Source organism: Rhodococcus sp. PvP016 (assembly GCF_017832185.1).
In the GTDB taxonomy this organism is placed as follows: domain Bacteria; phylum Actinomycetota; class Actinomycetes; order Mycobacteriales; family Mycobacteriaceae; genus Rhodococcoides.
This window is the reverse complement of sequence record NZ_JAFIBH010000001.1, coordinates 398495-453511: the sequence shown is the minus strand read 5'-3', so window position 1 is coordinate 453511 and position 55017 is coordinate 398495. Positions and strand designations below refer to the sequence as shown.

General features: G+C 68.1%; 63 protein-coding genes (2 of these 63 only partly in view). 40 read left to right on the top strand and 23 right to left on the bottom strand.

Annotation, left to right across the window (positions count from 1 at the left end; genetic code table 11):
* The 7 genes from JOE30_RS02015 to JOE30_RS01985 all read right to left on the bottom strand — a co-directional run.
* A protein-coding gene (locus JOE30_RS02015) for a phosphatidylcholine/phosphatidylserine synthase (protein WP_239533254.1) crosses the window boundary here: on the bottom strand, positions 1-509 show its 5' portion. The gene continues 346 nt to the left of window position 1, outside the view; the window shows 509 of its 855 coding nt (coding positions 1-509); it begins with the start codon at positions 507-509; its stop codon lies beyond the left edge, outside the window.
* Positions 510-592: 83 nt separating this feature from the next.
* On the bottom strand, positions 593-1306 hold the full coding sequence (locus JOE30_RS02010) for a phosphatidylserine decarboxylase (protein ID WP_204869176.1): 714 nt from the start codon (positions 1304-1306) through the stop codon (positions 593-595).
* A 109-nt stretch (positions 1307-1415) separates the two neighbouring features.
* Positions 1416-1688, bottom strand: a complete 273-nt coding sequence (locus tag JOE30_RS02005; RefSeq protein ID WP_056073977.1) for a GlsB/YeaQ/YmgE family stress response membrane protein — start codon at positions 1686-1688, stop codon at positions 1416-1418.
* Between the two features lie 141 nt (positions 1689-1829).
* Positions 1830-3044 (bottom strand): sorbosone dehydrogenase family protein, encoded by a 1215-nt coding sequence (locus tag JOE30_RS02000; protein ID WP_204869175.1) that lies wholly within the window; start codon positions 3042-3044, stop codon positions 1830-1832.
* Positions 3044-3511, bottom strand: a complete 468-nt coding sequence (locus JOE30_RS01995) for an SRPBCC family protein (protein ID WP_204869174.1) — start codon at positions 3509-3511, stop codon at positions 3044-3046. The genes JOE30_RS02000 and JOE30_RS01995 overlap by 1 nt, the downstream gene beginning before the upstream one ends.
* A gap of 42 nt (positions 3512-3553) precedes the next feature.
* Entirely contained in the window at positions 3554-4006 is a 453-nt protein-coding gene (locus JOE30_RS01990; protein ID WP_204869173.1) for a hypothetical protein, read from the bottom strand.
* Entirely contained in the window at positions 3997-4536 is a 540-nt protein-coding gene (locus JOE30_RS01985; RefSeq protein WP_307806028.1) for an RNA polymerase sigma factor, read from the bottom strand. The genes JOE30_RS01990 and JOE30_RS01985 overlap by 10 nt, the downstream gene beginning before the upstream one ends.
* Positions 4537-4658: 122 nt before the next feature.
* Here JOE30_RS01985 and JOE30_RS01980 point away from each other — a divergent pair, with 122 nt between their 5' ends.
* Genes JOE30_RS01980 through JOE30_RS01955 form a run of 6 tightly spaced genes read left to right on the top strand, consistent with a single transcriptional unit; the run spans position 4659 to position 7430 of the window.
* On the top strand, positions 4659-5144 hold the full coding sequence (locus JOE30_RS01980; protein WP_204869172.1) for an Asp23/Gls24 family envelope stress response protein: 486 nt from the start codon (positions 4659-4661) through the stop codon (positions 5142-5144).
* Positions 5141-5527 (top strand): hypothetical protein, encoded by a 387-nt coding sequence (locus JOE30_RS01975; protein ID WP_239532460.1) that lies wholly within the window; start codon positions 5141-5143, stop codon positions 5525-5527. The genes JOE30_RS01980 and JOE30_RS01975 overlap by 4 nt, the downstream gene beginning before the upstream one ends.
* Positions 5524-5844: a hypothetical protein gene (locus JOE30_RS01970; RefSeq protein ID WP_204869171.1), complete on the top strand. Its 321-nt coding sequence runs from the start codon at positions 5524-5526 to the stop codon at positions 5842-5844. The genes JOE30_RS01975 and JOE30_RS01970 overlap by 4 nt, the downstream gene beginning before the upstream one ends.
* A gap of 23 nt (positions 5845-5867) precedes the next feature.
* Entirely contained in the window at positions 5868-6047 is a 180-nt protein-coding gene (locus JOE30_RS01965; protein WP_204869170.1) for a DUF2273 domain-containing protein, read from the top strand.
* Positions 6040-6882: an Asp23/Gls24 family envelope stress response protein gene (locus JOE30_RS01960; protein ID WP_204869169.1), complete on the top strand. Its 843-nt coding sequence runs from the start codon at positions 6040-6042 to the stop codon at positions 6880-6882. The genes JOE30_RS01965 and JOE30_RS01960 overlap by 8 nt, the downstream gene beginning before the upstream one ends.
* A complete protein-coding gene (locus tag JOE30_RS01955; RefSeq protein ID WP_204869168.1) occupies positions 6879-7430 on the top strand; it encodes a hypothetical protein in 552 nt (183 codons plus the stop codon). Before JOE30_RS01960 ends, JOE30_RS01955 begins: the two co-directional genes overlap by 4 nt.
* A gap of 10 nt (positions 7431-7440) precedes the next feature.
* Here JOE30_RS01955 and JOE30_RS01950 read toward each other — a convergent pair whose 3' ends face one another.
* Entirely contained in the window at positions 7441-7821 is a 381-nt protein-coding gene (locus tag JOE30_RS01950) for a DUF1304 domain-containing protein (protein ID WP_204869167.1), read from the bottom strand.
* 205 nt (positions 7822-8026) lie between these two features.
* On the opposite strand from JOE30_RS01950, the gene JOE30_RS01945 reads away from it, so the two are divergent.
* Entirely contained in the window at positions 8027-8356 is a 330-nt protein-coding gene (locus tag JOE30_RS01945) for a hypothetical protein (protein WP_204869166.1), read from the top strand.
* A 25-nt stretch (positions 8357-8381) separates the two neighbouring features.
* On the opposite strand, the gene JOE30_RS01940 is transcribed toward JOE30_RS01945, so the two are convergent.
* Entirely contained in the window at positions 8382-8792 is a 411-nt protein-coding gene (locus tag JOE30_RS01940; RefSeq protein ID WP_307806027.1) for a DUF5997 family protein, read from the bottom strand.
* 50 nt (positions 8793-8842) lie between these two features.
* On the opposite strand from JOE30_RS01940, the gene JOE30_RS01935 reads away from it, so the two are divergent.
* From JOE30_RS01935 to JOE30_RS01900, 8 genes are all read left to right on the top strand, one after another.
* Positions 8843-9766: a LysR family transcriptional regulator gene (locus tag JOE30_RS01935; protein ID WP_204869165.1), complete on the top strand. Its 924-nt coding sequence runs from the start codon at positions 8843-8845 to the stop codon at positions 9764-9766.
* 38 nt (positions 9767-9804) lie between these two features.
* Positions 9805-11496, top strand: a complete 1692-nt coding sequence (locus JOE30_RS01930) for an FAD-dependent oxidoreductase (RefSeq protein WP_204869164.1) — start codon at positions 9805-9807, stop codon at positions 11494-11496.
* A 31-nt stretch (positions 11497-11527) separates the two neighbouring features.
* A complete protein-coding gene (locus tag JOE30_RS01925) occupies positions 11528-12982 on the top strand; it encodes an ATP-binding protein (RefSeq protein WP_204869163.1) in 1455 nt (484 codons plus the stop codon).
* The gene (locus JOE30_RS01920) at positions 12979-13323 is read left to right on the top strand and encodes a UBP-type zinc finger domain-containing protein (RefSeq protein WP_204869162.1); all 345 of its coding nucleotides are present in this window, start codon (positions 12979-12981) and stop codon (positions 13321-13323) included. The genes JOE30_RS01925 and JOE30_RS01920 overlap by 4 nt, the downstream gene beginning before the upstream one ends.
* Positions 13324-13440: 117 nt before the next feature.
* On the top strand, positions 13441-13974 hold the full coding sequence (locus JOE30_RS01915) for a DUF6764 family protein (protein WP_371831736.1): 534 nt from the start codon (positions 13441-13443) through the stop codon (positions 13972-13974).
* 5 nt (positions 13975-13979) lie between these two features.
* Entirely contained in the window at positions 13980-14162 is a 183-nt protein-coding gene (locus JOE30_RS01910; RefSeq protein ID WP_204870861.1) for a hypothetical protein, read from the top strand.
* Between the two features lie 18 nt (positions 14163-14180).
* Positions 14181-14975 carry an HAD-IIA family hydrolase gene (locus JOE30_RS01905; protein WP_204869160.1) on the top strand — a complete coding sequence of 265 codons (795 nt, stop codon included), beginning with the start codon at positions 14181-14183 and terminating at the stop codon, positions 14973-14975.
* Complete coding sequence (locus JOE30_RS01900; protein ID WP_204869159.1) at positions 14975-15877, top strand: serine/threonine-protein kinase; 903 nt, start codon at positions 14975-14977, stop codon at positions 15875-15877. Before JOE30_RS01905 ends, JOE30_RS01900 begins: the two co-directional genes overlap by 1 nt.
* Here JOE30_RS01900 and JOE30_RS01895 read toward each other — a convergent pair.
* On the bottom strand, positions 15874-17364 hold the full coding sequence (locus JOE30_RS01895) for an amino acid permease (RefSeq protein WP_371831696.1): 1491 nt from the start codon (positions 17362-17364) through the stop codon (positions 15874-15876). The two genes, JOE30_RS01900 and JOE30_RS01895, sit on opposite strands and share 4 nt — an antisense overlap.
* 363 nt (positions 17365-17727) lie before the next feature.
* Here JOE30_RS01895 and groL point away from each other — a divergent pair, with 363 nt between their 5' ends.
* Positions 17728-19353, top strand: coding sequence for a chaperonin GroEL (gene groL, locus JOE30_RS01890; protein WP_027506274.1), 1626 nt, complete (start codon positions 17728-17730; stop codon positions 19351-19353).
* Between the two features lie 101 nt (positions 19354-19454).
* Positions 19455-19946, top strand: coding sequence for an alpha/beta hydrolase (locus tag JOE30_RS01885; protein ID WP_204869158.1), 492 nt, complete (start codon positions 19455-19457; stop codon positions 19944-19946).
* Between the two features lie 69 nt (positions 19947-20015).
* Here JOE30_RS01885 and JOE30_RS01880 read toward each other — a convergent pair whose 3' ends face one another.
* Together JOE30_RS01880 and JOE30_RS01875 are read right to left on the bottom strand one after the other, a co-directional pair.
* Complete coding sequence (locus JOE30_RS01880) at positions 20016-20852, bottom strand: DUF559 domain-containing protein (protein ID WP_307806026.1); 837 nt, start codon at positions 20850-20852, stop codon at positions 20016-20018.
* A 142-nt stretch (positions 20853-20994) separates the two neighbouring features.
* Positions 20995-21909 carry an oxygenase MpaB family protein gene (locus JOE30_RS01875; RefSeq protein WP_204869156.1) on the bottom strand — a complete coding sequence of 305 codons (915 nt, stop codon included), beginning with the start codon at positions 21907-21909 and terminating at the stop codon, positions 20995-20997.
* 54 nt (positions 21910-21963) lie between these two features.
* On the opposite strand from JOE30_RS01875, the gene JOE30_RS01870 reads away from it, so the two are divergent.
* Positions 21964-22545 (top strand): TetR/AcrR family transcriptional regulator, encoded by a 582-nt coding sequence (locus JOE30_RS01870; protein WP_204869155.1) that lies wholly within the window; start codon positions 21964-21966, stop codon positions 22543-22545.
* Complete coding sequence (locus JOE30_RS01865) at positions 22542-23453, top strand: alpha/beta fold hydrolase (RefSeq protein ID WP_245217934.1); 912 nt, start codon at positions 22542-22544, stop codon at positions 23451-23453. Before JOE30_RS01870 ends, JOE30_RS01865 begins: the two co-directional genes overlap by 4 nt.
* On the opposite strand, the gene JOE30_RS01860 is transcribed toward JOE30_RS01865, so the two are convergent.
* A complete protein-coding gene (locus tag JOE30_RS01860) occupies positions 23450-23770 on the bottom strand; it encodes a putative quinol monooxygenase (protein WP_204869153.1) in 321 nt (106 codons plus the stop codon). The two genes, JOE30_RS01865 and JOE30_RS01860, sit on opposite strands and share 4 nt — an antisense overlap.
* Before the next feature lie 73 nt (positions 23771-23843).
* On the opposite strand from JOE30_RS01860, the gene ligD reads away from it, so the two are divergent.
* From ligD to JOE30_RS01835, 5 genes are all read left to right on the top strand, one after another.
* On the top strand, positions 23844-24797 hold the full coding sequence (gene ligD, locus JOE30_RS01855) for a non-homologous end-joining DNA ligase (RefSeq protein ID WP_204869152.1): 954 nt from the start codon (positions 23844-23846) through the stop codon (positions 24795-24797).
* A 201-nt stretch (positions 24798-24998) separates the two neighbouring features.
* Entirely contained in the window at positions 24999-26255 is a 1257-nt protein-coding gene (locus JOE30_RS01850) for a class I SAM-dependent methyltransferase (protein ID WP_204869151.1), read from the top strand.
* Entirely contained in the window at positions 26252-27061 is an 810-nt protein-coding gene (locus tag JOE30_RS01845; RefSeq protein ID WP_204869150.1) for a glucose-1-phosphate cytidylyltransferase, read from the top strand. The genes JOE30_RS01850 and JOE30_RS01845 overlap by 4 nt, the downstream gene beginning before the upstream one ends.
* Entirely contained in the window at positions 27058-27741 is a 684-nt protein-coding gene (locus JOE30_RS01840; RefSeq protein ID WP_204869149.1) for a PIG-L deacetylase family protein, read from the top strand. The genes JOE30_RS01845 and JOE30_RS01840 overlap by 4 nt, the downstream gene beginning before the upstream one ends.
* A 5-nt stretch (positions 27742-27746) precedes the next feature.
* Complete coding sequence (locus JOE30_RS01835; protein ID WP_204869148.1) at positions 27747-28784, top strand: NAD(P)-dependent oxidoreductase; 1038 nt, start codon at positions 27747-27749, stop codon at positions 28782-28784.
* A gap of 4 nt (positions 28785-28788) precedes the next feature.
* On the opposite strand, the gene JOE30_RS01830 is transcribed toward JOE30_RS01835, so the two are convergent.
* Positions 28789-29352 (bottom strand): dTDP-4-dehydrorhamnose 3,5-epimerase family protein, encoded by a 564-nt coding sequence (locus JOE30_RS01830; protein ID WP_204869147.1) that lies wholly within the window; start codon positions 29350-29352, stop codon positions 28789-28791.
* 53 nt (positions 29353-29405) lie between these two features.
* Between JOE30_RS01830 and JOE30_RS01825 the strand changes: the two genes are divergently transcribed.
* Genes JOE30_RS01825 through JOE30_RS01810 form a run of 4 tightly spaced genes read left to right on the top strand, consistent with a single transcriptional unit; the run spans position 29406 to position 33959 of the window.
* Entirely contained in the window at positions 29406-30536 is a 1131-nt protein-coding gene (locus JOE30_RS01825) for a class I SAM-dependent methyltransferase (RefSeq protein WP_204869146.1), read from the top strand.
* Positions 30533-31366 carry a glycosyltransferase gene (locus JOE30_RS01820; RefSeq protein ID WP_204869145.1) on the top strand — a complete coding sequence of 278 codons (834 nt, stop codon included), beginning with the start codon at positions 30533-30535 and terminating at the stop codon, positions 31364-31366. The genes JOE30_RS01825 and JOE30_RS01820 overlap by 4 nt, the downstream gene beginning before the upstream one ends.
* Positions 31366-32622 (top strand): lipopolysaccharide biosynthesis protein, encoded by a 1257-nt coding sequence (locus tag JOE30_RS01815; protein ID WP_204869144.1) that lies wholly within the window; start codon positions 31366-31368, stop codon positions 32620-32622. The genes JOE30_RS01820 and JOE30_RS01815 overlap by 1 nt, the downstream gene beginning before the upstream one ends.
* Positions 32619-33959 carry a glutamate-1-semialdehyde 2,1-aminomutase gene (locus JOE30_RS01810; RefSeq protein ID WP_204869143.1) on the top strand — a complete coding sequence of 447 codons (1341 nt, stop codon included), beginning with the start codon at positions 32619-32621 and terminating at the stop codon, positions 33957-33959. Before JOE30_RS01815 ends, JOE30_RS01810 begins: the two co-directional genes overlap by 4 nt.
* Here JOE30_RS01810 and JOE30_RS01805 read toward each other — a convergent pair.
* On the bottom strand, positions 33934-35274 hold the full coding sequence (locus JOE30_RS01805) for an FAD-dependent oxidoreductase (RefSeq protein WP_204869142.1): 1341 nt from the start codon (positions 35272-35274) through the stop codon (positions 33934-33936). The two genes, JOE30_RS01810 and JOE30_RS01805, sit on opposite strands and share 26 nt — an antisense overlap.
* A gap of 34 nt (positions 35275-35308) precedes the next feature.
* Positions 35309-37201: a molecular chaperone HtpG gene (gene htpG, locus JOE30_RS01800; protein ID WP_239533247.1), complete on the bottom strand. Its 1893-nt coding sequence runs from the start codon at positions 37199-37201 to the stop codon at positions 35309-35311.
* A 167-nt stretch (positions 37202-37368) separates the two neighbouring features.
* Between htpG and JOE30_RS01795 the strand changes: the two genes are divergently transcribed.
* Together JOE30_RS01795 and JOE30_RS01790 are read left to right on the top strand one after the other, a co-directional pair.
* Positions 37369-37665: a hypothetical protein gene (locus JOE30_RS01795; RefSeq protein ID WP_204869140.1), complete on the top strand. Its 297-nt coding sequence runs from the start codon at positions 37369-37371 to the stop codon at positions 37663-37665.
* A 108-nt stretch (positions 37666-37773) separates the two neighbouring features.
* Positions 37774-38472 carry a hypothetical protein gene (locus JOE30_RS01790; protein ID WP_209993090.1) on the top strand — a complete coding sequence of 233 codons (699 nt, stop codon included), beginning with the start codon at positions 37774-37776 and terminating at the stop codon, positions 38470-38472.
* Between the two features lie 6 nt (positions 38473-38478).
* On the opposite strand, the gene JOE30_RS01785 is transcribed toward JOE30_RS01790, so the two are convergent.
* On the bottom strand, positions 38479-39081 hold the full coding sequence (locus JOE30_RS01785) for a hypothetical protein (protein ID WP_204869138.1): 603 nt from the start codon (positions 39079-39081) through the stop codon (positions 38479-38481).
* A 78-nt stretch (positions 39082-39159) separates the two neighbouring features.
* Here JOE30_RS01785 and JOE30_RS01780 point away from each other — a divergent pair, with 78 nt between their 5' ends.
* Positions 39160-40599, top strand: coding sequence for a glucose-6-phosphate dehydrogenase (NADP(+)) (locus JOE30_RS01780; RefSeq protein WP_204869137.1), 1440 nt, complete (start codon positions 39160-39162; stop codon positions 40597-40599).
* Positions 40600-40617: 18 nt separating this feature from the next.
* Here JOE30_RS01780 and JOE30_RS01775 read toward each other — a convergent pair whose 3' ends face one another.
* The gene (locus JOE30_RS01775) at positions 40618-40842 is read right to left on the bottom strand and encodes a PspC domain-containing protein (protein WP_204869136.1); all 225 of its coding nucleotides are present in this window, start codon (positions 40840-40842) and stop codon (positions 40618-40620) included.
* 139 nt (positions 40843-40981) lie between these two features.
* Between JOE30_RS01775 and ppk2 the strand changes: the two genes are divergently transcribed.
* Complete coding sequence (gene ppk2, locus JOE30_RS01770; protein WP_051613458.1) at positions 40982-41881, top strand: polyphosphate kinase 2; 900 nt, start codon at positions 40982-40984, stop codon at positions 41879-41881.
* Between the two features lies 1 nt (position 41882).
* On the opposite strand, the gene JOE30_RS01765 is transcribed toward ppk2, so the two are convergent.
* Positions 41883-43946 carry a prolyl oligopeptidase family protein gene (locus tag JOE30_RS01765; RefSeq protein WP_204869135.1) on the bottom strand — a complete coding sequence of 688 codons (2064 nt, stop codon included), beginning with the start codon at positions 43944-43946 and terminating at the stop codon, positions 41883-41885.
* 161 nt (positions 43947-44107) lie between these two features.
* Here JOE30_RS01765 and JOE30_RS01760 point away from each other — a divergent pair, with 161 nt between their 5' ends.
* Both JOE30_RS01760 and JOE30_RS01755 read left to right on the top strand, forming a co-directional pair.
* Entirely contained in the window at positions 44108-44797 is a 690-nt protein-coding gene (locus JOE30_RS01760) for a hypothetical protein (RefSeq protein ID WP_204869134.1), read from the top strand.
* Between the two features lie 10 nt (positions 44798-44807).
* Positions 44808-45785, top strand: coding sequence for a dipeptidase (locus JOE30_RS01755; RefSeq protein ID WP_204869133.1), 978 nt, complete (start codon positions 44808-44810; stop codon positions 45783-45785).
* A gap of 10 nt (positions 45786-45795) precedes the next feature.
* Here the strand turns inward: JOE30_RS01755 and JOE30_RS01750 are convergent, their stop codons facing one another.
* Positions 45796-46215, bottom strand: a complete 420-nt coding sequence (locus tag JOE30_RS01750; protein WP_204869132.1) for a nitroreductase/quinone reductase family protein — start codon at positions 46213-46215, stop codon at positions 45796-45798.
* Between the two features lie 167 nt (positions 46216-46382).
* Here JOE30_RS01750 and JOE30_RS01745 point away from each other — a divergent pair, with 167 nt between their 5' ends.
* Both JOE30_RS01745 and lpdA read left to right on the top strand, forming a co-directional pair.
* On the top strand, positions 46383-47231 hold the full coding sequence (locus JOE30_RS01745; protein WP_204869131.1) for an aldo/keto reductase: 849 nt from the start codon (positions 46383-46385) through the stop codon (positions 47229-47231).
* A 138-nt stretch (positions 47232-47369) separates the two neighbouring features.
* Complete coding sequence (gene lpdA / locus JOE30_RS01740) at positions 47370-48773, top strand: dihydrolipoyl dehydrogenase (RefSeq protein WP_027506300.1); 1404 nt, start codon at positions 47370-47372, stop codon at positions 48771-48773.
* Positions 48774-48832: 59 nt separating this feature from the next.
* Here lpdA and JOE30_RS01735 read toward each other — a convergent pair whose 3' ends face one another.
* Positions 48833-49369, bottom strand: a complete 537-nt coding sequence (locus tag JOE30_RS01735) for a carboxymuconolactone decarboxylase family protein (RefSeq protein ID WP_307806025.1) — start codon at positions 49367-49369, stop codon at positions 48833-48835.
* Between the two features lie 92 nt (positions 49370-49461).
* Between JOE30_RS01735 and JOE30_RS01730 the strand changes: the two genes are divergently transcribed.
* Both JOE30_RS01730 and JOE30_RS01725 read left to right on the top strand, forming a co-directional pair.
* On the top strand, positions 49462-49692 hold the full coding sequence (locus JOE30_RS01730) for a helix-turn-helix transcriptional regulator (protein ID WP_204869130.1): 231 nt from the start codon (positions 49462-49464) through the stop codon (positions 49690-49692).
* Positions 49692-50186 (top strand): DUF2029 domain-containing protein, encoded by a 495-nt coding sequence (locus tag JOE30_RS01725; protein WP_204869129.1) that lies wholly within the window; start codon positions 49692-49694, stop codon positions 50184-50186. Before JOE30_RS01730 ends, JOE30_RS01725 begins: the two co-directional genes overlap by 1 nt.
* A 1-nt stretch (position 50187) precedes the next feature.
* Here JOE30_RS01725 and ramB read toward each other — a convergent pair whose 3' ends face one another.
* Positions 50188-51600: an acetate metabolism transcriptional regulator RamB gene (ramB, locus tag JOE30_RS01720; protein ID WP_204869128.1), complete on the bottom strand. Its 1413-nt coding sequence runs from the start codon at positions 51598-51600 to the stop codon at positions 50188-50190.
* A 9-nt stretch (positions 51601-51609) separates the two neighbouring features.
* Complete coding sequence (locus JOE30_RS21590; RefSeq protein ID WP_204869127.1) at positions 51610-52716, bottom strand: GNAT family N-acetyltransferase; 1107 nt, start codon at positions 52714-52716, stop codon at positions 51610-51612.
* 416 nt (positions 52717-53132) lie between these two features.
* On the opposite strand from JOE30_RS21590, the gene aceA reads away from it, so the two are divergent.
* On the top strand, positions 53133-54422 hold the full coding sequence (gene aceA / locus JOE30_RS01710; RefSeq protein ID WP_027506305.1) for an isocitrate lyase: 1290 nt from the start codon (positions 53133-53135) through the stop codon (positions 54420-54422).
* A gap of 151 nt (positions 54423-54573) precedes the next feature.
* Positions 54574-55017, top strand: partial view of a 3-hydroxybutyryl-CoA dehydrogenase gene (locus JOE30_RS01705; RefSeq protein WP_204869126.1) — the 5' portion only. The gene runs 441 nt beyond the window's last position; only the first 444 of its 885 coding nucleotides appear in the window; it begins with the start codon at positions 54574-54576; its stop codon lies beyond the right edge, outside the window.

The window sequence follows — 55017 nt, the reverse complement described above, 5'->3', positions numbered from 1 at the left end:
GAGACGGTCTTGAACGCCATCGTCGGGATACGGCTGACGATGAGCAGGGCGGACAGCACCACCCAGGTGGCGACGACGTAGTACGAGGACCACCAGCCGTTGCCCCACTGCTCTTCCGCGGCGAGCGGCAGGAGTGTGACCAGGGCTCCCGCCGGAGCGGGGACACCCACGAAGTACTCGCCGGCGAACGCGGGCCGGGAGTCGTCGTCGAGAAGCGTGTTGAACCGGGCGAGGCGCAGCACGATGCTCACCGCGTAGATCAGGGCGATGACCCACCCGCCGCTGCTGCCTTCGAGCAGCGTCACGTACAGCACCAGGGCCGGCGCGACGCCGAAGGAGATGGCGTCGGCGAGCGAATCGAGCTCGGCGCCCATCCGGCTGGTCGCGTCGAGCATGCGTGCGATGCGACCGTCGAGGGCATCGAAGACTGCGGCTGCGCCGATCATGGCCAGCGACAACCCGAGTCGACCGTCGAGCGCGAACTTCACCGCCGACAGTCCTGCGCACATCGCCAGCACCGTGACGGCACTGGGCAACAGGCGGACCGCGCCCTGGCGGCCGGTGGACTCGTCGGCCTGCCCGCGTGCCGCGCTCACGGAAGCTCGGCCAGAACCGTCTCGGCTCCGATGGCGCGCTGCCCGACGATCACCGCCGTCCGCGACCCCTCCGGGAAGTAGGTGTCGACGCGCGAACCGAAGCGGATCAGTCCGTAGGTGTCGCCGATGGTGAGCGAGTCGCCCACCGACGTGGTGTTGACGATGCGGCGCGCGAGCAGTCCGGCGATCTGGACGACCGCTAGATCGTGACCCGACGGTGTGCGCAGATGCATGCTGGTGCGCTCGTTGACCTCGCTGGCGTCGGCGAGGTCGGCCGACAGGAACTGTCCGGCCTTGTGCACCACGGCCTCGACCGTGCCGGACACCGGGACACGCTGGACGTGGACGTCGAGCACGGACAGGAAGATGCTGACCCGCGGCAGCGGAGTGCTGCCGAGGTTCAGCTCGGCGGGCGGCACCGCGTGGTCCACCAGTGCGACCTCACCGTCGGCGGGAGCGACGACCACTCCGGCCCGATTCGGTGGGACGCGCGGAGGGTGACGGAAGAAGCCCGCCATGGCCCCGGCGGTGAGCAACGAGGCGGTGCGCACGACGCGGTGGCGGCGACCCAGTCCGGCGAGCGCCAGCGGCACCGCGACGAACGGGGTACCGGCGGGGTGCAGCGGCGGAATGCTGCGACGCACCAGGTCCACGATGTGTCCTGCTCCGGTCGGTTCAGGCGTACCAGGGGGGACAGGTCTGCGGGCCACGGGCTCCTCTTACGTCGATCGGGCGGACGGTCACGGCCCGAGGGGTGTGCGGACACGACTCGGGGCCCCTCACAGATTACGTGAGGGGCCCCGAGAGGCGGGGTCTGCGTCAGACGCGCGAACCGCGTCCCGTGACTGCCTTGACGATGAACAGCAGGATGATCGCGCCGACGAGGCACGTGACGAAGCTGAAGATGATGCCGCCGCCCTGGACGTCGACACCGAACGCACGGAGCAGGAATCCACCCAGCAGGCCGCCGATGATGCCGACGACGATGTTGAGGATGATGCCCTGCTGCGCATCCGTCTTCATGATCTTGCTGCCGATCCATCCGGCGAGTCCGCCGATGATGATCCAACCGATGATGCCCAGACCCAACATGATGGAACCTCTTTCAGATCAGCTTTGCTGCCCGTGGACCGGGCATGACTACTGACCTTCTGTACCCGGACCCGATACTCAGCAAACGTTAAGCCGATCGACGGCACATCACGATCCGGCCTCGACTCCGTGACGGCGGGCCTACTGCGGCGTGACCAGCAGAATCTGGTCAGTGTCGCCGTTGTCGGTCGTCACGAGCAGCGTTCCGTCCGGTTGTGCCGACACCGTGCGGATGCGGCCGTACTCGCTGAGGGCGGGAATCGTCGACTGCGCGTCCACCGTGGTGCCGTCGTCGGAGAGGTCGAGGAGCAGGACCTCCTGACCCTTCTGCACGCCGACGGCGAGCATGCCGTTCCACGCGCCCCAGGCATCACCGTCGAGGAAGCTGGCCGACGCGGTGGCGATGGTGCTCGGGCCCGAACTCCACACCGCGTTCCGGGCGCCGGGTACGCGCTCCGGATCGGTCATCGCGACGGACTCGTCGTAGCCGCCGCCGCGGTCCGGGCGGTACCCGTAGTTGCCGCCCGCCGCGAGGAGGTTCACCTCGTCGTCCCGCGACGTGCCCTGTTCGACGGAGAAGATCTGGTCGGTGCCGGGCCGAGCGGCCAGTCCCTGAACGTTGCGGTGGCCGAGCGTGAAGACGGGACTCGCCGGGTCGGGATTGCCTGCGGCGGGCGCACCCGTGGCGGCGTCGACCCGGAGAACCTTGCCGCCGAGCGACGTCGGGTCCTGCGGAACGGTGCCCTGAGCCGAGTCGCCGGTGCCGATGAACAGGGTGCCGTCGGCGTTCGCGAGAACGCGGCACCCGCCATGGCGTCCCGAGGTGACCGGGAACCCGGAGATGACGGTGCGCTCACGCGTGAGACTCGAGTAGTCGTCGGCCACGGTCCACGCGACCACGCCGATGGTGGGATCGTCGCCGCGGATCCCCTGGCACGAGTACAGGGTCCGATCCGTCTCGAACGTCGGGGACAGCGCGAGGCCCATCAGGCCGGTCTCGGAACCGACGAACAGATCGCCGAGGTCGGCGTCGATCGGAGTCGGCTCACCGCCGGGCCGGATCGCCGTGAAGCGGCCGGGGCGCTCGTCGAAGATCACGGTGCCGTCCGGCGCCCGGACCACGTCCCACGGGTGATCGAGCCCGGTGGCCAGTGAGGAGACGACGACGTTCGGAACGGCGCCCGCGGCGTCCGCGGACATCGGCGCCGGTGTCGCTGCCTGCGCTGTCGGCGATTCGGGGGTGCCGGCCGCGGGGGAGGCGTCGGACTCGGTCGTGGTCGAACACGCCGTCGTCGCCAGAGCGGCGGACAGGGCGAGGCCGGCGAGGGCGCGGGTCGTGCGGGCGCGAGGGGTCATCACTTCACGGTACGAGCAGAACTCTCGGCCGCGTCCTTGATCCTCGCCAGGGTGGACGCCATGCCCCGCTCGAGCTCGGCCTCGAAGTTGCGTGTGCCGCCCAACACCAGTCGCACCGCGGTGTCGGAGACCTTGGTGGTGCCGCCGGGTGCCTCGCGTCGCTCGGTCACGCGCGTGCCCGTCTCGGTCGGCTCCAGGAAGTAGGACCACACCGTGTGGTTCTCAGTGATGCGGAACGCGAGCAGACGCTCGGGCTCGAGCTGCACCACCCGCGACGTCGTGGGCCACACGAGAGGTCCGCGCCGATTGACGTTGAGAGTGCGGGTGCCCACGCGCAGCGGACCGAACACCTTCATCACCGCGCACTGGGGGCTCCACTCACCCATGCGCTTCAGGTCGGACACCACGGACCAGACCGCGCTCGGCGGTGCATCGATGTCGACGCTGACGGACAGGGGTGTGGCCATGGAGTTCTCCCGGTGTGTGCAAAAAGGCTGGATGTGTCGGCGTCAGGGTAGTAGGACGTCCACGACGTGCACCGCGACGTCCTCTGCCGTCAGAGTGGTGCCGAGCGTGGTGTTCACCGCGTCGGCCGTCCTCCCGGTCAGGGTCACCGCCAGCGCGGCCATGTCCTGGCCGTAGGTCACGGCGATGTCGAGGGACACTCCCGTGCATCGGCGGCCGTCGACCTCGAGATCGATGCCCTTGACCGCGCAGGGCAGTTCCGAGAGGGCGCGGGCAATCGACAGGAGAACCAGGTGATCGCCCACACGCAGCGAGTCGCCGTCGACGAAGCCCGGGTGCGACGCGTCCAGCGCGCGTGTCCGCCGAGCCGTCGCGCGGAGTGCGGTGAGGATCGCCGTGCTGGCCTCGACCCAGGACGGCACCTCCTCGTCGCGCAGTTCCTGTGCGGCGCGGCTGAGCACGGGATCGTCCGGCTCGTCCGCCGTGTCTAACGCCATGACGCCATCCTCTCGCTCAGAGTGCTTCGTGCGCGGGTGACCTGACCGCGCACCGCGGACGGCGACATGGACAGGATCTCCCCGATCTCGACATGAGTCATTCCCTCGACCTCGCGGAGCAACCAGCACGAGCGCTGCATCTGTGGCAGTGACCCGAGGGCCACGCGTAGTTCGGCGAGGAATCCGGATTCCGTCGCCCGCACCTCAGGATCGTCCGACACGTCGCTCACGGCGTCGTCGAACAGCCACTCCTCGTGCGGGCGGGGGATGCGGCGCCGCGTGGCGTCGATGGCCTTGTGTGCGGTGATGCCGAAAAGCCATGTGCGCAGCGCCGAGTCGGACCGGTAGTTGCCCAGGCTCTTCCAGGCCGCGACGAAGGCGTCTTGGACGACCTCTTCCGCGACGCCGTCGTCCCGCAGCATGTTGCGGGCATAGCGAAACATCGCGGGGCCGTGCGTGCGGACGATCTCCTCGAACGCGCCGCGGTCACCGATGACCGCAGCGTCGACGAGAGCCGCATCGCTGTCCACGGAGCAGATTCGAACCAGCGGGTGTGAAACGTCAGTGGTGTGGCATACATCACACTCGCATACGTTTTCCTCGGTCGGCCTCGACCTACTCCCGACACAACGAACCCGAAAGGATGACGTAGATGACGACAGCACAGGGATCCACCACGTCCGCCACCGCCACCGGCTCGAACGGTGCGCTGGACAAGAAGACCGACTCCACCGGTGCGCTGGTCGCGTCCGACGGCCGCACCACCATCGCGGACGTGGTCGTGTCCAAGATCGCCGGCATCGCCACCCGTGAGGTCCAGGGCGTGCACGACGTGGGCGGCGGCGCGACCCGCGCCATCGGCGCACTGCGTGAGCGCATCCCCGGTGCCCGGGTCAACCACTCACAGGGCGTGTCCGTGGAGGTCGGCGAGAGCCAGGCAGCCGTCGACATCGACATCGTGGCCGACTACGGCGTGTCCATCGCGGATCTTGCCGCGGGCATCCGTCGCAACGTCATCGACGCGGTCGAGCGGATGACCGGCCTGCAGGTCACCGAGGTCAACATCACCGTGCACGACGTCTTCCTCTTCGAAGAAGAAGACGAGCGCGACGACGCAGCACCCGCACGCGTTCGATGAGCCCCGCGGCACCGTCGGGCAGCGATCGCGCCGATCTCGTCGCGGACGCGGTCGTCGCGGTGGACGGAGTCGCCTCGTTGCACGGCGGGATGTTCGGCGAGATCGGCACCTACCTTCCCGGTAGGCGCGTCGCCGGCGTCGCGATCCGTGACGACGGGACCGAGATCCACATCGCCGTGACTCCGGACGCCGTCGTACGCGAGACGGCCGACGCGGTCCGCCGCGCCGTCCGTGCGGTGGTCGATACCCCGGTGCACGTCGTGGTCGAGGACGTGGCGTCGCCGTCGGACGGTGGCGCCGCCACAGGGTCTGCCGGACCGGAACCGACAGGGTCCTCCGAGCCGGGGTCGACCTCGGCTCCCGGGGGTACTCTCCGCCCGTGACCCAGCCTCCTCCGCCGCACGCCGACCCCGCCTACCGCGAGGCCCGGCGTGCGGCGGCGAGAGCGCACCACCCCGACGCCGGGGGCGACGCCGAGTCGCTCATCCGCGCGCTGCGCGACATCGACGCGAAATTTTCCCGCGGGGCCGTCGCGACGCAGGTGGTCGTCGGCGTCTCCCGACGACGGCTCGCCGTTCGCCGACTGTCCCGGGTCCGTCGACTGCTGCCCACCCGGCGCACCTACGTCGACCTGCCCACGAGCTCGGCCGACCGGCCACCCAGACACACGGACCCAGGTTCCCCCTCCCGGGCGAACTGACCGCTCTCCACGATCGGAGCACCATGACTTCCTCGACCATCGGCCTTCTCGCCGGCCTTCTTCTGGCAATCGCTGCCGCAGCCGGCGGATTCACCGGATTCCTCGTCGCTCTCGTCCTGGGTGCGATCGGGTTCGCCGTCGGCGCGTACCGCGACGGAAACTTCGACCCCGAGGCACTCCTGCGAGGTCGCGGCCGTGGCTGACACCGCCCCGAGCGACACGGCGGACGCAGCGGGCACCGTCTCGAAGGACCCGTCCGATCGGCCCGACCCATCCGACAGGCCCGACCCCGGGGCGGTCGACCCCGCGCAGCGTGGGTCGCTCACGGTGCTCGATCGCGCAGTCGAATCCATCGCCGACGCCTCCCTCGGGCGCACCGACGGTGTCGTCACCTCCGGCGGCAGCTTCGGCCGCAAGCCGTCCCGTGTGAAGGTGACGAAGCAGGACGACCGGGTACGCGCCGCCGTCGACGTGACCGTGGCGTGGCCGCGCTCGGCGGCATCGGTCGCCGACGATCTCCGCCGCGACATCGCACGCGGTATGACCGACTCGGGCCTGCGCACGGATTCGGTGGACGTGCACGTCGGCGATTTCGGTTCCGTGTCCTCGTCCGCCGCGCCGGCGGCGGGCGCGGCCCCGGCACCGACCACCCGTCCGCTCGCGGCTCCGGCCGCGACCCCGATCGCGATCGTGGTGTCGCTGCTGCTCCTCGCCGGGGCGGGCGTGCTGATCCGCGACGCGCTGGTCGGTTTCTCCGTCATCAGCGGCCGGGAGTGGACGGCGAGTGCACTCGACTGGATCGACGGACTCACCCCGCTGTCCTGGATGTTCCCCGCGGGCATCGCCGTCGCGGTCGTCGGAGTTCTGGTCGTCCTGGCCTCGCTCAAGTGGCGCGCACGTCGGTACCGGTCCAGTGGGATCGCGGAGGACGTGTGGGTGCACAAGGCTGACCTGGCCAAGGTGACCGAGCCGGAACCCACGGCCGCCGCCGCACCCGAGACCACGGCCACCCCGACTGTCGCAGGAGGCGAGAAATGAAGCGGACCACGGTGTTCTTCGACCGCCTCGGTGTCCTGATCGTCGGACTCGCGCTCGTGGCCGTCGGCGGTGGCGCCGCACTGTGGCAGCGCGATCGACTCCCGTTCGAACTCACCGAGGTCGACGCCTCGGTGGTGACCGACGCGCAGAACCAGCAGTGGTGGCCGTGGGCTCTCCTCGGCGCAGGGGTGCTGATCGCCCTGCTCGTGCTGTTCTCGCTGGTGCGCAGGCTGCCGTCCTCGGCGGGGCGCACTCTGTCGCTGCCGATCACCGGCGATCCCGACGGTCGCGTGACCGTCGATCTGCGATCGGTCGCGCACAAGGCGGCCGACACCGCCCGCGAGGTCGACGGCGTGAAGTCGGCGCGTGCGCGTCTGCGTCACGAACGGTCCGACGGTGGACGTGTCCCGGTGATCACCGTGGTGGTGCGTGCCGAGGAGTCCGCATCGCTGCGCACCGTGGCGGAGAAGTTGACGGGCGTGCGCAGCGCGGTCGCGTCGGTCGTCGGCGACGGCGCCGTCGGCGTCCGGGTGTTGCTCTCGGCCTGATCCTCGCGGCTCAGAGCGCGAGTGCGGTGGCCACGACGGCCAGTCCTGCCGGGACGATCTGCACGAGCGCGCCCTTCATCATCCGACGGTCGGTGCCGAGCAGAACGCTGCCGGCGCCGACCATCGATCCCGCGGACACGAAGACCAGGACGGCGCCGACGGTGTGATTCCCTGCCACCAGGTTCACCGCGCCGACCGCGGCACCCACCGCGAGGAACAGGTTGTAGAAACCCTGGTTGAAGGCCCACCGCTCGACGACGTCGACGTGGGAGTCCTCTCGCACGCCGAAGACGTGACGGCCCTTGGTGCGGAACACCAGGGACTCCAGAACGAAGATGTACACGTGGAGCGCGGCGGCGAGAGCGGCCAGAACAGCAGCGACGGCGGTCATGCCGGTCAGTATGTACTGCACCTGCCACCCGGCACGCGATCAGCACCTGTTGTGTTTTCTCACGAAGTTGTCACAGGAGCCCCGGGACTCTCTTCCGGCGCGTACGCTTCGGCCCACGGACGAGAAGGTGTATCGCTACACGATCCCGTTTCGTTACACACAGATTCGGCGTCGTGTCGACGCCCCTCGTGTCGGGGAGAACCACATGCACGACCTTCTGGCGCACCGCTCACATGCGGTCAACACCGGCCACACCGAGATGATCCGCGCGGTCTTCTGCGACGAGTTCGAGATCGGCGTGGACCAGGACGTCCTGACCACCATCTCGCACGGCGACATCGGGCAGTGGGTGTCCGATCTGCGGTTCACCGGCCTGTTCCTGCCGGGTGAGATCGAGGCCATCGAGTGTCAGTGGAACACCGACCCCGCAGGTCTGGTGGCCGCGCTCATGGGCGGCATCGACGAGGTCGGGCGGCGCCGCTCGGCGCACCAGGCTCCGCAGGTCGACGTGGTCGCGCAGCGCTTCGTCGGCTGACCCGACTCGCCGGGCCGCGCGTCCGTCAGCGGTTCTTCGGGGGCCTGTTCGTCTGCGCCCGGCGCGCTTCTTCCTTCTCCTTCACGCGAATCGCCTCGCGCTGCACCTCCGCGTAGTTCTCGCGTTCGGCCTTCAGCCAGTCCGGTTCCTCGGCGGACAGCGCGTCGATCTCGGCCTGCGTCATCGAGTCGGACACGTCGTTGCGCGCCAGTGCGGTGTTGGTGACGCCGAGTTTGCGAGCGACGACGTCGCGGGGGAACGGCCCCGCCGTCCACAGATCGCTCAACCACTGCGGCGGGTTCTGGCGCAGAGCCTCGAGGTCGCCTCGCGTGATGGGCTGGGAGCGGAACTCCTCCGGCGCCGCCGGGAGGAAGATCCCGAGCTTGGCAGCAGCCGTCAGGGGCTTCATCGTCTGGGCGTTCAGGTCCTGGCTCACCGCGCCAGCGTAGCGCCCGCACGGGGTGTGCCGAGGACTACGCTGTCCCGGTGAACGATGCGACCCTCCTGCGCTGGTACATCGAGGTCGCCGAGACGCTCGCGTTCGGGCGGGCGGCGAAGGCACTGAACATCTCCCGGCTCCGCCTGAGTGCTGCGGTCAGGGAGCTCCAGGACGAGGTCGGCGAACCGCTGTTCGTTCCGGGCGACGGGCCGACCGAACTCACGGATGCCGGACGGGCCCTGCTGGACCGGGCACGCGACGTCGTGGCCGAGGACGATCGCCGCCGCGCCGAGGAGGCCGCGGCCGCGCCCGCTCGGCCGACGCTGCGGGTCGGTTTCGTTCCGGGAGTGACGGTCACGAAATGGACCCGTATCTGGGCGGATCGCCATCCCGGCACCGACCTGCAGACGGTCGTCGTCGAGGAGTCGGACCAGCTCGTCGCGCTGCGGACGGGTGTGGTCGACATGTGCTTCGTGCGGGAGCCCGCCGAGCGTGAGGGGCTGCACTGCGTGCCGCTGTACTCCGAGGTCGCCGTCGTGGTGGTGCCCAAGGACCATCCGGCCGCGGCCTACGACGCCGTCACGCTCGGCGATCTCGAGGGCGAGTCGCTGCAGGACGGCACCGACCGGTCCGAGGCGACGCTGCCGACGACGCTCGAGATGGTGGCCGCAGGTGTCGGCCCGGTGCTCGTGCCGCACTCGTTGGCTCGTCTGCACAGTCGCAAGGACCTGCTGTACCGGCCCGTCACCGATGCGGACCCCACCCGGATCTTCCTGGCCTGGCCCACATCGGTCGCCGCACCCGAGGAGGGAACACTCGACCTGCCGCAGGAGTTCCTGGGGGTGGTGCGCGGACGGGCCGCGCACAGTTCGCGTACCGAGTCCGAACGCGGGACACCGCCGAGGAAGAAGAAGGCAGCTGCTCCGCGACCGGCCGCCAAGCGAAGTCAGGCGCCCCGCCGACGACGCTGACATACTGTCGCCGTCGTGACGAGTGGAAAGGCGGGTTCGTGAGCGACCCAGCTCCCCGAAGTTCTGCCGGCGCGAGCAAGCCGGCCATCCTCACCGTGGACGACGATCCCGGGGTGTCCCGCGCCGTCGCCCGCGATCTGCGGCGCAAGTACGGCGAGAAGTACCGCATCATCCGGGCGGAGTCCGGGGAGTCCGCCCTGGGGGCGTTGCGAGAGATCGCGTTGCGCGGTGACCAGGTCGCGGTGCTGCTCGCGGACTACCGCATGCCGTCCATGAGCGGTCTCGAGTTCCTCGAGCAGGCCATGGACATCTTCCCGTTCGCGCGGCGCGTGCTCCTCACGGCATACGCGGACACCGATGCCGCGATCGAGGCGATCAATGTCGTCGACCTGGACTACTACCTGCTCAAGCCGTGGGACCCGCCGGAGGAGAAGCTGTACCCGGTGGTGGACACGCTGCTCGACGCGTGGCACGCCGCGGACATCCGGCCCATTCTGGAGACGAAGATCATCGCTGGTCGGTGGGCGTCTCGATCGTCGGAGATGCGCGAATTCCTCGCCCGTAACAGGCTTCCGTACCGGTGGTTCCTCGCGGACGAACCCGAGGGAGCGCGTCTGCTGGCGGCGGCGGGCCACGACGATCGCACCCTGCCGGTGGTGGTGTGCGCCGACGGATCGTGTCTGCTCGACCCCACCGACACCGAGTTGGCCGAGTACTTCGGTCTGGGCACCACGCCGGCGGAGGACTTCTACGACCTCGTCGTCGTGGGCGGTGGGCCCGCCGGCCTGGGCGCGGCCGTCTACGGCGCGTCCGAAGGTCTCCGGACGGTCCTCGTCGAGCGCACCGCGACGGGTGGGCAGGCGGGCCAGAGCTCGCGCATCGAGAACTACCTGGGATTTCCCGACGGAGTCTCCGGGGCACAGTTGGCCGAACGTGCGCGTCGGCAGGCGGAGAAGTTCGGCGCCGAGCTGATCACCACCCGTGAGGTCGCCGGCCTCGAAGTGGACGGACCTGCGCGCCTCGTCCGGTTGACCGACGGCAGTGCGATCGCCGCGCACTCGATCATCCTGGCCACGGGAGTCTCGTATCGCCGGCATCCCGCGGCGGGTGTCGACGACTTCGCGGGTCGCGGCGTGTTCTACGGGTCCGCGGTGACCGAAGCGGTCGGGTGCACGGGACAGGACGTCTACATCGTCGGCGGTGCCAACTCGGCAGGGCAGGCCGCGATGTATCTGTCGAAGTGGGCGAAGTCCGTCACCATCGTCGTGCGCGCGGAGTCGCTCGAGGCGTCGATGTCGTACTACCTCGTGCAGCAGATCGAGAATAACCCTGTCATCTCCGTCCGCCCCTGCACCGAGGTGACCGCCGCGCACGGCGACGGCCACCTCGAACAGATCACCCTGCGCGACAGGGTCTCCGGCGCCGAGGAGACCGTCGACACCGGCTACCTCTTCCTCTTCATCGGGGCGGCGCCGCGAACCGAGTGGCTGGACGGTGTGGTGGTGCGCGACCGCCACGGCTTCGTCGTCTCGGGCCAGGACCTCACGGTCGACGGGGCCCGCCCGCCGGGGTGGTCGGTCGACCGCGCACCGCACCACCTCGAGACCAGCGTGCCCGGCATCTTCGCGGCGGGCGACGTGCGCGCGGACTCCGCCAAGCGCGTCGCGTCGGCCGTCGGTGAGGGTGCGATGGCCGTCATGCTCGTCCACCCTTATCTCGCCCAACCCTGACCACCGCACACGTCCCGGGAGCTGGATCATCATGGCCGAACTCGACTGCAGCACAGAGGAACTGAAGACGCTGTTTCTCTTCGAGTCGCTCGCAGACGAGCAGCTCGAGCAACTGTGCGCCAACGGGCACGTGGAGATGATCGAAGCCGGTCCCGTGTTCGCCGAGGGCGACGACGCCACGTGCTTCTACGTGCTCCTCGACGGTGAGCTGGTGCTGACCAAGATGTCGGGTGGCGAGAAGATCGAGGTGAATCGCACGTCGTCGCGGGGCGTCTACGCGGGTGCGTGGCAGGCATACCTCGGGGACCGCGCCCCGCAGAAGTACATGTCGGGCATGGACGTGACGCGTCCGTCCCGCTTCTTCGTGCTCGATGCAGAGCGGTTCGGGAACCTGGTACGCGAGTGGTTTCCCATGGCGGTCCACATGCTCGAAGGACTGTTCTTCGGACAGCAGAGCAGCAAGCAGGTCATCGACCAGCGGGAACGGTTGCTGGCGCTGGGGTCCCTGTCGGCCGGTCTGACGCACGAGCTGAACAACCCGGCCGCCGCGGCGGTCCGCGCGACGGCGGCGCTGCGGGACCGGGTGTCGCACATGCGGCGCAAACTCGGCGTCATCGCCTCGGGCGTCTACGACACCGACTCCCTGACGGGTCTGATCCGGCTGCAGGACGAGGCCGCCGAATTGGTGGGCAAGGCGCCGGAGCTCACTCCCATGGAGGCCTCCGACCGGGAGGACGCGTTGGGGGAGTGGTTCGAGGATCACGGCATCACCGACGGGTGGGACCTCGCCCCGACGTTCGTGCAGGCCGGTATCGAGGCCGACTGGCTCGAGCGTGTCGCCGCGGACACGGGGGCGGAGCTTCTCGAGAGCACGATCCGCTGGCTGAACTACACCATCGAGACCGAACTGCTCATGAACGAGATCTCCGACTCCACCACCAGGGTGTCGACGCTGGTCAACGCCGCGAAGCAGTATTCGCAGATGGATCGTGCGCCGTTCCAGAAGGTGGATCTGCGGGTCCTCCTCAAGAGCACCCTGGTGATGCTCGGCCGCAAGATCGGCGACGACATCACGGTGGTCAAGGACTTCGACCCGGCACTGCCTCCCGTCGCGGCGTACGCCGCGGAGCTCAACCAGGTGTGGACCAACCTCATCGACAACGCGGTGCAGGCCATGGACGGTCACGGAACACTCACCCTGCGCACCGCGCGGGAGAACGACACGGCTCTGATCGAGATCGGGGACACCGGCCCGGGGGTGCCCGAGGCGATCCGGTCCCGCATCTTCGAACCGTTCTTCACCACCAAGCCGGTGGGTGAGGGCACCGGACTGGGTCTCGACATCTCGTGGCGGATCGTGGTGAAGAAGCACGGCGGCGACCTCCGGTTGCTGTCGGAGCCGGGAGACACCCGGTTTCAGGTGCGGATACCGATCGACGGCCCGGCCGGGGCGCCGATGCCGACCGCAGAGGAGGAAGTCGGATGAGCACGAACGGAATCGACACCGCGGTACCGCCCAGTGGTGCGGGCTGCGTGGAGTGCGACGCCACCGACGGGTGGTGGGTGCATCTGCGTCGGTGCGCTCAGTGCGGCCACGTCGGATGCTGTGACTCCTCACCGTCGCAGCACGCGAGTGCCCACGCCGTGACCAGCGGTCATCCCGTCGTGCAGTCGTTCGAACCCGGCGAGACGTGGTTCTGGAACTACGTCACCGAGGAGGGCTTCGACGGGCCCGAACTCGCTGCGCCGCATCACCATCCGATGGACCAGACGGTACCCGGACCGTCGTCTCGGGTCCCCTGGGACTGGCAGCGCCACGTCCGCTGAACCCAACATCGAATCGTTATGGAGTTACCCGCCGGTAGGGACGAGCGGGCGGTAAGGTCTGCGGTGCATTGCACGATGCATTCTCTCGCACAGCCTCAGGAGCCGTCCGTGTCGTTCATCCCCACCCCGTCCTTCTTCTCCAACGCTACGCGCTCGGATCGAAGTTCCTCTCGTGCAACGCGACTCGGCGCATCCGTCGCTGTCGGCGCCACCATCGCCGCAGGGGCGATCCTCGGTACCGGGGTGGCGTCCGCGGCCCCGGTCACCTGCGTGTCCCCGCCCGCGGCCAACGACATCCAGGTGAGCGACACGGCCAGCTGCGGAGCCAAGGCCACCGGCGCAGGCGTCGCCACGTCGTCGGCGTCCGAGAGTGGCACCGCGGTGAGCGTCGCCGACGGCGGGCGCTCGACGTCGAACGCCACCGGCTTCGGCACCGCGCTGAGTGCCGTTCTGGGAGCGGGTACCTCGTACTCGTACTCCCTCGGTGGCGGCATCTCGCAGTCCTTCGCCACGAACGGTGCCACCTCGGTCGCCATCGCCGGCTACGGCGGCGGCGCCACGGCCAGCACGGTCACGGGTGTGAACTGCGCCGGTCTCAACTCCTTCGCTCTCGACCTCTCGACCGGGCGGTCCTGCATCGCCGGTCTGTAACCGTCGTGAACGCCACCGTGCTGGCGGTGCTCTGCGCCGTCGGTCGGCTGGGACCCATCACCACGCTGGTCCGCGAGCCTCTGTGGTGGATCGGCACTGTCGTCGGTATGGGCGGCTACGGACTGCAGGCGGCGGCGCTGGGGCCGGCCGAGAACGTCGAACCCGCCCATCCTGCCCCGAACCCGTAGCGGCACTAGGCTCGTCGCATGAGTCCGATCGGTGGGGTGCTGTTCGATATCGACGGTGTGCTCATGACCAGTTGGCGTCCCGTACCCGGGGCCGCGGAGACGGTGAGCACGCTGCGCAGCAACGACGTGGCGTGCGCGTTCCTGACCAACACGACGTCGAAGACACGGGAGCAGATCTCCGAGGCGCTCACCGACGCGGGCATCGAGGTGCACGCCGACGAGATCGTCACCGCGGCCACTCTCACCGCTGACCACCTGCGCACGCGGTACCCCGGAGCGCGGTGCGTCCTCCTCAACAGCGGTAGGATCGCCGACGATCTGCCCGGTGTGGAGTGGGTCGACAGCGATCCGGACGTGGTGGTGCTCGGCGGCGCCGGCGAGCAGTTCACCCACGAGGCGCTCAGCCGGGTCTACGACTGGATGTGCCAGGGCGTGCCCGTCGTCGCGATGCACCGCAGCCTCATGTGGACCACGGCCGAGGGGCTGCGCATCGACACGGGCATGTATCTGACGGGCATGGAATCGGCGTCCGGCCGCACGGCGACGGCCGTCGGCAAGCCGGCGCCGCTCGGCTTCCAGACGTCGGCGGAACGCATGGGCGTCGATCCCGACCTCGTGGTGATGGTCGGGGACGATCTCGACAACGACGTGCTCGCCGCCCAGGTCGTCGGCATGCGCGGCATGTTGGTCCGCACGGGCAAGTTCCGACAGGAACGCCTCGACCGGCACGCGCGCGACCAGTACGCGATGCAACCGGCGTTCGTCGTCGACTCCGTCGCGGACCTGCCGACGGTGCTGGAGATCGGTCGGTAGTGGTCCTGCGGCCGGGATCCGAGTTCGCGGGGTTCCGCGTCGAGAGACTGCTCGGTCACGGCGGCACCGCCGAGGTGTATCTCGCCAGACGTGGATCGGCACCGCCGGAGACCCTGAAGATCCTGCGTGCGGACGCTCCGCGAGACGCGTTCGAGACCGAGGTGCGGATCGGCTCGCTGCTGCAGCACCCGAACATCGTCGCGGCGCACGATCACGGCGAGTTCCACGGTCGACCGTGGATGTCGATGCGCCACGTCGACGGATACAGCGCCGCCCGTCTCGTCGCCCGCGGACAGATACCGCTGGACGTTCACCGGGCCGCTCGCATCGTCGACGGCGTGGCGAGCGCACTCGATCACGCGCACGGCCTCGGCATCGTGCACCGGGACGTCAAGCCCGCCAACGTCCTGCTCTCGACCGACACGGACGACCGGGAACAGATCCTGCTGTCGGACTGGGGAATCGCCCGGCTGACGAACTCGCCGACACCGCTGGTGTCGGACGACGGGACGGTGCTGACGTCGATCGGCTACGCGGCACCCGAGTTGCTGCGCGGCGACACGCTCACCGCCCGCACCGACATCTACGCGCTCGGTGCCACCCTCGTCGAACTGCTCACGGGACGGCCGCCGTTCCCGCTCGCGACTCCGTTCGCCGTCATGGACGCCCAGCTGAGGCGGACCCCGCCGTCCGTCAGCTCGCGTCGGGCCGACCTGCCGACCCGCCTCGACGCCGTCGTGCAGCGTGCGATGGCCAAGGAGCCGGCGGACCGGTTCGGGTCGTGCCACGACCTGAGCGTGGCGGTGGCGCGGGCCCTGCGGGACCACACGCCACCCGAGCCCGACCGGCCTCCGGCCTTCCCGCTACCCGAGCCCGGTCGGCGCTGGTACCGACGTCGCTAGTTGCTCGGCGCCTCGGGATCCGTCGGCCGGTTCGCGACGACGGGGTAATTGCCCGTGTAGCCCATCCGTTCCTCGGCGACGCTGAGGACGCGGGCCCGGACGAGGAACCAGCCGCCGATGAGCATCGGCACGATGACGACGAGTGTGGCGACGGTCCACGTCCCGATCGGCGCGTCGAGCGCCATGAGGACCAGCACCGCGGCGAGGAACGCGAGCGTCGCGTAACTCGTGTACGGCGCCCCGAAGAGCCGGAACGACGGCCGTTCGAGGATGCCCTTGCGGCTCCACCGGTAGAGCTGCAGCTGGCAGAGCACGATGGTCGCCCACGAGGCGATGATGCCCAGGGCCGACATGTTGAGCACGATCTCGAACGCCTCGCCGGGCTTGAACGCGTTGAGCGCGACGCCGAGGAGGGTCAGGGCGCCGGTGAGCAGGATGCCGCCGAACGGAACGCCGTTCTTGCTCATCTTGGCGGTGAACGACGGTGCGCTGCCGTTCATGGCCATCGACCGCAGGATCCGGCCCGTGGAGTACAGGCCGGCGTTGAGGCTGGACAGCGCCGCGGTGACCACGACGATGTTCATGATGGTGCCGGCGCCCTCGATGCCGATGCGGGAGAAGAACGTGACGAAGGGGCTCTCGCCCGACTTGTACGTCGTGTACGGCAGCAGCAATGCCAACAGGACGAGCGAACCCACATAGAACAGTGCGATGCGGACGATGACGGAGTTGATGGCCCGCGGCATCACCTTCGCCGGGTTCTCGGTCTCGCCGGCCGCGGTCCCGACCAGCTCGACGGCCGCGTAGGCGAAGACGACACCCGACGTGACGATGACCAGCGGCCACGCCCCGGTGGGGAAGAGGCCGCCGTTGCCCGAGATGACACCGAAACCGGTCGACTGGCCGTCGACGTCGAAACGACCGGCGAGGAAGACGGTGCCGACGACCAGGAAGGTCACCAGCGCTGCGACCTTGATCATGGCGGCCCAGAACTCCATCTCGCCGAACCACTTCACCGACACGAGGTTCACGGCGAGCACGATGGCCAGCGCGATCAGGGCGATGGTCCACTGCGGGATGCCCTTGAAGGCGCCCCAGTAGTGCATGTACGTCGCGACGGCCGTGACGTCGACGATCGCCGTCATCGCCCAGTTGAGGAAGTACATCCACCCGGCTGCGTAGGCGGCCTTCTCGCCGTAGAACTCACGGGCGTAGGAGACGAACGATCCGGATGACGGGCGGTGGAGCACCAGCTCGCCCAGCGCTCGGAGGATGAAGAAGACGAAGACGCCGCAGACGGCGTAGATGATGAACAGGCCCGGGCCCGCGGACTCGAGGCGGCCGCCCGCGCCGAGGAACAGGCCGGTGCCGATCGCGCCGCCGATGGCGATCATCTGCAGTTGCCGAGGTTTCAGGCCCTTGTCGTAGCCCTCCTCCTCGTGTGCCATCGCCGAGTTGTCGTAACCGGTGTCGACTGCATCGGACACGATGTGGTCCTTTCGTCCGCAGGGGTGGGCGGGTGGATATGTCCGATTCGCGTGGATTCTGTTGTGGCAGGCGACAACTGGTCGCGTCACACATTCTTCTCACGCGTGAGTCGGTCGTCGTTCCGGCACGTGAACACCGTGTGAATCACGACCGTTCGACGACGACCTTGCACTCGACCACCTCGACTGCTAGAAATCTGGTTGGCACTCGCGTACTGTGAGTGCCAGGTCGAAGAGGTGAGATCGGGAATCATCGACACCCCTGGTCGTCCGTCGCGGGCACCGACTCGGCCGGATGTGGAAAGGGAGCGACCCACCCGCGGTCGCTTCGTGTGTCACCCCAATCCGGAGGATCACTTCGCAATGGCCAAGATCATCGCGTTCGACGAAGAGGCACGCCGTGGCCTCGAACGGGGCTTGAACAGCCTCGCCGACGCAGTCAAGGTGACGTTGGGCCCCAAGGGTCGCAACGTCGTACTCGAGAAGAAGTGGGGCGCCCCCACGATCACCAACGATGGTGTGTCCATCGCCAAGGAGATCGAGCTGGAGGACCCGTACGAGAAGATCGGCGCAGAGCTGGTCAAAGAGGTCGCCAAGAAGACCGACGACGTCGCAGGTGACGGCACCACCACCGCGACCGTTCTCGCTCAGGCACTCGTCCGCGAAGGCCTGCGCAACGTCGCAGCCGGCGCGAACCCGCTCGGCCTCAAGCGCGGCATCGAGGCAGCCGTCGCCGCTGTCACCGAGTCCCTGCTGAAGTCCGCCAAGGAGATCGACACCAAGGAGCAGATCGCTGCGACCGCTGGTATCTCCGCAGGCGACGCGTCCATCGGCGAGCTCATCGCCGAGGCCATGGACAAGGTCGGCAAGGAAGGCGTCATCACGGTCGAGGAGTCCAACACCTTCGGCCTGCAGCTCGAGCTCACCGAGGGCATGCGCTTCGACAAGGGCTACATCTCGGGATACTTCGTCACCGACGCCGAGCGCCAGGAAGCCGTCCTCGAGGACGCGTACATCCTGCTCGTCAGCTCGAAGGTCTCCACCGTCAAGGACCTGCTGCCCCTGCTGGAGAAGGTCATCCAGTCCGGCAAGCCGCTCCTCATCATCGCCGAGGACGTCGAGGGCGAAGCGCTCTCCACCCTCGTCGTGAACAAGATCCGCGGCACCTTCAAGTCCGTCGCCGTCAAGGCACCGGGCTTCGGTGACCGTCGCAAGGCGCAGCTCGCCGACATCGCCATCCTCACCGGTGGCGAGGTCATCAGCGAAGAGGTCGGCCTCTCCCTCGAGGGTGCCGGACTCGAGCTGCTCGGCCAGGCTCGCAAGGTCGTCGTGACCAAGGACGAGACCACCATCATCGAGGGCTCCGGCGACGCCGACGCCATCGCGGGTCGTGTCTCGCAGATCCGTTCCGAGATCGAGAACTCCGACTCGGACTACGACCGTGAGAAGCTGCAGGAGCGCCTGGCCAAGCTGGCCGGTGGCGTTGCAGTCATCAAGGCCGGTGCCGCCACCGAGGTCGAGCTCAAGGAGCGCAAGCACCGCATCGAAGATGCCGTGCGCAACGCCAAGGCAGCTGTCGAGGAGGGCATCGTCGCCGGTGGTGGCGTCGCGCTGCTGCAGTCGGCTCCCGCACTCGAGAACCTGAACCTCACGGGCGACGAGGCCACCGGCGCGAACATCGTTCGCGTCGCCCTCGAGGCACCGCTGAAGCAGATCGCGTTCAACGCCGGCCTCGAGCCCGGCGTCGTCGCGGAGAAGGTGCGCAACCTCCCGCTCGGCCACGGCCTCAACGCCGCGACCAACGAGTACGAGGACCTGCTCGCCGCCGGCATCAACGACCCGGTCAAGGTCACCCGCTCGGCACTGCAGAACGCAGCGTCGATCGCGGCTCTGTTCCTCACCACCGAGGCCGTCGTCGCCGACAAGCCGGAGAAGGCCGGAGCGCCCGCGGGCGATCCGACCGGCGGCATGGGCGGCATGGACTTCTGAGTCCCCGCTCCCTGATCGCACGAGAGCCGGTCACCCTCACGGGGTGGCCGGCTCTCGGCGTTCCGCGGTGAGTTCCGGTGCCCCGTCGAGTCGGTACCGGTATGACGCGACTGCTGTTCGTCCACGGCGCCGGCGGCGAGGACGACGACGAGCCACTGGCGGAGGAGTTCGGCGCGCTGCTCGGTGCGACGCTCGACATGCCCCGCATCCCGAGCGACGACATGAGCGTCGAGGCGTGGGCGGGGCAGATACGCCGCAGCCTCGGGGCGAGTCCCGACCTCGTGATCGCCCACTCCTTCGGCGCCACCGTCCTGCTGCACGTGCTCGCCTCGGTACCGTTTCCCGCGGCCACGTTGCTCGCGATGCCCGACTGGAGCGCGTCCGGCTGGGACGTCCCGCAGTACGAGTGGCCGACGGTGCCGCCGGGGGTGTCGCTCACCCTGCACCACTGCCGCGACGACGACGTGGTGCCGTTCTCCCACCTGGCCCTGGCTTCCGCGCAGCTTCCCGACGCTGGGGTGGTCGAACACCCGCGGGGTGGGCACCAGTTCGACGGTGCCGTCGTGGAGGTGGTGGCGTCGATGCGGCTGTAGGTGATGCCTCAGCGTCCACAACTCGCCCGGATCACCGGGATCCCGTCGATCCGGGCGAGTTGCGGTACGTCAGGCACGGGCTCGACGTCGGCGCCGGACTTCTGTGACGATCTGGTCCACCACCTCGTCGGTCTGCGCCATGACGGTCGCCACCGAGTACCGCAGGACCAGCCACCCACTCAACACGAGGTCGTTCTGGCGTACGCGGTCTCGGGTGAACGTGTGCGGGTCGATATGGAACTCGCGGCCGTCGATCTCGACGATCACTCGACCTCGCCGGTCGACCAGATCTCCGTAGTAGGGGCCCACTTCACCGTTGATCTCCAGGGGAAAGTTGCGCCGAGCGAGCGCCCTTGCCACCAGTCGTTCCGGTTCGGACAGCGTGCGGGGACAACAGCGTCGAAGCTGTTCCCGCACGGCAGGAACACCGTGCATGCCCCGCGCCGCATCGCAGGCCTGCGCAACCGCACGCCATCGGACGCGCCGCGTGAGTGCGTGATCGACGAAGCGTTCCAGAGCCTCCGTGTCCAGGGTCGTCGCGACGTCGACGAAGCACTGCTCCGCCGTCACGACGGGTAGGAGGTCTCGGTACACGACCGTGCTGATCCGGCGCCGGTGGAGCACGGACCAGTCCGGGCCGCGGTAGGAGTCGGACGGCGGCACCGTGGCGTGCACCGTCACGGGCTCCACTTCGAGCAGGCCCCACAGCCAAGCGGCGGTGTCGTGGCTGAGGACGGCGGCGGGTTTCCAGAGTACGACCGCACGGCACCGATCTTCGTAGCTCGGCGGCGTCGTCGAGTAGACCGCGGGCAGCAGGCGGTGCAGGGAGCCGGACCTGACGCGACGCGACAAGGCACCTCTGCCGATTCCGTTGCGCAGCAACTCGGCTCGACTCAGGACGACCACCCGTCGAGTGTGGTCGTGGACGCACCCGCGGCGCCAGGGGTGGGAACGCACCTGTGGACAACCGTGCCTCAGCATCCACAAGTCACACGAATCGACGGGATTCCATCGATTCGTGCGACTTGTGGGCCACAATGCACGCTCCTCAGCGCCCGGGAACGTAGTGCCGCGGGTTCTGCCGACGACCCGGGGGCGGGAGGTTGCGGTCGGGGGTCTCCACCAGCGGGGCGGTGACGGGGATCCGGCCGGCGGCCCGGTCCAGCCCGGCGCGCGCCCGCGGATGCTTGCGGCGCCGCGCCGGCACGGCCCGGAACGCCACGTTCACCAGGAAGCCCAGGCGCCGCAGCCAGCGCTCGTCTCGGTCGGTCCACCTGTAGCCCAACAGGTCTCGGATTGCCGGGTCGTAGAGCCCCACGGTGATGCGCCGGAAGGTGCGGTCGACGACCGGGCGCATCCGGGCCCACAGCCACTCGGGTATCGGCAGGAACGGCGGCACCGGCACGGACGACATGTCGAGGACCAGGCGTGCGGCCGGGGTGTCCTCGAGCACGGTGCGGCACATTCGGTCCCAGTACGCCTGGAAGTCGGACCACGTCTCGGGCACGGGGCGCATGCTTGTGCCGTACAGGGCGTACCACCGTCGGTGCTCGTCGAACAGCTGCTCGCGCTCGGCCTCGGTGATGCCGCCCATGAAGTACTCGGCGGTGAGCATGGTGCCCACGAAGAACGTGGCGTGTGCCCAGTAGAAGATGTCGGGATCGAGGGCGTGGTACGGCCGCCCGTGAGCATCGAGTCCGCTGATGTCGTTGTGGTAGCGCCTGATCCGCTCCGCGGTCTCGGGTGCGCGGTCACCGTCGAACACGACGCCGCCGATGGGGTAGAGCGAGCGCATGACGCGCTCCCAGCGTTCGACCTCGAACGTCGAGTGCTCGCTCACGGCCGCGCCGAGACCCGGGTGCATGTTCTGCATCGAGCCGGCCCACGGTCCCTGCAGGATCCCGCGCCAGTCCCCGAACCATCGCCAGGTGAGGGAGTCGGGGCCGAGCGTCTGACTACGCATGTTGTCACCGTAGAGTCGAGCGAGCACGGCAGTCAACAGTGAGGTGTCATCGACGTGACCACGCTCGAGGCGCGACGCGAGCAGCGCCGCGCGGCGCTGCTCGCGGCCGGGATCGATCTACTGGGAGCCGTCGGTGGTCCCGCGGTGAGTGTGCGGGCGGTGTGCTCGCGGGCGTCGTTGACCGAGCGCTACTTCTACGAGAACTTCGGCGACCGCGACTCGTTCGTCCGCACGGTGTACACCGCCGTGGCCGAGGAGGGGCGCGATGCACTGGTCCGCGCGGTGGGTCAGGCCCGCCGCCCGGAGGAGCGGGCACGCCGCGCCGTCACCGCGTTCGTCGAGCTCATGATCGACCGTCCCGAACACGGCCGAGTGCTGTTGTCGGCGCCGTTCGCCGATCCGGCGCTGAGCACCTGGGGGCGACGCACCATGCCGATCTTCGTCGCGCTCATCGGCGACGCTCTGCCCGCCGAGTCGGACGACGTCGACCGCCTGCTGACTGCCACCGGTGTCGTCGGGGCGCTGACGGCCCTGTTCACGGCGTACCTCGACGGCGAGATCGGGGTGGAACGGCAGCGCTTGGTGGACCACTGCACGGACCTGGTGCTGTCCGCGAGCAACCGACGCACGGCATGATGGCGAGCATGGAGCTGGTGCGCGCAGGAGTGCTCGACGTGGGCGTCGAGCGGTACGGCGACCCGAGCGGTCCGCCGGTCGTGTTGCTGCACGGGTTTCCGTACGACACCCGGTCCTACGACGACGTCGCCCGACTGTTGGCGGACACGGGTGCCGACGTGGTGGTGCCGTACCTGCGCGGCTTCGGGCCCACGCGGTTCGTCGAGGACACCACGCTGCGGTCGGGAGAGCAGGCCGCGTTGGCGCACGATCTGCACGACCTCATCGGGGCGATGGCACTCGACCGCCCGATCGTCGCCGGCTACGACTGGGGTGGCCGCGCGGCATGCGCCGTGGCGGCGCTGTGGCCCGAGTCGGTGTCGGGTCTGGTCAGCGTGTCCGGCTACCTGGTGCAGGACATCGAGGGTGCCGTGGCGACGCCGGCACCGCCGCACCTCGAGAAGCGGTACTGGTACCAGTACTACCTGCACTCCGAGCGGGGTCGCGCCGGTCTCGCCGCCTACCGCGCCGAGATCGCGCAGACGCTGTGGACCGACTGGTCGCCGACGTGGCGGTTCGGGGACTCCGAATTCGCCGCCACCGCACCATCGTTCGAGAACCCGGACTTCGTCGACGTCGCGGTGCACTCGTACCGGCACCGGTACGGACTCGCGCCGGGGGATCCGCGATACGCGGCCACACAGGACGCGCTCGCAGGGCAGCCGTCGATCACGGTGCCGACCGTCCTACTCGATCCAACCGAGGACACGGTCGCCGGGCTGTACAGCTCGCCCGATCACGGCGCGCACTTCACGGATCTCGTCGACGTGCGTGCGGTCGACGCCGGCCACAACCCGCCGCAGGAACTGCCCGGGGTGTTCGCCGACGCCGTCCGCACGCTCGCCGAGATCGTGGCCGCGCGGAACTAGACCGCGAGCTCGCCGAGCTCCGACCAGTCGGTGCCCTCGACCTCGGTGCTGACGATCTTCGGCGTCTCCTGCAGGTAGGGCGGGAGGTCCTTCTGTGCCTGCTTGAAATGGTCCGACTGTACGTGTGCCGCACCGGCATCCGGGTCGCGGAATGCTTCGACCAGCACGTACTCGGTGGGATCGGCGAGTGTGCGCGACCAGAAGTACCAGAGGCATCCCTCTTCCGCCTGGCAGGCCTCGGTGAAGGCCCGAGAGATCTCGGGCCAGTCGTCCGCGTGTTCTGCCTTCACTCGGAACTTGGCGGTGATGAAGATCAAGGGGTGCTCCTTCGCTCGTACGAAACTCCTACGTGTTCCTGTGTACCCCCTCGGCCCGCACTAGTATCGCGTCATGGCAGCCACGTCACCGGCGATCGAACTCGAGGTCAGCGGACGCACGGTGCGGGTGTCCAATCCCGACCGCGTGTACTTCCCGGCGAGCGGCGCCACCAAGCGTGATCTCGTCGAGTACTACCTGTCGGTCGGCGACGGCATCGTGCGCGCGCTGCGGGAGCGGCCCTGCATGATGCACCGGTTCCCCGACGGTCTCGCCGGGGAGAAGGTGCACCAGAAGCGGTTGCCGAAAGGCGCTCCGGACTGGATGGAGACGGTGCGGGTCACCTTCCCGCGCTACAACCGCACCGCCGACGAACTCTGCGTCACCGAACTGGCGCACGTCATCTGGGCCGTGCAGATGTCGACGGTGGAGTTCCATCCGTGGAACAGCCGACGTGCCGACGTGGAGAGTCCGGACGAGTGGCGCATCGACCTGGATCCGATGCCGGACTGCTCCTTCGGCAGGGTGCGCCGGGTGGCGGCGGTGGCGCGCGAGGTGCTCGACGAACTCGGTGCCGTCGGGTGGCCGAAGACGTCGGGTGGCAACGGGTTGCACGTGTACGTGCGGATCGCACCCGAGCAGAGCTTCGCCGATGTCCGCAGGGCCGCACTGGCGTTCGCCCGGGAGGTGGAACGGCGCGTGCCGGACGACGTGACCACGACGTGGTGGCGCAAGGACCGCGACCCGACGAAGCTGTTCGTCGACTACAACCAGAACGCCCGTGACCACACCATCGCCAGCGCGTACTCCGTGCGCGGCAATCAGGACGCGACGGTGTCGACGCCCATCACGTGGGACGAGATCGCCGACGTGGAGCCGCGGGACCTCACCATGTACACGGTGCCGTCCCGATTCGCGGACCTCGGTGATCTGCACGCAGGAATCGACGATGCCGTGTACTCGATCGCCCCGCTGATCGAGTGGGCCGAGCGTGACGAGCGGGCGGGGCTCACCGAACCCGAGGAGTGACCGGATCGTCCCCTGTGAGCTGTGTGTTCTCACCAATTCGCGCCGTGGCCGGATGTAGATCGACCGAATGATTTGGGGCCTGAAACCGGCATAGAGTCTTTTTCTGTGGCAGAATACGTGCAAATCGTACAAGCAGTGCGTCCGGTCCATCCCGTCGTCGGGGCCCGAGACGGACGCGCGGCCTGCCAGTGAGGAATGCTCATGCACTGCCGTCTCTGCGGATCCGCCGACCTCGAGAGTGTCCTCGACCTGGGCGCGACACCGCCGTGCGAATCGTTCCTCACCGCAGCGCAACTCGACGATCCGGAGCCCACCTACCCCCTGCACCTGCGACTCTGCCGAGAGTGCCTGCTACTGCAGATTCCGGCTCTGGTGTCGCCGGCCGAGACGTTCACCGAGTACGCGTACTTCTCGTCGTTCTCGAGCAGCTGGGTCGACCATGCCCGGACATTCGTGCAGGAGTCCGTGCGCCGCCTGGATCTGTCCGACGAGTCGTTCGTGGTCGAGGTGGCGAGCAACGACGGCTACCTCCTGCAGCACGTCGTGGACGCCGGGATCCGGTGCCTCGGCATCGAGCCGAGCGTGAACGTCGGTGCGGCAGCGCGTGAATCCGGCGTTCCGACGGAGACCGCGTTCCTCGATCCGTCGACCGCGGCGCGGGTGCGTGCCGCGCACGGCCCGGCTGATCTGGTGGTCGCGAACAACGTGTACGCCCACATTCCGGACGTCGCGGGGTTCACCGAGGGGCTGCGCACGCTGGTGTCGGACCACGGCATGGTCAGCATCGAGGTGCACCACGCCCTCCACCTGGTGGCCGACGCGCAGTTCGACACGGTCTACCACGAGCACTTCCAGTACTGGACGGTCCTGACGGCGACGAGGGCGCTCGCCAAGGGCGACCTGACCGTCGTGGACGTCGAGGAACTGCCCACCCACGGTGGTTCCGTCCGGATCTGGGCGACCCCGTCCGCGAACGCCGGCCCGCCCAGCGAGCGCACGCTCGACCTGCTCGCGGCCGAGCAGCGCGCGGGACTGCATCACGTGGTCGGCTACCGCGGGCTCGAGAAGGCGGCGCGTGGGGTCCGAGCGACGTTGCTCGAGTTCCTCCTCGACTGTCGTCGGCGGGGTGAACGAGTGGTCGGCTACGGCGCGCCGGGCAAGGGCAACACCCTGCTCAACTACTGCGGAATCCGAACGGACCTGCTGGAGTACACCGTCGATCGCAATCCCTACAAGCACGGTCGGTTCACCCCGGGAACGCGAATCCCGGTGCACCATCCCGATCGCATCGCGGCGGATAGTCCGGACGTGGTCCTGGTCCTGCCGTGGAATCTCGAGAGCGAGCTCACCGAGCAGCTGAGCTACGTCGCCGAGTGGGGTGGGCGCGTCGTGTTCCCACTCCCCGTTCTCCACACCGCCGACATCGGGCGGCTCGACACATCGGAGGCTCTGGCATGAAGGTCGTACTGTTCTGTGGCGGTTACGGAATGCGCATGCGCAACGACCGCAACGACGACATCCCGAAGCCCCTCCAGATGGTCGGGCCCCGTCCGCTCCTCTGGCACATCATGAAGTACTACGCCCACTACGGGCACAAGGACTTCGTGCTGTGCCTCGGTTACGGCGCGGCAGCGATCAAGCAGTTCTTCCTGGACTATCACGAGGAGCAGTCCAACGACTTCGTCATGCGCGACGGCAAGGTCGAGTTGCTGAGCACGGACATGAGCGACTGGTCGATCACGTTCGTGGACACCGGTGTCGAGTCGCCCATCGGCGAGAGGTTGCGGCGCGTCCGTGACCACCTGGACGGCGATCGGTACTTCCTCGCCAACTACTCCGACGTGTTGACGGACGCCCCGTTGGACACGATGATCGAGCGCTACCACGAGTCGGGCGCCGTGGCGTCCATGCTGGTGGTGCCGCCGCAGTCGAGCTTCCACTGCGTCGACGTGTCCGAGACCGGCGAGATCAAGGACATCGTTCCGGTCAGCCGTTTCCCGATCTGGGAGAACGGCGGCTACTTCGTCCTCAGCCAGGAAGTCTTCGACCACATTCCCGAGGGCGGTGATCTGGTCGGCGATGCCTGCATGGCGCTGGCAGGTCGCGGCGAGCTGTTCGGATACCGGCACGAGGGATTCTGGAAGCCTGCCGACACCTTCAAGGAACGCGCGGAACTGGACAACGACTACGGCCGCGGCATCCGCCCGTGGGCGGTGTGGGAGGGCGCACAGGACCGGCCCGAATTGTCGAGCGTCGTCGCATGATCGGTCTGTCCCCCGGTCGTGTCCGCTCGGTGGCCGTCGTCGGGGCGCACCCCGACGACATCGCCATCGGCGCCGGAGGGACGCTCCTCGACCTCACCCGGGCGGGAGACGTCCAGGTGCACGCTCTCGTGCTGACGGGCGGGGGCACCGATCGAGAGGCCGAGGAACGGAAAGCGCTGTCGGACTTCTGTTCCGACGGTCCGCTCTCGCTCACCGTGCTCGACATTCCCGACGGCCGCACCCCGGATCACTGGAGCGCCGTCAAGGAGGGCCTCGAGACGTTCCGCCGCACCTGCGAACCCGACATCGTCCTCGCGCCGCAGCGCCGCGATGCGCACCAGGATCACCGGCTGCTGGCGGAGTCGGTACCAACCGTGTTCCGCGATCACCTGATTCTGGGATACGAGATCGTCAAATGGGAGTCCGATCTTCCGACGCCCGGCCTCTATCATCCGCTCGACGACGCCGTGGCCGAGCGTAAAGCGGAACTGTTGTCGCTCCACTACCCGTCGCAGCATCACCATGACTGGTACGACGCCGAGACCTTCCTCGGTCTGGCGCGCGTGCGAGGTGTGCAGTGCCGCAGCAGATATGCGGAGGCGTTCGTCGTCGAGAAGATGATTCTGCACACCGGGCACCGGCCGTCGGACCGTCCGACACCACAGACGAAAGGGTCGTGAACAGCATGCGTGTACTCGTCACCGGACACCAGGGTTACCTCGGCACCGTCATGGTTCCCCTCCTGCAGGAGTGTGGTCACACCGTGGTGGGCCTCGACAGTGGCCTGTTCGCCGACTGCGTGCTCGGTGACGCTCTCGTGGATCCGGTCACTCTGGCAACGGATCTGCGCGATGTCGTCGCCGCCGATCTCGCGGGCTTCGACGCGGTGATTCACCTCGCCGCACTGTCGAACGATCCGCTCGGCACGCTGGCGCCGGAGATCACGCACGACATCAATCACCATGCCTCCGTGCGTCTCGCACGTGCCGCGAAGGATGCGGGGGTGGGCCGGTTCCTGTACGCGTCCACCTGTTCGGTCTACGGCGCCGCCGGTCAGGACGCAGTCACGGAGGATGCGGTACTGAGACCCCTCACCCCCTACGCCGTGAGCAAGGTACGCGTCGAGGACGACGTCGCGGCCATGGCGGACGACAGCTTCGCGCCGGTGTTTCTCCGTAACGCCACGGCCTTCGGTTACTCACCGCGGCTGCGGGCGGACATCGTGGTCAACGATCTCACGGCGTCGGCGTTCCTCACCGGACGCATCGTCGTCAAGTCCGACGGCACGCCGTGGCGCCCTCTCGTGCACGCGCGGGACATCGCGCACGCCTTCGCGGCCGCACTCGAGGCGCCGGTCGATCGAATTCGGAACCGCGCGTTGAACATCGGCACCGAGGCGAACAACGTCACGGTGCGCGACATCGCCGAGACGGTCGCCGACGTGACGGGCGCGGAGGTGGTGGTCACCGGAGAATACGGGGCCGACCCTCGGTCCTACCGCGTCGACTTCTCCGCGGCGCGAGAGGTGCTGCCCGCCTTCGTCCCCGAGTGGAGTGTTCGAGCCGGTGCGGAGGAACTGTTCGCCGCCTACGCCCGCCACGGTCTCACCGCGGACGCACTGGCGCAGCGCTTCACGCGTCTCGCCCGCGTCACCGAGCTCCAGCGGACCGGCGCGATCGACGAGAACCTCCGCAGGACGCGGGTGGGTGTCGGCAGTGCGTGAGAGATCACCCGCCGGCGACGAGGTCTCGCCAGGAGCGTGCCGCCGCGTCCCGGTCGCTCACGATGTTCGGCGTCCCGCGCCAGCGGATCGCCAGATCCGCGTCGTCCCACCGGACGCCCACGTCCTCGGAGGGTTCGTGCGGACGGTCGATCCGGTAGCACACGTCTGCGGTCTCGCCGAGGGTGAGGAAGCCGTGCAGGAAACCGGGGGGCACGAACAGGTGCGCGCACTCCACGTCGTCGAGCACGACGTCGAACCACTCACCGAAGGTGGGCGACTCCGTCCGAGTGTCCACCAGGACGTCCTGGACGGCGCCACGGGCGCACCGCACCAACTTGGCCTCGCCGCGGCCACCCCGGCCGTGCAGACCGCGCAGAACCCCGGCAGCGGAACGCGACTGGGAATCCTGACGGAAATCGGCGGCCCGCGTCGAGAGTGTCGTGTGCTCGGCGATCGCCGCGTCGAAGATCTCGGTGTCGAACGTCCTCGTGAAGAAGCCGCGGTCGTCCCGATGCGGGGTCGGCAGGAACAGCAGGACATCTCGCAGAGGTGTGGTCTGGACGCGCATGAGTCCAGTCTCTCCGACGGGTGCTCCCGGCGTGCGACGAGCCGGAGAATCGCATGAGTTCGTGCAGAGCGTGCAACTCGGCGACGGTGACCACCGTGCTCGATCTCGGTCTCGTGCCGGCCGCGGACAGCTTCCCGCCGGCCGAGTCCTCTCCCGAGGGCGACGAGATGCACGCTCTCGCGATGGGCCTGTGCACGACGTGCGGTCTCGCGCAGCTCCTGGACGACGACACCCGTGCGGACGAACCGCGGGGAGTGGAACCGGAGGCGTTGACGCGGGCGGCGTCTCGGGCGATGGACGAGATCGCGCGACGCGGGTGGCTCCCCGACGGCGCCGTCGTCCGCGAGTACGGAAGCCCCCACGGTGGGTCCTGGATCCCCGATGTGCGATCGCGCGGCATCACCGATGCCGCTCCGGCCGTGGCAGGTTCACGCCCCGCCGACCTCGTCGTCGACGGTTTCGGACTGATGCACGAGCCGGACCAGGCGGCCGCCCTGCGTGAACGTCGGGCGCTGCTCCGCGACGGCGGCGTGCTGGTGCTGCAGATCCACTCCTTCGCCACCATCGTGCGGGAGCGCCAGTGGACGGCGCTGCGCCACGGACACTTCGCCTACTGGTCGTCGACCGCGCTCGAGACCGCCCTGCGGGCAACCGGGCTCCTGCCCACCGGGTGTTGGGAGTCGGACCTCTACGGCGGGACTCTGCTGGTCTCGGCGATGCGTGACGACTCGGTGCGCCTCCCGGTGTGGGAGGACGACCTGGTGACGGCACGACGTGTGCGGGACGCCGAGGCTGTCGCCGCCGTCACCGACCCCGCCGTCGTGTCGACCCTCGGAGCAGCCGCCGTCGCGGAGGTCGAGGCGGTGCGGGCGACACTCGGCGCGTCGTCTCGCGCAGGTGTGACGCTCGCCGCGTACGGTGCGGCGTCACGCGCGGTCGCTCTGTTCGCGATGGCGGGGGTGACCACGGAGGTGGTCGGCGCGGTCGTCGATGCGTCCCCGGCGAAATGGGGCCGCCGCATGCCGGGAACGGACGTTCCCATCGTCGGCCCGGACTGGCTGTACGCCCACCGTCCCGACCGGGTGGTGGTGACTGTTCCGGATCTCCTCCCGGAAGTCGCTGCGGCGCATCCGGAGATGTCGTTCGTCGATCTGAACTCGGCCACGGAAGGACTCCGCTCATGACCGCTCCGCTCTCGGTGTGTATCCCGGCCTACGAGGCCGCGCGCACCCTGGAGACCACACTGGCCTCCGTCCTGGACCAGGACGAGGACATGGAGGTCCTGGTGCTCGACAACGCCAGCACCGACGCGACCGGCGACATCGCCCGCTCCTTCCACGACGAGCGCGTCCGAATCGTGCGGAACGACCGGGTGCTCGCCATCGGGGACAACTGGAACGCGGCCGTGCGGGCCTCGACGGGCCGGCTCGTCAAGGTGGTGTGCGCCGACGACGTGCTCCGTCCCGGTGCGCTGGCCGGTCAGCGGGCCGTACTCGACGATCCCGGGGTCGCGGTGGTCTCGTCCAAGTTCGAGGTGATCGACGAACAGGGGTCGGTGAAGGAGACCGGGCTCGGCCTCCCCGGTCTGCTCGGTCGACGACCGGGCAAGGACCTCGCGGGCATCATCGTGCGCCGCGGTCCCGCCGAGTTCGGGCCGACGGCGGCCACCACCTTCCGCCGCGACCTGTTCGACCGGGTGGGCGGTTTCCGCGGCGACCTGGTGTTCCCGATGGACGTGGATCTGTTCGCCCGGATGGGTGCCCACGGGGACTTCCACGGCGTCTCCACCGTCGACGCGGCGTGGCGCGACTCGACTTTCAACCTGTGCAGCCGGACGTCGAGCTACAGCAAGCTCAGCGAGTCGGTCCGGCTGCATCACCGTCTCGCACGCGAACTCCCCGCTCTGGTGTCCACCGGCGACGTCCTCGCCGGAGACGGACGCATTCTCGGCGCTGTGCTCACCCGGTTGCGCGCGCGTGCCGGCGACGTGGCTCACCGCGTTCAGCGGCGCTGATGCTGCGGCTCGCCCGGGACGTCCTGCTCGTGGGCTTCGGCACCTACGGTCAGTTCCTCGTCACGCTCGTCACCCTGCCGCTGACAGCCCGGCTCCTCGGAACCGAGGGAGTCGGGCTCGTCGCGGTGGGGATGTCGGCGTACTTCCTCGGCTCGGTCCTCGTCGATCTGGGGGCCACTCAGTACTTCGCTGCGCGCGTCGACGACCCCGACATCACGCAGGTGCGTGGCGCGTACGCGGTGGTGCGATCCGGCCTCTTCGCCGTGCTGGTCGTCGCGGCGCTCCTCGGGTGGGCCCTCGGTGTGGAGGGTGCCGCGCGGATGATCCTGCTCGGCGCGGTCGCCGGGGGCATCTGGTCACTGTCGGAGGACTGGCTGCTGATCGGTCGTGGTCGCTTCGGTGCCTCCACCGCGTACCAGGCCGCCGGACGTGTGGCATACCTGGTGGCGCTGGTCGTCCTGCTGCCGCAGTTCCCGACGCCCGAGGTCGCGCTGGCGTGTCTGGGCGGCTCGTCGATCGTCACCGTGATCGTCACCGGTGTGGACGCCGACCGACACTTCGGTCGCCTCGTCCCCTCGTGGCGGGTCGGTGAGATTCTGAGGACGGCGGCACCGGTGCTCGCCTCGCGGCTCCTGCTGACCGGTTACGGACAGGGCGGCGCGGCGGCGTACTCCACGGTGCTCGACGCGGTCTCCCTGGGCCTGTTCTCGGCCGCGGACCGGCTGGTCCGAGCGGGACAATCGGTCCTCGATCCGATCGGGTTCGCGCTGCTCCCGCGGATGACTCGGATCCGGGACGGCCAGGCCTTCCGGGCGCGGACGATGCAGGGTGCGGCAGGATGTCTCGCACTCGCGGTCGTCGCCGCGGCGGGGCTGACGCTCGTGGCCCCCCTGGTGATCCGAATCGTCTACGGCACCGAGTTCGCCGAGGCGACGGACCTGTTGCGCATCCTCGCCTGGATCCTCCCTGCCACCACGCTCACGTCCTACGTCACCACCGCCGTGCTCCCGGCGCAGGGTCGGACGTCGACGGTGCTCAGCGGCGCCGTCCTCGGCGTCACCCTCGCGGCGTCGGCTCTGCTGATCACCTCGGTCACCGGATCGGTCGTGACCATGGTCGTCGGGGTGCTCGTCTCCGAGTGGGCGGTGGCGCTGTGGTTCGTCGCCACGACCGCGCGGACCGTCCTGCGGCGCGAGTCGGACCACCCCGACGACACCATTTCCTCCCACGACGATCGCCGAGAGGCCACGCGATGACACACGAGAGATCCTCGGAACTCCAGGAACGTCTGCACCGCCTCGTCCCCGGTGGAAGCCACACGTACGCACGGGGTTCGGATCAGTACCCGGAGCACCTCACCCCGATCCTCACGCATGGAGTCGGCGCCCGCGTGTGGGACGTCGACGACAACGAGTACGTCGAGTACGGGAGTGGGCTGCGCTCGGTGACGCTCGGGCACGGGTACCGCCCAGTGGTCGACGCCGTGGCGGACGCGGTCGCTCGGGGAACCAACTTCTCGCGGCCGACCGAGCTCGAAGTGCTCGCGGCAGAAGACTTCCTGAGGACCGTTCCCACCGCGGAGATGGTGAAGTTCGCGAAGAACGGCTCCGACGCGACCACTGCGGCGGTCCGACTGTCGCGCGCGGTCACCGGGCGCACCGAGATCGCGGTCTGTGCGCAGCCGTTCTTCTCCGTCGACGACTGGTTCATCGGGACGACGGAGATGAACGCAGGAATCTCGCCCGGTGCGGTACATAGGTTCCCGTTCGACGACGCCCCTGCCCTGGAACGGATCCTGGCCGATCACGACATCGCGTGCGTCGTCATGGAGGCAGCCGGTGCGCTGGCCGAGCCGTCGCCGGGGTACCTCGAGGCCGTCCGTGCAGCCTGTGATCGACACGGGACCGTTCTCGTGTTCGACGAGATGATCACCGGGTTCCGGTGGTCGTCCGCGGGCGCGCAGGGTGTGTACGGCGTGACTCCCGATCTGTCGTGCTGGGGCAAGGCCATGGGCAACGGACTCCCGGTGTCCGCGCTCGCCGGTCGGCGCGACCTGATGGAGCTCGGCGGTCTGCGCACGGACTCCGACCGAGTCTTCCTGCTGTCGACGACACACGGGCCGGAGACGACGGGGCTCGCCGCGTTTCGCGCTGTCGTCCGGGCATACGAGACGGAGGACCCCGTGGGCGCGATGGAGCGCGCCGGCGCTCGGTTACGTGACGCCGTGACCGAGGTGGCAGCCGAGGCCGGTATCGCGGAACACCTTCGGGTTCTCGGACGCCCCAGCTGCCTGGTGTTCGCCACCGCGGACGCCGGCGGGGTTCCCTCGCAGGCCTACCGGACTCTCTTCCTGCAGGAGATGCTCTCGCGCGGTGTCCTCGGTCAGTCGTTCGTCGTGTCCGCGGCGCACACGGACGCGGACGTCGACCAGACGGTCGATGCTGTGCGGGAGGCGGTCCTCGTCTACCGGAAGGCTCTCGAGGCGGGCACCACCGAGGGGCTGCTCCGAGGCCGACCGGTGGCACCGGCTCTGCGGCGGCTCGCGGCCCCGCGGCGACTGCCCGATCTCACTCGGTCCCACCTCGAGCCGTAGCCAGGATCTCGCGTGCCGCTCGCCGACCCGAGCGCACGGCCCCGTCGAGATAGCCGGGCCAGCGATCGGCCAGATCCGTTCCCGCCCAGTGCACGCGGTCCGTGGTCAGGTCCTGATGATGAAAGACGCCTCCGTACGGTGGGATCGCGGTGGGCGCCCCACCCAGCCAGGGTTGCGCCGACCAGGTGATGTCGTCGACACGACGAGGCGACCGCGCCCGCGGCCCGAACAGCCGCGCCAACTCGTCGACGACGATGTCACGACGATCGGTGCGGGAGAACAGGTCAGCCGCGGCTCGGCCGCCGCTGAAGGCGACCAGAATGCCGGGCGCATCCCCGCCGGCGTTGCCGTCGACGATCATCTGGACCGGGCCGTCGACGTCGAGCGCCGTTCCGGTGAGTCCGTTCTCGCGCCACCACGGACTGTCGTACACGACGATGGTCTTCGCGTACTCGCCCATGTGAGAGGTGCGCATCCGGTCCCCTGGTCCGGCGGGGAGTGCGCCGTCGATGTCGGCGGCGCGGGGGAGGGGAACAGCGAGAACCACCGACGATGCGCGGACGGTCCCGGCCGCGGTGACCACGTCGACTCCGGAGGTGTCCGGCCGGATCGCGGTGACCGGTCGAGACGTCTCCGGCGGGGTGGAGAGCTGCTGTGCGACAGCCGAGATCAGCGATGCGGTGCCGTCCACGAAGTAGCGTTCCTGCGCTCCGTCACGCACCTCGGCGATCGCCCGCAGGCTGCCGGCCGCGCGCAGGTACTCGAGTGCGGCGCGGGCGGGAACCTCGTCGGGGTCGGCGCCGAAGATCAAGCGGAAGAAGCACGTGAGGATGTCGCGGCCGTACGCGGAGGGAAACATCCGGCGCGCGAGAACGTCGGACATCTCGTGATCTCCGGGCCGCCAGGACGACAGCAGCGGCACCGCGCGGTCGACGGTGCGGACCGCCAGGTCGAGGCGCGCGATACCCGAACCGACGGGAAGCCATTGGCGGACGGGGATGCGCGGCACCTGACCGTGATAGCGGTGGACGCGGCCGTCGGCAGCAAACACCTCGTCCGCACCGCGTCGCCGTCGCGGTTCGGGAGCTGTGTCGACACCGAACTCGGCGGCAAGTGCGAGCACGGCGGTTTGATCACCGCCGATCCAGTGGGCGCCGTGATCGACGTGGTGACCGTCCGTGTCGACGGTGAGGACCTTGCCGCCGATCCGGTCGGCGGCCTCGAGGACGGTGACCGAGCGCCCCGCCCTGGTCAGGTCGAGTGCTGCCACCAACCCGCTGAGTCCCGCCCCGACCACGACCACGTCCCCCGACATACGCCCACCCTACGGGTGGGCATATGTCCTCAGGTCACATCGTGCGTGTCAGCCTCTCCGCCAACAACTTCGCGAACGACGCCGGGTCGTCCAGCTCGCCACCCTCGGCGAGCAGGGCCGTCCCGTACAGCAGCTTGGCCGTCTCGGCCAGCGCCATCTCGTCCTTCTTCTCCGCGTGAGCCTTCTCCAGCGCGGTGACCAGTGCGTGGTCCGGATTGAGCTCGAGAATGCGCTTGGTCTTGGGGACCGGCTGGCCGGAGGCGCGGTACATCTTCTCGAGCTGCGGGCTCAGAGAGAAGTCGTCGCCGACGATGCACGCGGGTGAGGTGGTCAGGCGTGAGGACAGGCGGACCTCCTTGACGTCGTCGGACAGCGTCTCGGCCATCCACGTGGTGAGGTCGGCGAACCGGGCCTTCTGCGCATCCTTCTCCTCGGATTCGGCCTCGTCGTCACCCAGATCGACGGCACCCTTGGCGATGGAGCGGAACGGCTTCCCGTCGAACTCGGGAACGGACCCGGTCCACATCTCGTCGACGGCGTCGGTGAGAATCAGCACCTCGAGCCCCTTGGCGGTGAACGCCTCCATGTGCGGGGAGTTCTCCACCTGCTGACGCGACTCGCCGGTCATGTAGTAGATCGCGTCCTGGCCGTCCTTCATGCGAGAGACGTACTCCGCCAACGTGGTCGGCTTCTCGTCGCTCTGCGTCGTCGCGAAGGACGACAGCCCGAGGATGGTCTCCTGGTTGTCGTGGTCGGACAGCAGCCCTTCCTTGAGGGCACGGCCGAATTCACCCCAGAACGTGCTGTACTTCTCCGGCTCGTTCGCCTGCAGGTCCTTGACGGTGCTCAGCACCTTCTTGGTCAGGCGGCGACGGATCGCGCGGATCTGGCGGTCCTGCTGCAGGATCTCACGAGAGACGTTGAGCGACAGATCGGCTGCGTCGACGACACCCTTGACGAAGCGCAGGTACTCGGGGACGAGTTCCTCGCAGTCGTCCATGATGAACACGCGCTTCACGTACAGCTGGATGCCGATCTTCGACTCCCGCATGAAGAGGTCGAACGGCGCACGCGACGGAATGAAGAGCAGGGCCTGGTACTCGAAGGTGCCCTCGGCCTTCATGGGGATGACCTCGAGCGGCTCGTCCCAGGCGTGGCTGACGTGACGGTAGAACTCGGTGTACTCCTCGTCGGAGACCTCGTCCTTCGACCGCGTCCACAGCGCCTTCATCGAGTTGACGGTCTCGTCCTCGAGCACCGTCGTGGCGTCGTCGCCCTCGCCGGTGGTCTTCTCGACCTGCATGCGGATGGGCCACGCGATGAAGTCCGAGTACCGCTTCACCAGTTCACGGATCTTGTGCTCGGACGTGTAGTCGTAGAGGTGATCGTCGTCGTCGGCCGGCTTGAGGTGCAGGGTCACGGCGCTGCCCTGAGGCGCGTCGGACACCTCCTCGATGGTGTACGTGCCTTCACCGCTGGACTCCCAGCGAGTCGCGGCGTCCTCGCCCGCGCGCCGGGTCACGAGGGTGACCTTGTCGGCCACCATGAACGTGGAGTAGAAGCCGATTCCGAACTGGCCGATGAGCTCCTCGGACGCGGCCGCATCCTTCGCTTCCTTCAGCTTCGCGCGGACCTCGGCGGTGCCCGACTTCGCGAGCGTGCCGATGAGATCGACGACCTCGTCGCGCGACATGCCGATGCCGTTGTCCCGCACGGTGAGGGTGCGGTTCTCCTTGTCGATCTCCAGGTCGATGTGGAGATCGGAGGTGTCGGCGCCGAGATCCTTGTTCTGGAACGACTCGAGTCGCAGCTTGTCCAGTGCGTCCGACGAGTTGGACACCAACTCGCGGAGGAACGAGTCCTTGTTGGAGTAGACCGAATGGATCATCAGATCCAACAGCTGCCGGGTCTCGGCCTGGAACTGCATTTCTTCGACGTGCGCGGTCACGTGACTCCCCTGATCGAAACAAGTGCCTGGTTGACCCTCCTATTTTACGGCAACCGTGTCTGCTGTCCCGCGTACCTCTTCCCTCGTAACAGTCCGCACGGTACGGTTCGCCAAGGCCGGGACTCTCTCATCGAAAGGTGTGTGTCATGGTGCGAATCGGAGTTCGACGAATGATCGGTGGGGTGCTCGCCGCCGGAGCCGTCACGGCGGGATCGGTCCTGGCAGGGGCGGGAACCGCGTCCGCGGAGCCGACGTACGTCGGGCCGCTGTACTACGAGGTGGTGCCGGGGTTCTTCCCCACGTGTCCGGACGTCGCTGCAGCAGAGCGCGCCAAGGGCACGACCATCCTGGTCGACTGCATCCGCTGGTTCGGACCTCAGCGTGGTTTCTCGCTGACTCCGTACCAACTCATTGCCGGCATCGCGCCCCTCGACGGCAGTTAGCCGGCCCGTGTCCCGATCGTGACGTGAGTGCAGGTAACGACGCCACGAAAAAGACCGATGGGTATGTCAGAGGGGGTGGCGTTCGGCCGGCTCCGGACAGGAGTCGACATGCCGTTCTCGATGAGCACACGGGCCGCCGTCGCGGCCGCTCTGGTCGCCGGCGCCGCGGTGCTGGGGGCCTGTTCGGATCCGGAGCAGGTGACGTCTGCGACGGCGGTTCCGGCGCCCGCTGAAACCTCGGTCGTGACGCCGACGGGGACATCGGTCGTGGCGCCGACGGGAACACCGGTCACGGCCCCGACCGACGCCGAGGAACAGTCGGTCGAGCAGCCGCCGTCCACCGTGCGATCAGAAGAGTCGGCAGGGTCGGCAGACGCACTCCCGCGCCCGGGCTCGCAGGAGGTCTCGGTGGATCCTGAGCTCTTCCGCGACAGTGGCGGGGCCGGTGAGGGGTACTACTTCCGGACACCGTCGGGAAATGTGTCGTGCGGGCTCTTCCCGAACGGAACCTCGGTCGGATTCCTGGGATGCCAGGCCGTGTCCAGCGTCGCTCCCGACGAGGGCGAGGTCTGCTCGAACAGTGCCACCAGCAAGTACGCCGTCCGCGTGGAGAGCACCGGGCCGATCCATTACTGCACGAATCAGGGCTACTTCACCGGGTCGGAGAACATCCGCACACTGCAGTACGGCGAGGTGATCAACACGGGGCAGAGTTTCTGCGTCTCTCGGGAGGACGGAGTCGCCTGCGCCCGCGTCGGCTCCACCGCGTTCTTCCTCTCCCGTGACGAGAACACCACCCTGCGCTGACACCGGTCAGCGGTGGTCGATCGTGGTGCGTATCTGCGTCGTCGACGGGGCAGCGGGGGTGGACCCGAATCCGAACCGCACCGGCGGCTCCACCGGTGACAGGTGTCCCAGATCGTCGCCCTTCCACGATGCCGTCGCGCCGACGATGCTGCGCTGCCCTCGCGCTCCGTAGTACTCGCGTCGCCCACCGCCCGCGGTGCCCCTGGTCCGCACGCCGCGCATCACGACCCGCGCGATCGGGTCGCTCACCGTACAGAACCAGGGTGCGGTGACCACCGATGTCGGTGCGACGGACAGCAGTCGACCCAGCAGGGTGGGGCCGCCGATCTGGAACGACACCTCGAGATCACCCGCCGAGACGCCGACGCGGTCGCCTCGGCGGTGATACGAGACGTCGGTGATGGTCGTCGTGTCGAAGTGGTAGGTCGCGGTGACGAATTCGCGGACCGCGTCGGACGGTGCCAGCAGGAGGCGCTCGCCGTCCGCGAACTCGACCATGACATCGGTGAAGTCGCCGAGTGGCGACGACGTCCAGTGGCCGACGACGATCCTGGTTCCGCTGGAGGTCCCGAGACCGGCGATGTCGCCGTCGAAGATCGATCGTGTCACCGGCTCGACAGTAGCGTCGAGGTGGCACTGTGAGGCGATCGAGGTTCGGGGGAGCCCCCGACTGGGCATCATGGAGGCATGGCTGACACTGCGACATCCGAATCCGGCGGAGCTCCGACCGTCTTCGTGCTCTTCGGGGCGACGGGAGACCTTGCCAAGCGCATGGTGCTGCCGGCGTTCTACGAACTGGCTCAGGAAGGGCTGCTGCCCGAGCAGTGGGCGTTGGTGGGCAACGGTCGAGGTGAGAAGACCGACGACGAGTTCCGCGAGCACATCCGCGCGGCGCTCGAGGAGTTCGGACCCGGCGAGGGTGTCGACAGCATCGACGAGAAGGTGTGGTCGTCGTTTGCGGACCGTGTTCGCTTCGCGGGCAACGGATTCACTGCCGATGATCCGGGAGACCTGCTGACGGTCATCGGAGACGTGAAGGACGAGCTGGGCGGCGACGTGCAGCTCGTGCACTACATCGCGCTGCCGCCCTCGACCTTCATCGACTACACCGAGGCGCTCGGCGCACACGATCTCGCGGAGGGCGCGCGAGTGGTCTACGAGAAGCCGTTCGGCACGTCGCAGGAGAACTTCGAGAAGCTCGACGAGGCGGTCCATGCCATCGTCGACGAGAAGCAGGTCTATCGGATCGACCACTTCCTCGGCAAGGAGAACACCCAGAACCTGCACATCCTGCGCTTCGCGAACGGGATGATCGAGGGGATCTGGAACCGGGAACACGTGGAGCAGGTGCAGATCGACGTGCCGGAGACGCTGGACATCGACGACCGTGCCGAGTTCTACGACGCCACGGGTGCCGTGCTCGACATGTTGGTGACCCACCTGTTCCAGGTCGCGGCCGAGGTGGCCATGGAGCCCCCACTCAGCCTCGGTGCGGACGACCTGCAGACTGCCCGCGAGTCGGTCATCGCGGCGTTCCGCCCGCTCGACACGTCCGAGGTGGTCCTAGGTCAGTACCGCGGCTACCAGGACACCCCGGGTATCGCGGACGATTCGTCGACCGACACGTTCGTCGCCGCACGCATGTGGGTCGACACCGACCGGTGGCGCGACGTTCCCTTCGTCCTGCGCACCGGCAAGATGTTGGGAACCAGCACGCAGCGGGTGTCGCTCGTGTTCCGTCGCCCCGAGGGGCCGGTGAAGCACCTGCCGGCCGACGGCGCCGTGCTGACGTTCGACCTGTCGGGCGACGGCCGAGTGGACATCGCCATGACGGTCAAGGAGCCCGGCCCCGGCGAGGACCTCGGGATCGGTCGGATGTCGCTCGACCTGTCGACGGTGTCGGACGCCGAACCGCTGTCGCCCTATTCACGACTCATTCTCGACGTTCTCGACGGTGACCGATCGCTGTTCACCCGTCCCGACGGACTGGCTCACGTGTGGGAGGTCGCCGCACCGTTGTTGACCTCTCCGCCGGATGTGCTCCCGTACGAGCCCGGCTCGATGGGACCCGAGGCAGCGAACGATCTTGCCTCTCCCTGTGGTTGGTTGGTCACCGGAGACGAGTGATCGAACGCCGCGCGATGGTCATGCTCGGGGAACCAGCATGACCATCGCGAGGTAGAGCAGGGCGACGGTGCCGAACGAGACGAGGGCGCCGACCACGGTGAGGGCACGCACCAGGCTCGGGTCCCATCCGGTGTACGCGGCGACGCCGCCGCAGACGCCGGCGATCCAGGCGTCGTCTCGGCTTCTCGTCAGCTGCGTGGTGTGGTTCGGGTGGACGGTGGAGTTGCTCTCGTGGAATGTCATGTCTCCATCCTGGGTTCGGCCCGCGCGCTGCACCATCGGTGACCACCCCGAGACGTACCCTGAAACTCCGCCGGTCACGGCATCTGCTGTTCACCCCGTGATCACCGTCCCGTCTCCGGCGGCTCGTAGGTTCCTGGCCGTGACCGCTCTCGATGACTTCGCCCTGTCCCGGATCGTGGATCTCTCGGACACCTCGTCGTTCAGCGTGCGTGACGATGACGACGACGACCCCGTGCTGCTGACCGGTGACGGAGTCCCGGTGGACACCTGGCGCCAGGCGTACCCGTACGACGAGCGGATGCCACGCGCGGAATACGAAGGCACGAAACGGCTTCTGCAGATCGAGTTGCTGAAGCTGCAGATGTGGATCAAGGAGACCGGTGGACGCCACGTCATCGTCTTCGAGGGTCGCGACGCCGCCGGCAAGGGCGGCACGATCAAGCGCTTCATGGAGCATCTCAACCCTCGCGGCGCACGGGTGGTGGCACTCGAGAAGCCGTCGCCGCGCGAATCGACGGAGTGGTACTTCCAGCGGTACGTCACCCACCTACCGGCTGCCGGTGAGCTGGTCCTGTTCGACCGTTCCTGGTACAACCGGGCCGGCGTGGAACGCGTCATGGGGTTCTGCAGCGACGAGCAGTATCACCGATTCCTGCACCAGGCACCGTTGTTCGAGCAGATGCTCGTCGACGACGGAGTACAGCTGACCAAGTTCTGGTTCTCGGTGTCCCAGCTCGAACAGCGGACGCGCTTCGCCATCCGCCAGGTCGATCCGGTGCGGCAGTGGAAGCTCTCGCCCATGGACCTCGCCTCCCTGGACAAGTGGGACGCGTACACGAGGGCCAAGGAGGACATGATCCGGTTCACCCACACCGATCACGCGCCGTGGACCACGGTGAAGAGCAACGACAAGAAACGCGCCCGCCTCGAGGCGATGCGCTTCGTGCTGAACAGCTTCGACTACTCGAACAAGGACCACGAGGTGGTGGGGCGACCGGATCCGTCCATCGTCGGACTCGCGGAACCGGACACCGACTGACCTAGCGGGTGCCGCCCCCGAGCGTCCGCCACAGGAACGTGTACGCCAGAGCGGACTTGAATGCGGCCTGCGCGTTGTCCGCCGCACCGCCGTGGCCGCCCTCGATGTTCTCGTAGTAGGAGACGTCGTACCCGTACTCCTCGAGGAGGGCATCCATCTTGCGCGCGTGTCCGGGGTGCACGCGGTCGTCCCTCGTCGACGTCGTGATGAGGATCGGCGGATACACACCGATCGAGTTCCCCGGCGGTGAGACGTTCTGGTACGGGCTGTACTCGGAGATGAAGGCCCACTCGTCGGGATCGTCGGGATCTCCGTACTCGGCCATCCACGATGCGCCGGCCAAGAGGCGGTGATACCGCTTCATGTCCAGGAGCGGCACCTGACACACGATGGCGCCGAACGACTCCGGGTACTTGGTGAGCATGATGCCCATGAGCAGGCCGCCGTTGCTGCCGCCCTGCGCGCCCAACTGGTCCGGGGTGGTGATGCCGCGCTCCACCAGATCGCTCGCGACCGCCGCGAAGTCCTCGTGCACCTTGTGTCGACCGGACTTCAGCACCTCGGTGTGCCACGACGGCCCGTACTCGCCGCCGCCGCGGATGTTCGCCACCACATAGGTGCCGCCCCGCGCCAGCCAGGCCGCGCCGACCACGCCGCTGTAGGACGGGGTGAGGGAGACCTCGAAGCCGCCGTATCCGTAGAGGAGGGTGGGGCCTGCGGCCGTCGGACGGTCCTGCGTCGCGGGGTTCCGGACGACGAAGTAGGGCACGCGGGTGCCGTCGAGTGAGGTGGCGAAGTACTGCTCGACCGCGAGGCCCGTGGTGTCGAAGAACGCGGGAGCGGACTTCAGGACCTCGGGTGCGGTCCCGACGGTGCCCACCAGAAGGGTGGACGGGGTGAGGTGGCCGCTCGCGTCGAGGAAGTACTCGTCACCGCCGAACTCGGGGTCGGTGCCGATGATCGTGACGTCGACGGCGTCCGGAAGTCCTTGCAGGCGTTCGGAGGTGACCGTGTCGCCCAGCGTCACCACGTGCACGCTGGAACGGACGTCCTCGAGCAGCACCATCAGCAGATGGTTCTCGGTCCAGGCGTACTGATGCAGCGACGTGCGGGCGTCGGGCGCGAAGACGACGACCAGATCTCGTGCACCGGCGAGGAACTCGTCGATCTTCGCGGCCAGCAGCGACCCTGCGGCGTACTCGGTGCCGTCGACGGTCCATGCGGTCGTCAGGCGAACGATCAACCAGTTCTCGTGCAGGGACACCGAGGCGTCGGTGGGCACGTCGAGGACGGTGGTCGATCCGTCGTCGTTCAGGATCGACGTGACCGCGTTGAAGAAGTCGGTGGCGCGCTGGACCAGGCTGCGCTCGTAGCCGGGCGTCGCATCGTGGGAGGCGGAGACCGCGACGTCGGTCTGCTCACCCTCGTACACGACGGGAGCCTCCGCGAGAGGCGTTCCACGGTGCCATCGGTGGGCGCGCCGGGGGTACCCGGAGTCGGTGAGCGACCCCGGTCCGAGATCCGTGCCGACGAAGACGGTGTCCGCGTCGATCCAGTCGATGTCCGTCTTGGCCTCGGGGACGACGAAGCCACCGTCCTCGGGTGCGACGAAGGAGCGGGACGTGAGCGAGTACTCGCGGATCACCGATGCGTCCGCGCCGCCGCGCGACAGGGAGATCAGCGCGCGGTCGAACGACGGACGGAGCACCTGCGCGCTCTTCCACACCCAGTTCTCGCCCTCGGCCTCGGCGAGAGCGTCGAGATCGAGGATGACGTCCCAGACGGGACTGTCCTTCCGGTACTCCTCCATCGTGGTACGCCGCCACAGCCCGCGAGGGTGCGACGCGTCCTTCCAGAAGTTGTAGAGGTGGTCACCGCGCTTGCGTGGGTACGGGATGCGCGCGTCGGTGTCGAGAATGCTCCGGATGTCGGACTCGAGTGTCCTGAACTCGTCGTTCGCGGTGAACTCGTCGACCGTGCGCTCGTTCCGGGTGCGGACCCACTCCAGGGCGGCGTCGCCGGTCACGTCTTCGAGCCATTCGTACTTGTCGGTCACGCGCACCATTCTGCCCGCGGAGCGATGCCGCCGTTGGGTGCCGAAACAGTGCGTGGAGGAACCGTAGTGGCATCAAAACAAGATCACGGTATGTTTATAGGGTAGTATCACGCCACAAAGGACGTAAAGAGTCCGTATTCGGTCGGGGAGACCATCACAGGGAGTGGATGATGACCGTGTCGATCCAGAGCGACGGCGTCGGAGCCGTGCCGAACCACGATGTGCCGGGGCACGGTGCGCCGGGTTCCAGGAGCCGTGTTCACGGCACCTCGGCTCGGGGAACCGACTACGTCGGCGTGCGCGTCGTGTACCTCGGCCACCGATCGGCGGTGGTCACCGCAGCGATGCGCCTGACCCTGCCCGGCGCCGAGGTGACGTTCGTCGAGGCGGATCGTCTGCACGAGCTGTCCGTCGACGGTGAGGCGATCGTCCTGATGGACGAGTCGCACGACCCGGCCGACGTCCCCGCTCTCCTCGAGGCCGCGGCGCGCCGCAGTGTCGGCATGGTGGTGGGATCGCGCAGCACGACGGGTGGTCGAGACGGATCGTCCGCGCTGCGTCGAGTGGGCACGAGGGTCGCGAACGCGCTGATCCGGCACACCGCTGACCTGCCCCTGCGCGACGTCACCTCCAGCTTCCGCGTGTACACGGGCGACGCCTGGCGGTCCATCGGCGGCGCCGCGGCGCTCCGAGGTGGTCTCCTCCCGTCGCTCGTCACCTCCGCCCACGCCGTGCACCATCAGCGCTGGATCATCGCCGAGGTGCCGGTGAGCACGCGGCCGCTGTCCGGCAGTGCGCGACCGAACGTCGGCGCACTTGCACGCACGGTCGTCCTTCTCGCGAGGCGCCGTCGGGCCTAGAGTCGTCCGGGTGACCGAACCCCGCACGCCGACGGAACTGTGGGAACAGCACACCTGCTTACCGCTGTACGCGGACACCGACATCACCGAACTCGCGCGGTACGAGGCGGGCAGCTACATCTCCGTGAACGTCGGATACTCGCCCCACACCAAGGCGTCGGCGACGGAGTTGGCCACGACGTGGAGTGCGCGGGCACTCGCGGACGGTCGTTTCCTTCCGGTGCGGAGCGTCGCCGACATCGACGACGCGCGACGACGGGGACTGCGTGCCCTCGCCTTCGACCTCGAGGACTCCGCTCCTCTCGACGGCGACCTCGACAACGTGCGGTATTTCGTGGAGCTGGGTGTGCGCTCGATGCTGCCCACCTACAACCATGCGAACGCCGCGGGATGCGGATGCCTCGACGCCGTCGACACGGGCCTCACCGCTCACGGACGCGACCTGATCCGTGCGATGAACGAGGCGGGCATAGCGGCGGACGGGTCGCACTGTTCCCGGCGGACGGGGCTCGACATCGCCGCGACGACGTCCCGGCCGATGATCTACAGTCACTCCAATTTCGCTGCACTGTGGGAACATCCGCGGAACATCACCGACGAGCAGGCGCGCGCGTGCGCCGACACCGGTGGTGTGGTCGGCATCAACGGGGTGGGCATCTTCCTCGGCGTCAACGAACCCGAGCGTGGCGCGGATCGGGTACGCGCCATGGCCGATCACGTCGAGTACGGCGTCGACCTGGTGGGGATCGACCACATCGGTGTCGGCAGCGACTACTCCTTCGACCACGAGGACTTCAACACCGAATTGGCGCTCCACCCCGAGGCGTTCTCCGAGGAGTACACGAGATACGGTGCACTGCAGTGGGTTCCGCCCGAGGGCACCCACACGCTCCCTGCCGTGCTCGCCGAACGCGGCTGGGACGAGGGTGCGGTGGCGGCGATATTCGGCGGCAACTTCCGCCGCGTCGCCGACGCAGTCTGGACGTGATCTTCTCCGATCAGCCAGGAGTGAGCCGGAAGATCGGAAAGCGTCGACCCTCGGCAGTGTCGATGTAGTCGAGGAAGCCGGGCGACGCGGCGGTGAACTTCGCCCACTGGGTCTCCCACTCGTCGTCGCCCACCTCGGTCACGTCGACGGTGACGGTCCGCACGGCGCCGTCCCCGGGCACTTCGACGTCGATCCGGGGATTCGACCGCAGGTTGTGCACCCACGCCGGGTCCTTCACCGCGCCGGCCGCCGATCCCACGATGAGCCAGGTGCCACTCTCGGCGATGGCGAACAGCGGGTTGAGTCGTACCTCGCCGCTGCGCGCACCGATCGAGTGCAGCACCACGAGGTTGTCGCCGAAGCCGGCTGTGCGGACGTGGCCGGCGTTGTCCCGGAATTCGGAGATGACCTGCTCGTTGAAGTCGCTCACCCGACCATCATCACCGGCGGGAGTCGGAATGAGAAGAGTCGACGAGGGGAATAACGACCGAGTCGCCCCCCTTGCACCTGTGGAGAGTGCGCGTTGCTTGGTCCGCTCGTGGACCGGGTAGTCCGCTCGCAGCTTCACCAGAACTCGACGACGAGGAGATATCCCCCATGACACAGGTTCCTTCGATTTCCCTCAACGACGGCCGGTCCATCCCCCAGCTGGGTTTCGGTGTCTTCCAGATCGAGCCGGAGAAGACCGCCGATGCCGTCCGCACCGCGATCGAGGTCGGCTACCGCCACCTGGACACCGCGCAGATGTACGGCAACGAGAAGGAGACCGGCCAGGGGGTGAAGGACTCGGGCGTCTCCCGTGACGACGTCTGGATCACCAGCAAGCTCAACAACGGCTTCCACCGCCCCGACGACGCTCGTCGCTCGTTCGACGAGACCCTCGAGAAGCTGGGCACCGACTACATCGACCTGTTCCTCATCCACTGGCCGCTGCCGACGCAGTACGACGGCGACTACGTGTCCACGTGGAAGGTGCTCGAAGAGTTCAAGAGAGACGGACGGGCACGCAGCATCGGTGTCTCGAACTTCCAGGTGCCGCACCTCGAGAAGCTGGCGCAGGAGACCGAGACCGTCCCGTCGGTCAATCAGATCGAGGTCCACCCGTACTTCTCGAACTACCAGGTGCGCGCGTACGGCGCGGAGCACGGCATCGCCACCGAGGCGTGGTCACCCATCGCGCAGGGCAAGGTTCTCGACGACCCCGAGCTCGAGCGGATCGCGAAGGACGTCGGCAAGACGACCGCACAGGTCACCCTCCGCTGGCACATCCAGCGCGGCGACATCATCTTCCCTAAGTCGGTCACGCGTGAGCGTGTCGAGGCGAACTTCGACATCTTCGACTTCGAACTCGACGACCGTCAGATCGCCGACATCTCGGCGCTGGACAAGGGCGAGGACGGCCGCACCGGCCCGAACCCCGACACCTTCGACATGATCCCCGACTGATCACCTCCGGCCCTCCCGGCTCCATGTCGGCCGGCCTCCGGCCTTCCCGGTGAAATAAAGACACGAAAGGTCCGGTTACCAACCAGTAGCCGGACCTTTCGATGTGTGTCCGGATCGACGGGACTAAGGTGGACCACCGTGACCTCACACTATGACGTCGTCGTTCTCGGAGCCGGACCCGGTGGATACGTCGCTGCCATCCGCGCGGCACAACTGGGCCTGAAAACCGCCATCATCGAGCAGAAGTACTGGGGCGGTGTGTGCCTGAACGTGGGCTGCATCCCGTCCAAGGCGCTGCTGCGCAACGCGGAACTGGCGCACCTGTTCACCAAGGAGGCCAAGCAGTTCGGCATCTCCGGTGACGTGTCGTTCGATTTCGGCGCGGCGTACGACCGCAGCCGCAAGGTGGCGGACGGCCGCGTCAAGGGCATCCACTTCCTGATGAAGAAGAACAAGATCGACCAGCTCGACGGCAAGGGGTCGTTCACCGACGCCAACACCATCGAGGTGGAGCTGACGAAGGGTGGCAGCGAGACCGTCACCTTCGACAACGCGATCATCTCCACCGGCAGCACCACCAAGCTGCTGCCGGGAACGTCGCTCAGCGAGAACGTCGTGACGTACGAAGAGCAGATCATGACGAAGGAGCTCCCGGGCTCCATCCTCATCGTCGGCGCGGGCGCCATCGGCATGGAGTTCGGGTACGTCCTGAAGAACTACGGCGTCGACGTCACCATCGTCGAGTTCCTCGATCGCGCCCTCCCGAACGAGGACGAGGACGTCTCCAAGGAGATCGCCAAGCAGTACAAGAAGCTCGGCGTGAAGATCATGACCGGCGCCGCGGTGCAGAGCATCGACGACGACGGCAGCAAGGTCACCGTCGCGATCAAGAACAACAAGAGCGGCGAGACCGAGACGGTCACCGTCGACAAGGTCATGCAGTCCGTCGGATTTGCTCCTCGCGTCGAGGGTTTCGGGCTCGACAAGACGGGCGTCGAGGTCACCGATCGCGGCGCCATCGCCATCGACTCGGTCATGCGCACCAACGTGCCGCACATCTACGCGATCGGCGACGTGACGGCGAAGCTGCAGCTCGCGCATGTCGCCGAGGCACAGGGTGTCGTGGCGGCCGAGACCATCGGCGGCGCCGAGACGCTTCCCATCGACGACTACCGCTTCATGCCGCGCGCGACCTTCTGCCAGCCCCAGGTTGCCAGCTTCGGTCTCACCGAGCAGCAGGCCAAGGACGCCGGCCACGACATCAAGGTCGCGACGTTCCCGATGACGGCGAACGGCAAGGCGCACGGCCTCGGCGATCCCACCGGCTTCGTCAAGCTCATCGCCGACACGAAGCACGGCGAGCTGCTCGGCGGGCACCTCATCGGACCCGACGTCTCGGAGCTCCTCCCGGAGCTGACGCTCGCGCAGAAGTGGGACCTGACGGCCACCGAACTCGCGCGCAACGTGCACACGCACCCGACCCTCTCCGAGGCACTGCAGGAGGCCATCCACGGCCTCGCAGGGCACATGATCAACTTCTGATCCTCCGACGACGACACCCCGGCCGCTCACGAGCGACCGGGGTGTTCTCGTCTGTGCTGCTACTGGTAGTCGCGGGGGATGCGCAGCGTCGTGATCGTGGTGGCGAGTCCGTCGTACTGGGTCACCAGTAGCACGAACTCGATGAGCGATCGGGACGACCAGACCGTCGTCAGTTCGGTCCATGTGGCATCGGACAGATCGCGGGTCGACACCACTTCGTCCACCGCCCGCAGGATCAGGGCGGTCCGACTGTCGAGACCCGGAGCGTCGGGACCGGCGGCGATGGCATCGGCGAGGGCGTCGTCGATGCCGGCGCGCGCGCCCAGACGGAGGTGATGGTCCTGTTCGTACCGGCAGTCGCGCAGTGCGGCGACGCGCAGGATCACCGTCTCGGTGTCCTTGCGAGGTAAACCGCCGAACGGCATCAGGCGGCCGCTGTAGAACAGCCAGGCGCGGAACAGGCCGCCCGTCTGTCCCAGAGTGGAGAACAGGTGCATGTCGCCGGTGCGGGTGACCGCGCCGGCCAGTCGGGCGATGCCCCAGTTGACGGGACGCAGCGAGCGGAGGGTGGCCGGAGGGGTGCGATGTCCTGTCACGTCGCTGAGGCTAACACCCGAGACGTGTGCCGCCAGGTGCTTGCGTGTCAAGCACTCTTGACACGAAATGACAAGTGGAGTTGACTTGGATCATGGTCGTGACGAACCGGGTGCGGGAGTTCCGAAAGTCGTCGCGCCTGACCCAGGCGGAACTGGGGCGGGCGTGCGGAGTGAGCCGGCAGTCGATCGTCTCGGTCGAGGGTGGCGATTATTCGCCCAGCGTGTACCTGGCCCTGAAGCTGGCGGGAGCGCTCGACTCCACGGTCGAGGATCTCTTCCCGCTCACCCCCGATGATCGGCTCGAACCCGAGGAGGAATCCTGATGAGTACCTTCACCACGACGATGCGTTTCGTCGGCGATCTGGACAACGAGTTCTATGACGACGAGCGTCAGAGAGACGTGTGGAACGAGGCAGCAGCCGTGGGTCTGCAGTTGCACGCGTTCGGTGGGTTGATCGCCGCCGCCGTCCTCCCGTGGGTGGCCGGTGCGACGGGTGCGTGGATCGCGTTGGGCATCATCGTCTTCGGTGCGGTCGTGAACTACGCGATCATCGGGTACGCGAAGTCGAAGAACGTCGACCTGTTCGCGGAATCGCGGTGGTTCACGGCGCGCGGCAACGTGACCGCCGCGCTGATGCTCGTCGCCCTTGTCGGCATCGGTGTGACTCTCGCCCCCGAGAAGTACCTGCCGAGCCGCGCGGGAACCGACACGTGGGCGGGCCTGGTGGTCGGGGGAGTCGTCGGCGGCGGAGCGGTGGCGCTGATGATCCGGCGCAGCCGCCGTCGCAAGGAGCAGTTCGAGACCGAAGAGGACTGAGTCAGCGAATGGTGTAGGGCGACACCGAGCTTCGATGCTCGTCGATGTCGAGCTCCTTGCCCAGTGGCGGGAACGCCCGTTGCGGGCAGTGGGCGCGTTCGCACACGCGGCACCCGGCGCCGATCGGCGTCGCCACTGTGGAACCGTCCAGCTCCAGTCCGTCGGCGTAGACGAGCCGATTCCCGTGGCGCACCTCGCATCCCAGACCGATGGCGAACGTCTTGCCGGGTTCGCCGTAGCGCGCCGCTCGCCGCTCCACCGTGCGCGCGATCCACAGGTAGCGCCGACCGTCGGGCATCTCGGCGATCTGGGTCATGATCTTGCCCGGGTAGGCGAACGTCTCGTACACGTTCCACAGCGGACAGGTGCCGCCGCTCGACGAGAAGTGGAACCCGGTGGCCGACTGGCGTTTGGACATGTTTCCGGCACGGTCGACCCGGACGAACGAGAACGGGACCCCGCGGAGCGACGGCCGCTGCAGCGTCGAGAGCCGGTGACAGATGGTCTCGTAACTCACCGCGTAGTAGGCGGAGAGTCGTTCGATGTCGTACCGGAAATCCTCCGCCACCTCGTGGAAGCGCGCGTACGGCAGCACGGTCGCCGCGGCGAAGTAGTTGGCGAAGCCGAGTCGCGCCAGTGCCCGCGACTCCTCGCCCGTGAAGCCCCCGTCCTCGACCATGCTGCGGATCAGGTCGCCGTTCTCCAGGTATGCGAGTTCGGCCGCGAAGCGGAACACCTTCTGGCCGGCCGAGAGTCGCGGGGAGATCTCGAGAACACGGGTCCGCGCGTCGAAGCGGTGCAGGACGTTCTCGCCCAGGTCGATGCGCTCGATGACCTGGACGTCGTACAGATTGCGGAGCCGTTTGGCTATCTCGGCCGCGACGTCCGCCCGGTGGAAGCGCAACCGGTTCGCCAGGTCCTCGGCCGCACGATCGAGTGCGTCGAGGTAGTTCTGGCGTTGGTAGAAGTAGTCGCGGACCTCCTCGTGCGGTTTCGAGATGGATCCGCTGCCGCTGCCGTCGGCGAAACGGTCCTCTGTCGCCGCCGCGAGTTGGGCGGTGGTGTTGCGGTACCGGCGATGCATGTTCACCATCGCGCGTGCCATCGCCGGGTGCGCCGCCACGAGGTCGGCGAGTTCGTCGATGTCGGCATCGACTCCGACGTCCTGATCGAGGGTGACCTCGCGCAGTTCGGCGACGAGCCGCGTGTTGTCCTGCGACGCGAAGAACGTGGTGTCGACGCCGAAGACCGTGGTGATGCGCGTCAGGACGGCCGTCGTCAACGGCCGGACGTCGTGCTCGATCTGGTTGAGGTAACTGGCCGAGATGTCGAGTCGATCGGCCAGAGCCACCTGGCTGAGTCCGCGCTCGGTCCGCAACTGGCGGAGGCGACTGCCCACGAAGGTCTTGGCCATGACTGCAAGCTACCGCCGCACCCGTGCGACGAGCCCTCGGAGGGAGAACGACTCGAGTCGGCGCAGCGCGGGAACGAGGAGCGCTGACCCGGGCATCGAGGTGGGCAGGGCCGTGACCGTGACGGCGCGGTACTCACCCGTGGTCCACGCCTCCTTGAAGCCGTTGGTCCCGACACCGAGGTCGATCCGGTCGACTCCGATCTCGCGCGCATGGTCGACGAGGGACTCCATCATCTGATGGCCGGGTTGGGCGTCGGCGAACTCCGGGTCGTAGTGGGTGAGCCACCCCTCGAAGGTATTCTTCGACCGGACCAGGAAGAGCTGAGCCGCCGCGGTACGACCGACGGCGAGGGTGGCGACGGCGAGTCGGCCTGCCGTCGCCTCGCGGCGCAGGACCGATCGCACCAGGTCACCGAGCGGCGGCGCGAGATAGTCGGTGCGATCCTGTCCCGACACACCGGCCGCGGACAGCCTCGCCATCTCGTCCCAGTTCGCGTCGAGCTGGTCGGCGGTGGACAGAATGTCGATGCTCAGCGGGGTGCCGGCCTCGTCGAAGTCGCGGCGGGTCGATCGCAACCGTCGACGGGATCCGCGGCTGCGCAGACCGACGGCACCCGGCCCCGTCTGCGGCACGTCGATCACCATGACGGGTCGGCCGGGGTTCACGGACGCGCGCCAGCGGGGGCTGTCGACGATGTGCCGCAGAGCCGGGTCTCGTTCGTCCATCTCGTCGAGATGGACACCGATGCGTCGCCCGGCCACCGCGGACCACAGTGCCGAGACGGCTGCGTCGTCCTCTGCCAGGATCTCGCTGACCATGCCCAGGTCGTCGCCCATGACGCGCGCGATGCGCAGGAGGCCGTAGCGGCGCACGACGAACGGTGCCAGAGCGACCAGATGTCCACCACGGTGCACCGTGACGATCAGCGGTCGTCGCGTCCGTCGCAGCCGCAGGGACCCGACGGAGTACTCGGGCCGCGCGGCCACGTGCCGGCCGACGCGGTCGGCGAGATCGAGCCACTGTTCCCACAGTCGGTCGGTGCAGACGGCGCCCGATCGAGTAGCGCTGTGGAATCGAACGCTGAGGTTCTGGGAGTCCGATCCGGTGCCGATCACGTCCTCGACGGTACTCAGCTCGTCGACAGGTCACCCGGGTCGCCGACGCGGCGCAGTGCGCGAGGGTGATCGTGGTCACACTCGTGACCGAGAGGTGTGCATGCGGCGGCCGGGGTACGACGAGTTGCGCTCCGACGTCCGGCCGCGAAAAAGTACGCCTGTACTGCTATTTTGCCCTACCGGCGAGTAGGTTCGGCCGTGGGAGGGTCCGTCGATCTTCGCAAGATTTGCAAGGGCCACCAAAAAGGTAGCCACGATTTACAGTCGCAGCACGTAGACAGTGGTTTTCGGCTGTGCCATTCTCGACGAGTACGTCAGAAATGCCTGGCAAGCCTGCAAAGACTGCCACCAGGCGAAGACTCCCCGGGCCGGTCACGCGCACTGCCCGGGTACACGAACAGAGACGGAGCTTGTCGATGTCGACCACCGGCACACCGAAGACCACGGAAGAGATCCAGAAGGACTGGGACACCAATCCCCGCTGGAAGGGCGTCACCCGCAACTTCACCGCGCAGCAGGTGTCCGACCTGCAGGGCAGCGTCGTGGAGGAAGCCACGCTCGCGCGTCGCGGGTCGGAGATCCTCTGGGATCTCGTGAACAACGAGGACTACATCAACTCGCTGGGCGCCCTCACCGGCAACCAGGCCGTGCAGCAGGTGCGCGCCGGCCTCCAGGCCATCTATCTCTCCGGCTGGCAGGTCGCCGGTGATGCCAACCTCTCCGGCCACACCTACCCGGACCAGAGCCTCTACCCGGCCAACTCGGTTCCGAGCGTCGTGCGTCGCATCAACAACGCGCTTCTGCGCGCCGACGAGATCGCCAAGGTCGAGGGTGACTCGTCCGTGAAGAACTGGCTCGCGCCCGTCGTCGCGGACGCCGAGGCCGGCTTCGGTGGCGCGCTCAACGCCTACGAGCTGCAGAAGGCCATGATCGCGGCCGGCGCCGCAGGCGTGCACTGGGAGGACCAGCTCGCCTCGGAGAAGAAGTGCGGCCACCTCGGTGGCAAGGTGCTCATCCCCACCCAGCAGCACATCCGCACCCTGACCTCCGCGCGTCTCGCGTCCGACGTGGCCGACGTGCCGTCGGTCATCATCGCCCGCACCGACGCCGAGGCAGCCACGCTGATCACCTCGGACGTCGACGAGCGCGACCAGGAGTTCCTGGACGGAACCCGCACCGCCGAGGGCTTCTTCGGCGTGAAGAACGGCATCGAGCCCTGCATCGCCCGTGCGAAGGCCTACGCGCCGTACGCCGACCTCATCTGGATGGAGACCGGTGTGCCGGATCTCGAGGTCGCCAAGAAGTTCTCCGAGTCGGTCCGCAGCGAGTTCCCCGACCAGCTGCTCGCCTACAACTGCTCGCCCTCCTTCAACTGGAAGGCGCACCTGGACGACGCGACCATCGCGAAGTTCCAGAAGGAGCTCGGCGCGATGGGCTTCAAGTTCCAGTTCATCACCCTCGCCGGCTTCCACTCGCTCAACTACGGCATGTTCGACCTGGCGCACGGCTACGCCCGCGAGGGCATGACGGCGTTCGTCGACCTGCAGGAGCGCGAGTTCAAGGCAGCCGAGGAGCGCGGCTTCACCGCCATCAAGCACCAGCGTGAGGTCGGCGCCGGCTACTTCGACCGCATCGCCACCACCGTCGACCCGAACACGTCGACCGCAGCCCTGAAGGGCTCCACCGAAGAGGGCCAGTTTCATTAACCCCCACTCGGCGCTTTCTGCGCACTAGTCAGGCGGCTCGCAGCTTTCGTTGCGGGCCGCCTGTCTCGTACGCGGTGGGTTCGCCCGTGCCCCAGCAGAGTTACCCTCGCCTCGCCTTCGCGCGGGGAATCGTGGATCGTGAAGGAGAAACGTGAGCAGCGAGAAGATCGAACGTGTCGGGATCGTCGGCGCCGGACAGATGGGGGCCGGAATCGCCGAGGTGTGCGCACGCGCCCACGTCGACGTGATCGTGTTCGAGCAGACACGTGAACTGGCCGCCGCAGGCAAGGCGCGCATCCTGAAGTCGCTCGACCGCGGCGTCAGCAGCGGCAAGATCACCGAGCGTGAACGTGAGCAGGCCGCTGCACGGTTGACCTTCACGTCCGAGCTGTCCGACTTCGCCGATCGCGAGATCGTCGTCGAGGCCGTGCTCGAGGACGAGGCGATCAAGACGGCTCTCTTCGTCGAGCTCGACAGGGTGGTCACGGATCCCGACGCAGTACTCGCGTCCAACACCTCGTCGATCCCCATCATGAAACTCGGTGTGGCCACGTCCCGCCCCGAACGGGTCATCGGCATGCACTTCTTCAACCCG

Excerpts from the sequence above, each read along its gene's own strand:
- JOE30_RS01815 (WP_204869144.1), top strand. The coding sequence starts at position 31,366 with ATGCTGCGGCTCGCCCGGGACGTCCTGCTCGTGGGCTTCGGCACCTAC.
- JOE30_RS01840 (WP_204869149.1), top strand. The coding sequence starts at position 27,058 with ATGATCGGTCTGTCCCCCGGTCGTGTCCGCTCGGTGGCCGTCGTCGGG.
- JOE30_RS01760 (WP_204869134.1), top strand. The coding sequence starts at position 44,108 with ATGACCGTGTCGATCCAGAGCGACGGCGTCGGAGCCGTGCCGAACCAC.
- JOE30_RS02000 (WP_204869175.1), bottom strand. The coding sequence starts at position 3,044 with ATGACCCCTCGCGCCCGCACGACCCGCGCCCTCGCCGGCCTCGCCCTG.
- htpG (WP_239533247.1), bottom strand. The coding sequence starts at position 37,201 with ATGCAGTTCCAGGCCGAGACCCGGCAGCTGTTGGATCTGATGATCCAT.
- JOE30_RS01845 (WP_204869150.1), top strand. The coding sequence starts at position 26,252 with ATGAAGGTCGTACTGTTCTGTGGCGGTTACGGAATGCGCATGCGCAAC.
- ramB (WP_204869128.1), bottom strand. The coding sequence starts at position 51,600 with ATGGCCAAGACCTTCGTGGGCAGTCGCCTCCGCCAGTTGCGGACCGAG.
- JOE30_RS01745 (WP_204869131.1), top strand. The coding sequence starts at position 46,383 with ATGACACAGGTTCCTTCGATTTCCCTCAACGACGGCCGGTCCATCCCC.
- JOE30_RS02005 (WP_056073977.1), bottom strand. The coding sequence starts at position 1,688 with ATGTTGGGTCTGGGCATCATCGGTTGGATCATCATCGGCGGACTCGCC.
- JOE30_RS01875 (WP_204869156.1), bottom strand. The coding sequence starts at position 21,909 with ATGCGTAGTCAGACGCTCGGCCCCGACTCCCTCACCTGGCGATGGTTC.
- JOE30_RS01795 (WP_204869140.1), top strand. The coding sequence starts at position 37,369 with ATGGTGCGAATCGGAGTTCGACGAATGATCGGTGGGGTGCTCGCCGCC.
- JOE30_RS01850 (WP_204869151.1), top strand. The coding sequence starts at position 24,999 with ATGCACTGCCGTCTCTGCGGATCCGCCGACCTCGAGAGTGTCCTCGAC.
- JOE30_RS01725 (WP_204869129.1), top strand. The coding sequence starts at position 49,692 with ATGAGTACCTTCACCACGACGATGCGTTTCGTCGGCGATCTGGACAAC.
- JOE30_RS01955 (WP_204869168.1), top strand. The coding sequence starts at position 6,879 with ATGAAGCGGACCACGGTGTTCTTCGACCGCCTCGGTGTCCTGATCGTC.
- JOE30_RS01810 (WP_204869143.1), top strand. The coding sequence starts at position 32,619 with ATGACACACGAGAGATCCTCGGAACTCCAGGAACGTCTGCACCGCCTC.
- JOE30_RS01805 (WP_204869142.1), bottom strand. The coding sequence starts at position 35,274 with ATGTCGGGGGACGTGGTCGTGGTCGGGGCGGGACTCAGCGGGTTGGTG.
- JOE30_RS01820 (WP_204869145.1), top strand. The coding sequence starts at position 30,533 with ATGACCGCTCCGCTCTCGGTGTGTATCCCGGCCTACGAGGCCGCGCGC.
- JOE30_RS01995 (WP_204869174.1), bottom strand. The coding sequence starts at position 3,511 with ATGGCCACACCCCTGTCCGTCAGCGTCGACATCGATGCACCGCCGAGC.
- JOE30_RS01945 (WP_204869166.1), top strand. The coding sequence starts at position 8,027 with ATGCACGACCTTCTGGCGCACCGCTCACATGCGGTCAACACCGGCCAC.
- JOE30_RS01990 (WP_204869173.1), bottom strand. The coding sequence starts at position 4,006 with ATGGCGTTAGACACGGCGGACGAGCCGGACGATCCCGTGCTCAGCCGC.
- JOE30_RS01885 (WP_204869158.1), top strand. The coding sequence starts at position 19,455 with ATGACGCGACTGCTGTTCGTCCACGGCGCCGGCGGCGAGGACGACGAC.
- JOE30_RS01730 (WP_204869130.1), top strand. The coding sequence starts at position 49,462 with ATGGTCGTGACGAACCGGGTGCGGGAGTTCCGAAAGTCGTCGCGCCTG.
- JOE30_RS01775 (WP_204869136.1), bottom strand. The coding sequence starts at position 40,842 with ATGACATTCCACGAGAGCAACTCCACCGTCCACCCGAACCACACCACG.
- JOE30_RS01980 (WP_204869172.1), top strand. The coding sequence starts at position 4,659 with ATGACGACAGCACAGGGATCCACCACGTCCGCCACCGCCACCGGCTCG.
- JOE30_RS01965 (WP_204869170.1), top strand. The coding sequence starts at position 5,868 with ATGACTTCCTCGACCATCGGCCTTCTCGCCGGCCTTCTTCTGGCAATC.
- JOE30_RS01950 (WP_204869167.1), bottom strand. The coding sequence starts at position 7,821 with ATGACCGCCGTCGCTGCTGTTCTGGCCGCTCTCGCCGCCGCGCTCCAC.
- JOE30_RS01925 (WP_204869163.1), top strand. The coding sequence starts at position 11,528 with ATGGCCGAACTCGACTGCAGCACAGAGGAACTGAAGACGCTGTTTCTC.
- JOE30_RS01780 (WP_204869137.1), top strand. The coding sequence starts at position 39,160 with ATGGCTGACACTGCGACATCCGAATCCGGCGGAGCTCCGACCGTCTTC.
- ligD (WP_204869152.1), top strand. The coding sequence starts at position 23,844 with ATGGCAGCCACGTCACCGGCGATCGAACTCGAGGTCAGCGGACGCACG.
- aceA (WP_027506305.1), top strand. The coding sequence starts at position 53,133 with ATGTCGACCACCGGCACACCGAAGACCACGGAAGAGATCCAGAAGGAC.
- JOE30_RS01830 (WP_204869147.1), bottom strand. The coding sequence starts at position 29,352 with ATGCGCGTCCAGACCACACCTCTGCGAGATGTCCTGCTGTTCCTGCCG.
- JOE30_RS01835 (WP_204869148.1), top strand. The coding sequence starts at position 27,747 with ATGCGTGTACTCGTCACCGGACACCAGGGTTACCTCGGCACCGTCATG.
- groL (WP_027506274.1), top strand. The coding sequence starts at position 17,728 with ATGGCCAAGATCATCGCGTTCGACGAAGAGGCACGCCGTGGCCTCGAA.
- JOE30_RS01765 (WP_204869135.1), bottom strand. The coding sequence starts at position 43,946 with ATGGTGCGCGTGACCGACAAGTACGAATGGCTCGAAGACGTGACCGGC.
- JOE30_RS01905 (WP_204869160.1), top strand. The coding sequence starts at position 14,181 with ATGAGTCCGATCGGTGGGGTGCTGTTCGATATCGACGGTGTGCTCATG.
- JOE30_RS01920 (WP_204869162.1), top strand. The coding sequence starts at position 12,979 with ATGAGCACGAACGGAATCGACACCGCGGTACCGCCCAGTGGTGCGGGC.
- JOE30_RS01865 (WP_245217934.1), top strand. The coding sequence starts at position 22,542 with ATGATGGCGAGCATGGAGCTGGTGCGCGCAGGAGTGCTCGACGTGGGC.
- JOE30_RS01790 (WP_209993090.1), top strand. The coding sequence starts at position 37,774 with ATGCCGTTCTCGATGAGCACACGGGCCGCCGTCGCGGCCGCTCTGGTC.
- JOE30_RS01975 (WP_239532460.1), top strand. The coding sequence starts at position 5,141 with ATGAGCCCCGCGGCACCGTCGGGCAGCGATCGCGCCGATCTCGTCGCG.
- JOE30_RS01825 (WP_204869146.1), top strand. The coding sequence starts at position 29,406 with ATGAGTTCGTGCAGAGCGTGCAACTCGGCGACGGTGACCACCGTGCTC.